Source organism: Polaromonas sp. YR568 (assembly GCF_943369675.1).
Classification (GTDB): Bacteria; Pseudomonadota; Gammaproteobacteria; order Burkholderiales; family Burkholderiaceae_C; genus Polaromonas.
Genome location: NZ_CALROB020000003.1, coordinates 10,001 through 66,844 on the forward strand (window position 1 = coordinate 10,001; position 56,844 = coordinate 66,844).

Below are 56,844 nucleotides of genomic sequence, written 5' to 3' on the forward strand. Positions count from 1 at the left end.
CCCCGTATGCAAAAAGAGACTTGTGGTACTGAGCTAACGACAAGTAGGGCGGGACACGAGAAATCCTGTCTGAATATGGGGGGACCATCCTCCAAGGCTAAATACTCATCATTGACCGATAGTGAACTAGTACCGTGAGGGAAAGGCGAAAAGAACCCCGGGAGGGGAGTGAAATAGATCCTGAAACCGTGTGCTTACAAAAAGTAGGAGCCTCGTAAGGGGTGACTGCGTACCTTTTGTATAATGGGTCAGCGACTTACATTCAGTGGCAAGGTTAACCGAATAGGGTAGCCGTAGAGAAATCGAGTCCGAATAGGGCGATCAGTCGCTGGGTGTAGACCCGAAACCAAGTGAGCTATCCATGGCCAGGATGAAGGTGCGGTAACACGCACTGGAGGTCCGAACCGACTAGTGTTGCAAAACTAGCGGATGAGCTGTGGATAGGGGTGAAAGGCTAAACAAACTTGGAAATAGCTGGTTCTCTCCGAAAACTATTTAGGTAGTGCCTCAAGTATTACCATCGGGGGTAGAGCACTGTTTTGGCTAGGGGGTCATGGCGACTTACCAAACCAATGCAAACTCCGAATACCGATGAGTACAGCTTGGGAGACAGAGCACCGGGTGCTAACGTCCGGACTCAAGAGGGAAACAACCCAGACCGCCAGCTAAGGTCCCTAAAATTGGCTAAGTGGGAAACGAAGTGGGAAGGCTATAACAGTCAGGATGTTGGCTTAGAAGCAGCCATCATTTAAAGAAAGCGTAATAGCTCACTGATCGAGTCGTCCTGCGCGGAAGATGTAACGGGGCTAAGCCAGTTACCGAAGCTGCGGATTTGCAATTTATTGCAAGTGGTAGGAGAGCGTTCTGTAAGCCTGTGAAGGTGGTGGTGTAAACCCTGCTGGAGGTATCAGAAGTGCGAATGCTGACATGAGTAGCGTTAAAGGGGGTGAAAAGCCCCCTCGCCGTAAGCGCAAGGTTTTCTACGCAACGTTCATCGGCGTAGAGTGAGTCGGCCCCTAAGGCGAGGCAGAGATGCGTAGCTGATGGGAAACAGGTCAATATTCCTGTACCGATGTGTAGTGCGATGTGGGGACGGAGAAGGTTAACTCAGCCAACTGTTGGATATGTTGGTTCAAGCTTGTAGTCGTGCCTGGTAGGTAAATCCGCCGGGCTTAGATGAGGAGTGATAACGAGTCTGCTTGCAGACGAAGTGAGTGATACCCTGCTTCCAGGAAAAGCCACTAAGCTTCAGCTACACACGACCGTACCGCAAACCGACACTGGTGCGCGAGATGAGTATTCTAAGGCGCTTGAGAGAACTCAGGAGAAGGAACTCGGCAAATTGACACCGTAACTTCGGAAGAAGGTGTGCCTTTAGTAGGTGAACCATTTACTTGGGGAGCCCAATGAGGCTGCAAAAAATCGGTGGCTGCAACTGTTTATTAAAAACACAGCACTCTGCTAAGACGAAAGTCGACGTATAGGGTGTGACGCCTGCCCGGTGCTGGAAGATTAAATGATGGGGTGCAAGCTCTTGATTGAAGTCCCAGTAAACGGCGGCCGTAACTATAACGGTCCTAAGGTAGCGAAATTCCTTGTCGGGTAAGTTCCGACCTGCACGAATGGCGTAATGATGGCCACACTGTCTCCTCCTGAGACTCAGCGAAGTTGAAATGTTTGTGATGATGCAATCTCCCCGCGGAAAGACGGAAAGACCCCATGAACCTTTACTGTAGCTTTGTATTGGACTTTGAACAGATCTGTGTAGGATAGGTGGGAGGCTTTGAAGTGTGGTCGCTAGATCGCATGGAGCCAACGTTGAAATACCACCCTGGTGTGTTTGAGGTTCTAACCTAGGTCCATTATCTGGATCGGGGACAGTGCATGGTAGGCAGTTTGACTGGGGCGGTCTCCTCCCAAAGTGTAACGGAGGAGTTCGAAGGTACGCTAGGTACGGTCGGACATCGTGCTAATAGTGCAATGGCATAAGCGTGCTTAACTGCGAGACTGACAAGTCGAGCAGATGCGAAAGCAGGACATAGTGATCCGGTGGTTCTGTATGGAAGGGCCATCGCTCAACGGATAAAAGGTACTCTGGGGATAACAGGCTGATACCGCCCAAGAGTTCATATCGACGGCGGTGTTTGGCACCTCGATGTCGGCTCATCTCATCCTGGGGCTGTAGCCGGTCCCAAGGGTATGGCTGTTCGCCATTTAAAGAGGTACGTGAGCTGGGTTTAAAACGTCGTGAGACAGTTTGGTCCCTATCTTCCGTGGGCGCTGCAGATTTGAGGAAGCCTGCTCCTAGTACGAGAGGACCGGAGTGGACGAACCTCTGGTGTATCGGTTGTCACGCCAGTGGCATTGCCGAGTAGCTAAGTTCGGAAGAGATAACCGCTGAAAGCATCTAAGCGGGAAACTCGTTTCAAGATTAGATCTGCCGGGGCCTTGAGCCCCCTAAAGAGTCGTTCAAGACCAGGACGTTGATAGGTCAGGTGTGGAAGCGCAGTAATGCGTTAAGCTAACTGATACTAATTGCTCGTGCGGCTTGACCCTATAACTTTGATTAATTCGAAGTTGTTATGCCAAGTTGACGCATTCAAAAGGCACAGCTCAGCAGCTGTGCGAATCTAAATACAAGCTGATTTACTCTATGAATTCGATGGGTTGTTCTTTGGACAACCTGTCAACAAGTTATGCCTGATGACCATAGCAAGTTGGTACCACTCCTTCCCATCCCGAACAGGACAGTGAAACGACTTAGCGCCGATGATAGTGCGGATTCCCGTGTGAAAGTAGGACATCGTCAGGCTCTTACAGCAAGGAACGCCCGGTTGATTTTTGATCAACCGGGCGTTTTCTTTTGTGCGTCTGCTTTTATACGTCTGGTATGTCGCCAGGCTGAAAAACTAAAAAACCCCGCATGGGTCCATGCGGGGTTTTTTGCTTTTACGGGCTGTACGAATCGAAACAGGGCGCCTTGAACTCCAATCTGCTTGTGCGACGGAGCAATATTCTGGCATCAGACGCAATGGACCTAGCCGATTCAAGCATTCAGGATGTACGCGCCTTCTCTTTTTGCGACGCCGGCAGCAACCAGCTCGGTGATGAGTTGATCAATCCATGCTCGCGCAGGAACATCTGCGAAGAACTTCTTCTTGATTTGCGTGAAATAGGGTGTCTCGATGGCCCATTGCGCAAATTCATCGAAATTCTGGCGCTGGATTTCCAGAAGTTTGAACTTCAAAAGGACCTTGGCCGCGTGGTGTGCATGCCTGGGTGGATTGCCGGCAAACGATTCCAGCCGCTGGCGCGCGCGCGCCAGCACTTCAGGCACGTAAGCAAAGACACGGCCGTGCCCGGGAATAACGGTTTTGGGGTTCAGGCGCTCAATCAAATCCAAGGTCGCGGCGACCTCGGCGAACGCATCGGCGCCCTCTAGCTCGGGAAACACCACGCCGAATCCGTTTTCCCACAAGGCATCGGCGGAAATAAGCAGCCGATTTTCGGGTTCAAAAAAGATAAGTGAGTGCGGATCATGTCCAGGCGCGGCGTGGACCTGCCACATCTCCGCGCCAAAACGGATGGAACTGCCCGGTTGCAGCGCCCGTGTAAAACCGAATTGCGGGCAAAGCTGCCCCGTCGGCAAATAAGTCAGCGCAACAGGGTCCCAATTGGCGACCTGTTGCGCATGGCCGGGAGGGATAAGTGTCTGGATATCGGGATAACGTGCCTGCAAAGCCGCATTGCCGCCGCAATGATCACTGTGCAAATGTGTGTTGACGAGAATATCCAGCGGCCGTGCGCCTAAAACTGACTCGACAAGCGTGAGTGTCTGCGGTGAATGCGTGCAATAACCGCTGTCGACCAACACGGTTTCACCGCCGCCGGTGAAAAGAATATTGTTGGCGGAAAGCCAGCCGCGCTCGAAGACATGCAAGCCGCCGGGGAAATCAGACGCGCCCATCAGCAAAGGCCGGCGAAAAAACACTCAGGCCGATGCACGCAACTCGCGCCTGAGTATCTTTCCGACATTGGTTTTGGGCAGGTCATCGCGAAATTCAATGTATTTGGGACGTTTATAGCCCGTGAGATGTTGCTTGCAATAGGCGCTCACGTCGTCTTCGGTCAGTGTAGGGTCATTTTTGACGACAAAAACCTTGATGGCTTCGCCTTGTTTGTCGTCAGCGATGCCGACGGCGGCGCATTCGATGACGCCGGGGCACAGGGAAATCACATTTTCGAGCTCATTGGGGAAGACATTGAAGCCCGACACGATGATCATGTCCTTCTTGCGGTCGATGATTTTGGTGTAACCGCGCTCGTCCATGATGCCGATATCGCCGGTGCGCATAAAGCCGTCGGAAGTGAACGCTTTTTTATTCTCTTCCGGTTGCTGGTAATAGCCCGTCATGACCTGTGGGCCTTTGATGCAGATCTCGCCGGATTCACCCAGCGACAGCGAAGCGCCATCGTCATCCTTGATCGCGATCTCGATGCTGGGCAGGGGCAGGCCGATGGCCCCGGTGAACTCCTTGTTGGTCACCGGGTTGTTGGTGCCGATGGCGCAAGTCTCACTCATGCCCCAGCCTTCGATCATGGCGCAACCGGTGACTTGCAGCCAGTGTTTCGCCGTGCCTTCGGACGCCGCCATACCGCCGGCCTGGGACACGCAAAGACTCGAGAAGTCCACCGTCTTGAACTGCGGATGCTGAAGCAACGCATTGAACAGGGTGTTGACCGCCGGCAGCAGATGAAAGGGCCGTTTCTTGAGGACTTCAATGAACTTGCCGAAGTCGCGCGGATTGGGAATCAGCGTCAGGTGGGCGCCCCAGCGGATGGTGAGCAGGCACAGCGTCAGCGCGAAGATGTGATACAGCGGCAAGGCCGCGATGTTGTTGGTCTTGCTGATGTCGCCTATTCGCTTCAAGGCGGGCGTAAACCATTCTTCCGCCTGCAAAATCGCGGCAACGATGTTGCGGTGGGTGAGCACCGCGCCCTTCGACAACCCGGTGGTTCCGCCCGTGTATTGCAGAAAAGCGACGGAGTCCAGCGTGCTTTGCGCGGGCTTGAGCGTCAGGCGGCTGCCGTCGGCAATCGCACGGTTGAATGTTGTGACGCTGCGGCCATCACCCAGAGGCAGCTTGTACGCGGGCACCAGTTTCGCGAGATGGCGGACGGCGAAAGTAATCCACTGCCCATACCAAAAACCCAGCAGGTCACCCATGGACGCCATGACGACGTTCTTTATCGGCGTGCGCTCAATCACCTCTGCCAGGGTGGCCGCAAAGTTTTCCAGAATCACGATGGTCGTCGCGCCCGAGTCGCGCAACTGGTGCTCCAGTTCGCGCGCGGTGTACAGCGGGTTGACATTCACGCAGGTGTAGCCTGAGCGCAGGATGGCGGACATGGTGACGGCAAACTGCGGCACGTTGGGCAGCATGATGGCGACGCGGGCGCCGGGTTCCAGGCCCAGGCTCTGCAGCCAGGCGCCCAATGCCGATGAAAGATCGTCGAGCTGGCCGTAGCTCATCCAGCGGTCCATGCACACCGAGAAGGGCTTGGACGCATTCTTCTTGAACGAGTCCTCCAGCAGATGGGTCAGCGAGCGGAACTGTTCGGTGTCGATCTCGTGCGAGACGCCCTCGGGATAACTCTTGAGCCAATGCTTGTTCATACAAACTCCTTGCGGCTCATTGTGGGAGGCGCTTCGCGGAATCCGTATGGGGCTTGTCCTAATGCGGGCGCGGTATCAGGGGCCGGCGGCGAGCAAATGGCCCAATCTGGTCTCGCAGGTGACAGCATCGTCTTCAAACAGCGAGTGGATCCACGCCGTCTCGCGGTCCTTGATCACTTTCAGGAACTCGCCGGCGCCGCGCATATTGGCGAACGCATCGAAGCCGGTCTCCAGGAAGTGCTGCAGTGAATTGAGGCCGGCGGCCGCCGCGGGCCCCCGCATCATCTTGAGCAGGGTGCGAAGCCCAAACATCTTTGTCAGGCGATCGAGCTCCTGCCCAAGATGCAATACCACCTCGAGTTGGCGCTTTCGTGCTGCGATGTCGCCCACGCTGCGCCAGCAACGGATGTAGCGCGCACACTCGTCGCCAGGTGACAGGGCTGCCGTGTCAGCCAGCCATTCGCGCGCAATCAGGTCGTCGAGTTGCTCCGTCAGTGCATGCACCTGCGCCAGCGCAGCCGCGGTGTTCACCACCGGTTGCGGAAACAGCTTGGCAATGGTGCCGGCGATGCGCGCGAACTGCTGGTCGCGCTCGGCATAGTCCTTGTCGCTGTAGAGCTCCTGCAGGAAGAATGTGGCTGCGGTCTTGTACCGGTGGCTGTGCAGCAGGTCGGAGTAGGTGGCCTGAAAGCGGCGCGCCTGGAAGCGTTTGACCTCCGCGCTGGCCCGGGCCAGCGGCGGGTCGGTACTGTGCTGCTGCCGAAGCTTCGCCACGGTCTCAAGCGCGTCGTGTATTTGTTGTGCGGTGGCGTCCATACAAACCCGGAGTTTATCTAGGTACGGGCCCCTATTGAAACTTAAATGCCCATGCGAAACTGCCGGGATGCAAAGAAGAACGCTCCTCAAGCTCGGCGCCGCATCGGCCGCCGTGCTGCTGCTTGCCGGAGGCACGGCCGCTTTGCTGCAGCCTGGCCTCGCCGGTGGCAGCCTGAGCGTTTCGGGGCGTGAAGTGTTCTCCGCCGTGGGTCGTGCCGTGCTGGACAAGACCTTGCCCACCGATGAGGGGGCACGGGAGATCGCATTGAGCGGCCTGCTCAGCCGCATCGACGTGCTGGTGCTGTCCCTGCCGCCGCACGCGCAGGCCGAGCTGTCGCAATTGCTGGCCCTGCTCGCAAGTGCCGCGGGCCGGCGCACGCTGGCCGGCTTGAACCCGCCCTGGCCGGAGGCATCTGTCGCCGACATCCAGCAGGCGCTCCAGGCAATGCGCTTGTCCAGGCTGGCCTTGCGCCAGCAGGCCTACGCCGCCTTGCACGACATCACGGCGGGTGCGTATTTTTCCGACCCGTCCAGCTGGCCCTTGTTGGGCTATCCCGGCCCGCTGAAAATCTGAAGGCCACCGAAAGCAGCATGAGCCAATTGAAAGACCCGATCCGCGAAGGCATTGCGCACGGCTGGAAAGTCATGGGCGGCGCGCTGGTGCCAGCGCCGCGGAATATCCGCTGCGACGTCGCCATCATCGGCAGCGGCGCGGGCGCGGGTGTCACTGCGGAACTGCTCGCCAAAGCCGGACTGCAAGTGGTGATCATCGAAGAAGGCCTGCTCAAAAGCAGCAGCGACTTCAACCAGAAAGAATCCGAAGCCTACCCGTCGCTGTACCAGGAGAGCGCCGCGCGTAAAACCGAAGACAAGGCCATCAACATCCTGCAGGGGCGCTGCGTGGGCGGCTCCACCACGGTGAACTGGACCAGCTCTTTTCGCACGCCGGGCTCCACACTCGCATTCTGGCAAGAGCGCTATGGGCTGGGCGATTACACCGTGGACGCGCTGGCACCCTACTTCGCGCAGGCGGAGCAGCGCCTGAACATCACGCCCTGGCTGGTGCCGCCCAATGAGAACAACGACTTGCTGCGCAGGGGCGCGGCCAAGCTCGGCATTCCGGCTTCGGCGATTTCGCGCAACGTCAAAGGCTGCTGGAACCTCGGCTCTTGCGGCCTGGGCTGCCCGACCAACGCCAAGCAGTCCATGCTGGTCACCACCATTCCCGCGGCGCTGGACAAAGGCGCGCAATTGCTGACCGAAACCCGCGCGGAAAAGTTTGAGCTGGCCAACGGCAAGGTCACCGCGCTGCTGTGCCGCAGCCTGAATGCCAACGGCACGTCGGCAGGCCCTGTCATCAAGGTCATCGCCAAACACTATGTGCTCGCCGGCGGCGCGATCAACTCGCCGGCCGTGCTGCTGCGCTCGCAGGCGCCCGACCCGCATGGCGTGCTGGGCGCGCGAACCTTTTTGCATCCCGTGGTGATGTCCTCCAGCGTGTTCGAGCAAAAAGTGGAGGCCTGGGCAGGCGCGCCGCAAACCATTTACTCCGACCATTTCCTGGAAACACAGGCGATCGACGGGCCCATCGGCTACAAGCTCGAGGCGCCGCCGCTGCACCCTGTGATCTTTGCGTCGACGGTGCCTGGCTTCGGCCAGGGCCAGCATGACCTGCTCAAATCCTTCCCCTACAACCACACCCTGCTCGCGCTGCTGCGCGACGGTTTTCATGAGGAGTCCCGCGGCGGCCAGGTCAAGCTGCGCGGCGATAACTCGGCCGTGCTGGACTATCCGCTGACCGATTACGTCATGGAGGGCGCGCGCAGGGCCATGCTGTCCATGGTGGAGATCCAGTTCGCGGCGGGTGCCAGACAGGTGCTGCCGTTGCATGAAATGGCGCAACCCTACACCTCGTGGGAGCAGGCGCGCGATGCGGTCAATGCCCTGCCCATGAAGCCCTTGCTGACCCGAGTGGTGAGCGCCCATGTCATGGGCGGTTGCGGGCTGGCCGGCGCTGAACGCCACGGTGTCACACGGCCGGACGGCGTGCACTGGCAGCTTGAGAACCTGTCCATTCATGACGGCTCGCTGTTCCCGACCAGCATAGGCGCCAATCCGCAGCTGTCCATCTACGGCATCGTGAACCGCCTCGCACAGGGGCTGGCTGCGCGGCTTTCCGGCCGGTCTGTCACACTGGCCTGAGATACTCGGGTTGATTCCGCCGCTTTCCCTTTTTCGCCTGACGCATGCTGGCCCACCTACAAAGACTCATCACCCTGTCCCTGGCCGCTGCGGCTTTTGGCTGGCTGTTCTGGTTTCGCGGCGACTCCCCCGTCCTGGCCGTCACGGGTTTCCTGGTCATCGCGCTGGGTTACACCGCTTTCCTCGCACTCGAATTTGTCTTTCTGCACCACGTCAGCAAGCAGGACCCTGCGCCGCAGCCCACCTGGTTAGAACTGCTGAGCGCCTGGCTGGGCGAGACCTTGACGGCGCCGCGCGTGTTCTGCTGGCGCCAGCCTTTTCGCATGAACGTGGTGCCGGACCGGCTAGCGCCCGCCGTGGCAGTGCAGGGGCGCCGCGGCATCGTGTTTGTGCACGGCTTCTTCTGCAACCGCGGTTTGTGGACACCCTGGCTGCAGCGCGTTGAGGCCGACGGCCGCGCCTTTGTCGCCGTCAACCTCGAACCGCTTTTCGGCTCCATCGACGACTACGCGCCCCAGATCGACGAGGCGGTGCGGCAGGTGACCGAGGCCACGGGCTTGCCGCCGCTGCTGGTGTGCCACAGCATGGGCGGGTTGGCCGTGCGGGCCTGGCTTAAGCGCATGCGAGCCGAGGAGCGCGTCTTTCATGTGGTCACCATAGGGACGCCGCACCGGGGAACCTGGCTGGCGCGCTTCGGCCATGGCCACAACGGCAGGCAGATGCGGCTGTTGTCCGACTGGCAGGCGCAACTGGACCACGACATGCCGGCTGGCCGTCACGCCTTGTTCACCTGCTGGTATTCCAACTGCGACAACATCGTGTTCCCGGCCTCCACAGCCACCCTGCCAGGCGCGGACAACCGCCTGGTGCGCGGCGCAGCCCATGTGCAGATGGCGTTTTTGCCGCAGGTCATGGATGCCACGCTGGCCATGCTGGAGCACGAGCCGGCCTGAAGACGGGAGCTGGACGGCATTCTCGGGCGCCGGTGCATTCATGTAAATTTGTCACAAGAATGACCCGCCATATTCACTATCCACATTCGATGGGGCTTTCTATGCTCATCTATTTGTAGGATGGAGCGTCCCGTGACACTGTATGCACAGCCCAATGCCGCCTTCCTGGAGGTCGCACCGTCATTTCCCCCGGATGAAACCAGCGCCGATTCGGCGCCTGGCTTGTTGATGCTGCTGGTGGACGAGCTGGCGCATGGGGTGCTGGTCGTCACCGCCCAGGGGCGCATCCTGCATGCCAACCAGGCGGCCAGGCGCGAGCTCGACCGCGCTGCTGTCCTGGGCGTGGAGCGGGGCGAGCTGAGGGTGCTCATGCCGGCCGACGCGAAGATTTTCCAGGGTGCGATGGGCAAGGCCATTGCCGGCAAACGCGGCCTCATCAGGCTGGCGGCCGAGGGCGTGGATTTCACCCTGGCCCTTGTTCCGCTGCAGCGCCAGGCGGGCATCTCCTGCGACCGGATCGCACTCGTTTTGTCGCGCCTCGGGGTCAGCGAGTCGGGTGTGTTCGGCGCATTTGCCCGCAATCACGGCCTCACGCATACCGAGGAACAGGTGCTGGCCTTGCTGTGCCGCTGCCTTAGCACACCCGAAATCGCCATCCAGATGAAGGTCGCTGTCTCCACCGTGCGCAGCCACGTGCGCAGCCTGTGCGCCAAGACCGCCTCCAGCGGCGTGCGCGAGCTGGTCAACCGCGTGGCGATCTTGCCGCCCATCGCCCCCTTGCCGCTCGGGCAGATCCATTGACAGATTGATCCCCGCAACGGGCCCGCACATGCTAGATTACGACTCTCCTTACGAGTCTGTCTGTGCATATGCCTCCCGAAGAAGACCTTTACGCCAACCTGATCCCTGAATTACGCACTTTAGCCATGCGCGGCGTGGTGCGAAGTTACCCCAAGAAGGCGATCGTCATCAACGAAGGCGAGATCGGGGACAGCCTGTATGTGCTGCTCAAGGGCAGCGTCAAAGTGTTCTCCATGGACGAAAGCGGCCGCGAGATCACCTACGGCAGGATTCATTCAGGCGACTACTTCGGCGAAATGTCGCTCGACGGCGGCCCCCGCTCCGCCTCGGTCATCACCCTGGAGCCTTGCACCTGCGCCGTACTGAGCCGTACGGAAGTGAGCGAGCATCTTGTGTACGAGCCCGGGTTTGCCATCAACCTGGTCGTTCAGGTCATTCGCCGCGCCCGCTCGGCAACGGAGGCCGCCCGGAACATGGCGCTGCTGGACGTCTATGGCCGCCTCATAGCCGTGCTGGAAGAGCACGACGACGTGACCACCCGCAATACCGCCGCAGGCCTGACCCTCGAGTCCATCACCCACCAGGACATTGCCAGCCGTGTCGGCGCCTCCCGCGAGATGGTCAGCCGCCTGCTCAAAGACCTTGAAAAGGGCGGCTACATCGAGATGGGCACCAAGCGCATCACGCTGCTCAAAAAACTGCCCAGCCGCTGGTAGCGTTAGCGGCGTGGGGCGGTCTACATCGCGTTAAAAATACGCCGCGTTTCCTGCGGCGCCGCGTCGCTGGTGCCCTTCAGACGGACAACCGAGCCGCTATAGGTGCCCGCCGCCCGCAGGCCCGTCATGGCCGGGTTTTCATCACTGAACGCCGCGGTGCGGGCGATCTTGACCACGCCGGGGCGCTCGGGCCTGCCTGCATCGGGATCAGGCTTCTGCGGAGAGTAAAGCGCCCAATGCGATCCCGTGATCCGCGTGCCGCCCACGGACACTGTCTTGCGGCCGGTGGCAATGCTGTTGAAATTGCCGCTACGCCGGATCAGGGTCGGGTTGTTCGGATGATCCACAAAAGAGTCCGGGTTGCCGCTCATGTCGTACAGCTTGTCTTCAAAGTGCGACTGGCGCCCGCCACGTGTGCCGATCACCACGTCGTCACGCTCCACATAGGCGTCTATCGTGACCTTGCCCGGCAGCGAGTTGGTCAACTTGATCTGCCATACGCCGCTGGGTGCCGTGGCGGTGTCCTTGTCAAAGCTGAAAGTGGGCGCCAACGCGACCAACGCGCAAGTGCCGTGCGTGCCGGTGGCCACGCTTTTGGGGTAGATGAGCGCGCACAGGGGTTGCGTGCCGTTGCCCGTCCACATGCGGGATTCGCCGAAGCCCAAGGCCGGCAGTGCGGCATGTCCAGGCGGCGTGATTTCAACCCGGATGCCGTGCGCTTGCGGTGGCAACCACAACTCCAGGAAGTTTTCGGTGGAGTCATCCGGTTGCCCCCGCCAATGCAGCACTGCGTGTTCATTTTTCGCCAAGGTCACGTTGGCGTGCGTGCGCTCCTGGTAGCTGTTACCCGCCGCAAGCACAATCTGCAGGCGCTGGCCGCACAGTGTGATCAACTGGTCCATCGCGGCTTCCAGGAGTGAACTCCCGTCATGCGGGCCGGCCAGGGTGCCGAAGCTGATGTTGGTCACGATTTTCGCGTCGTGCGCACAACGGGAAAGAACATACATCAATCCATCAAGGACGTGTACGTTCATCGAGCCGCCCGACGTATCGGCCACGGTGTCGTAGTCCAGCTGCACGGCGATGATGTCGCAGCGGCTGGCATCGTCATCGGCCATGGCCCAACTGGCCGGACCGTCAAAGCCCGGAGGGAGATCCGCCATCTGCGCCATCATCGTGCGCGGGCCGCATGCCAGGTCCATCACATGCGTGCCGTGGTTGGCGCGGTTTTCCAGTGCCCTGAGTTTGAAGTGTCGATACACCTCGTGTTCATGCACCAGCCCGTTGTAGCTTCGTTGCTGCATCGCCTGGTTGATGACGGCGGCTGTCAGCTCATGCCCATAGCCTAAGCCTGCTGGCGATTGGCCCACGCCTTTGCCGTCCTGCCGCCAGAAATAGCGTGTGCGCGCCTTCCCCTTGTGAAGGAAACTGGCATTGGCAAAAGCCAGCCCGTCGTCGATAAGGGCCATGACTTTGCCTTTGAGCAGGGGCTGGGGGCCGCCCGTGCCGCCGGAGCCCGGGCCGTCGGTGTGAGGGCCCGCGGCCAAACCCAGCTCCAGCCGTTTGACAAGGGCATGCAAGCTGCGGCCCGGCTGGATGTGCTTGAAGAACGCGGGCTTGACCCGGGCCGTGCAATAGCGCAGCCCCACCGGCGCGGCGCTGGAGGTATACACCGGCGGCACATGCAGCCATTGCGGCGAGGCCGCGCCTATGAATTGGGCGATGCTGACGCCAGGGCTGAGTTCAATCGCCACAGGGAGCCATTTCGGTTGTGTACCGCCATAGCCCGCGAAGCAGCCGGCCTCGGCCCATACCAGGTAGGGATCGAAGCCACTCGTCGCGTCCGGCTTGGCCCAGTCAATACCAGTGAAGCCGCCTTTGGGAAGTTTGTGCCAGGTCATGGGTATCCTTACTTGAGGGGTTCCCACTCTTTGGCCGCCTTGGACCACATGAAGGCAAGGAGCGGCGAGGCCGCCACGGTACCGATCCTGGTGAGGTATTGGTAGTAGCCGCTCTGGTTGTCGTCCATGGGAACCCGCAGGTCGAAATCCACTACGTTGCCTTGCGGCGTGTGAAATTTCCGGCCGTCGAAACCGCGTTCATGCAGCTGGTTGCTGCCAAGACAGCGCGCCGCGAAGAACTCGCCCAGCGCGGTGCCCAGCAGCCGGCCCACGGCGCTGTCTACCGGGTAATGCAGGCCCGCCACCGTCCGGTTCACCGCGATGCGCGCCGCTTGCCGCTCCAACTGCTCCCGGTATTTGGCTCCCGTGCCGTTGGCGTTCTCCAGCAAGGCCAGCAGCACTGTGGCAACCGCGAAAGCCTCGGTGGCATGCCCGCTGGGCCAGCTGGCATGGCCGGGGGTGTCAATCATGGGCTGAATCTGCGGCGACAGCTCCATGGGGCGCGGGCAGGCGAAAGCATGCTTGAAGCGCATTTCCACGTCGGACGTGAAAATCAGTACCAGCGTAATCAGTTCCAGCGTCCATTTATGGCGGTGCGGCTGCAGTCCCACGATGGATCCCCAATACGGGACCTGGGGCGTCATCTGGCTGAGGATTTCGCTGCCGCGGTCTTCACGCAGCTCCGCGTAATTGGCCACCAGCCCCACCTGTTGCTTGAACACCTTGGCCGTGGGGCGGATCAGGCGAACAATGGCGTGGTCCTTGAGCGGTTTTTTGTTGAGATCAACGAATTCCAGGGTGACCGACTCGCGGGCCTGCTGCACGCCGAAGTGAAGGCCGCCCAGGAGTTCAAGTTCGCAGATCTGCAGCCGGCGATCCGCCGCCCATTGCGTCAACCGGTCCGGCTTGTCGATAGGTAGAGGTAGGTTGACTGGCAGAGTGGGGCCCTGGAAGGGGCCAACCAGTGCCGCGCGACTTTTGGTTAAACCGTCTGCCTGCAGCGGATCCTCCCTCACGATTGCGACGCCTCCTACACCTCCAAGGATAGTTACACCACCGACGCCCCCGACGCCTCCAACACCGCCTACACCACCAAGAATGCTCATAGTTATTCCTTTGAAAGATTTTTAAACGGGAACGCCGGCTAACGTTAAAGCCTGGGCCCAAACCGGCCCAGTGTCGTACAGGCTGCTAGGCGACTGATCGACGAAACGTGAAATTGTGAATGTGGGATCAATCAATAGCAGTTCTGCAACCGAGCTTTGAGCATGCTCGATGCGACCGAGCATCACATTGGAGATGATCAAGGCGCGAAGTGTTGACGCATGTGTGCGGTTGGCTCGTAGCGAACGCGACGCCAGAGAATTGGCTCTTTCGTATTCTCCAGCCGCCAAAGCGGCGGTAGCTGCAAGGGAATCGTAAAAGTAGCGAAGAGGATCTAGCGGCGAAAGGGCTAACGCCTTCTCCGCATTTAAAAGCGCAACTTCACCGTTCCCCTTGAATGCGTTCAGTGTTCCTGTTAGCAGCCATGCCAGCGATTCATTGGGATTAACTCGCAGGGCCGCTTCATAACGTTGTGTTGCGCCGTCCAGGTCCTTCAGTAAATTCGTATGAACAAAACCATCTATCGTGAGCGCCAGCGATGATTTTGGATCAATGTCCAGCGCCTTTCTTGTGCAGTCCAATGCACGCTGCCTCTCTTTATCAGGGTGTTCCGCCCATCCCTGTTGTACTCGTAAGACATGCCATTTCGCCAACCACGCGTAAGGGATCGGATGGCGGCTGTTGCGGTCGATCAAATGTTCCAACATCGCGCGAGCGCGGTCAAATTCACTGAACGCTGTACGATGCATCAGCGTTACCGAACCCAGCAACAAGGTATAGCCGTCCAGAGTCGGCAAGGCCTGACTTTGGGCTCGCTCCAATTGCTGAGACATGACGGAGGAACTGATGGCCGCCACCACCCGCGAAATCAGTTCGTCATCCGTCGCAAATACGCCGTGTACTTGTCCTTTGAGATTGTCTGCCCAGACCACATGCTCAGTTTTTGCGTCAATTAGTTCGACAAACAGTGCAAGCTGCATACCCATACTGCGGCAGGTACCCGATAGGATATAGCTGGCACCCAGGTGTGTTCGGATGTCCTCAATTGCCTCATGCCGCTCGCGAAATGCCGTTGTGGACAGCCGCGAGATGACGTGAAGTTCGGATGTCCGGGACAGTGCGGCGATTACCTCGTCTGCCAGCGCTTCGCCCAGCATTTCATGTCCGGGCTCGTAGCTTCGCATGGCAAAGGGGATGACCGCGACGGTGGGTCGCAAGTCGAGGCGCACAGCGCTGCCGGGGGTAATGGGCGGATGCTCGCCGATCGGGCCTATGCGGTAAGCGCGCACGGGTTTTTCAACGTGCTTGAGGTGGCATTCGCCCAAGTCCTCGATGTCGGCATCCAGGTTGGCCGTGAGGTTGTCGCGCAACTCGGCTGTTACCACCAGTTCGCCGGGATCCGCCAGCGTACAAAAGCGGGCAGTCAAGTTGACGTCTGTGCCGTAAATGTCATGCTGATCCGTCACAAAGCTCGCCAGATGCCCACCGATGCGCAGATGCATTTGTTGCTCAGGCTGCAGGCCGGAATTGGCTTGCTGGCTGAAGTGATGCAAGGCAAACGCCGCCTTGACGGCACTTTGAGCGCTGGCAAATTCCAGCATCAGCCCGTCACCCAGACTTTTGACGATGCGGCCGCCGTGCTGCGGCAGGATTTTCTGCTCAGCCTGCTGAACCAGTTGTTGCCATCGTCGTACGAACCCATCTTGGTCTTGCTCCATGATCCTGACAGACTCCACCACGTCCATGACCAACAGCACCTTGGTGCTTCGATTCATGGGGGTGGGTAATTCAATCAGGGAGTGCATCGTAAGCGGAGTAACAAAGTTTTACCTCCTCATTTTGTAGGAGGAATGGCGTAAGTCGGGCACTTGATAGGGTGTGAGCCCCTCGTGGCCTGCTCGACTGTTGTATCAGCGCTGAATAATGCGCCATTTGCTGATTGCTGTCATTCGAAAATCCCCCTGAAGTTCAAAAGTTTGTGTATGAATAATCCCCCGCTTATGGATGTTGGCGTGGCTCTTGCTTTTATGCGCTGAAGAGTGCGTGGGATGGGTTGACGGCTAGCCCGCCACGATGGCTGGATACTGGGTACTGCTATCGCAAGCGAATTCGGATACAAGTTCCTGATGAAGCCCCTGAATCAGGCCAATACGCCACGGCGACTCGCAAGCGTACAAAACACGAAGGGTAATTTCGCTGTGTCCCAGGCATCGACGCTGCCCGTGATCCGCGTAAACAAGGTCGAACTCGTGTCAGGCGCCTCGCTGTGTTTGCTGGTGAACACCTCCATGCTTCCATGGCCCGGCCTGCAAAACCTTGAATCCTGTCTGTCGGCAAGCGAGTGGCGGCAATACGCCGCTATTGTTCCGCCCGAAGAGCGCAAGCGGCGCCAGGCCACGCGCGCGGTTCTGAGGATGGTGCTGGGGCAATTGACCGGTGTAGCCGCCGCCGACGTCGGCATCGGCAAGGGAGCCTGTGGCAAACCTTGCCTGGCGGGTTCCCGGGTCATCGGTTTCAGTGTGCCGCATTCGGGCGGGTTCAGTTGCTGGCATTCGCGCGTGACGCGGAGATCGGCTGCGACATCGAGAAAAAAAGAGCCCCTCGAAGACATACGCGGAATGAGCCGGGTGGCACTGCACCGGAAGAAGCCGAAGCGATAGGCGCGCTCCATGGCCGGGACGCGGAGGATGCGTTCTTTCGCCACTGGGTCCGGAAAGAAGCCGCGTTGAAGGCGATGGGAACCGGTTTTCGCGCAGAACCGGGCAGGCCGGATTCGTGGTGGAATTGCGTAACCTACGGGGGCGGGCGGCAGATGTCCCCGGCGAATTGTGACAATTCAGGACTGCTCTTTTGTGCCGCCGGCCCGGGGCTGCGCCAAAATCGTCCCGGTGAGCCTTCCGGCGCTGCGATTTCCCTGCAGTTGCAGACAAAATAAGCAAGAACCTTCAGTCCCTGGAAAACAGAATAGCGAGAGTTTTGGTATGCCCTTGATTGTGGTGATTGATGACGACGCAGGCACACGCATGCTGGTCACCCAGGTGTTGAAAAAAGAAGGCCATGAGGTCATGGAAGCCGACGACGGCGCCAAGGGCCTGGAGCTGATCCGCGAATTCAGGCCGGACGTGGTGGTCAGCGACATCCAGATGCCCCAGCTCGACGGCTTCGAGGTGCTGGACCGGGTGCGCAACGACGACGTGCTGGCCACCACCGCCGTGATTTTGCTGACGTCCCTGCAGGACCGCACCCACATGCGCCAGGGCATGACCACCGGCGCCGACGACTACCTGACCAAGCCCTTCGCCCCGCAGGAGTTGCGCGAGGCGGTCAACGCCCAGCTCAACAAGCTGACCCGGGCCGAAGCCATGCGCGCCCAGGTGGTGGGCAAGGCCGTGCAGCTGGCGCTGGTGGAGCAGGGCCAGAAGATCAGCGACCTCTACGAGATGCGCATGGCGCAGTCGCTGAGCCAGCAATGGCCCGAAACCGGCACGGTGCAGGACAACGACAAATTCGCCAGTGCCACGGTGCTGTTCGCCGACATGCGCGACTACGGCCTGTGGACACAGTGCCTGTCCGGCCCGGAGCTCAGCGACGTCGTCAAGCGGCTCTACAGCAGCGTGGGCGACACCGTCTACCTCTTCGGCGCGCATTACATGCAGTTCGTCGGCGACGGCATGCTGTGCGTGTTCGTCGACGCCGCCGACACCCGCTCGGTCAACCACGGCCTGCGCGCGATGCGCGCCGCGCTGGGGCTGGCCGATGCCACCAAGCGCATCGACGCCTATGTGCGCCAGCGCTTCGCGGAGCGCGGCCTGCCCAACTTCTCGCTGGGCGTGGCCGTTCACAGCGGCCCCGTCGCCTTCGCGCGGCTGGACGGCCTGATAGGCCGTTCCGGCCAGACCACGCCCATAGGCGACACCGTGGCCACGGCGCTCAGGCTGTTCCAGGGCCAGCCGCCGCTGGACTGGACCATCGCCGCCAGCGTGCAGGCCACGCGGCTGGTGACCGGCGCGGTGCGCACCGGCCGCCGCGCGCTGGTGCAGGTTGCGGGGCGCGCCAAGCCGCTGGACACCGTGGAAATCGTGGGGCTGGCATGAGGCCGCGCTGGTTCGCGGCCGCGGCCGGCAGCCTGCGCGGGCGCAGCTGGTCGCTGCGCACGGTGCTGGTCACCAGCCTGCTGCTGTTCTCCGTCGTGCCGGCCGCCACGGTGGGCTGGTTTTTGTACCGCAGCAACCTGCAAAGCGTGCAGACGCTGGCCGAGAAGACGGTGGACGGCGTCGCGCAGCGGGTGCAGATCGTCGCCCAGGAACACCTGGCGCAGGCGCACGTCGTGCTCAACGGCCTGGTGCATGAGCAGCCCGGCGAGGCCGGCGTGGCGCGCGCGCGCCAGCTGATCCAGAACCCGGTTTTGTTCGAGCAGACCGCATTTGCCATGACCCGCATGACGCCCCGCGTGCCGCAGATGGCCCTGGCCACGCACCGCGGCGAGTACCTGGGCGTGGAGGCGCTGACGCAAAGCGGCACAGGCGCCACACAGGTGGCCGTGCGCAAGGAAGGCGCGCAGGGGCGCAGCTATTTTTCGGCCGAGTACCCGGGCGACCGCCGGCAGAAGGCCCAGGACGACGCCGCCAGCTACGAGCCCCGCACCCGGCCCTGGTACCAGGCCGCCATGGAGAACAAGGGCCGCAGCTTCACCGCCGTGTCCCCGTCGGTGGCGCAGAACCAACTGCTGATCACGCTGGCGCAACCCGTTTACGGCGCCGACGGCGGCGCGCTGGGCGTGTTCGCGGTGGACCTGCACCTCGCGCAGCTCAAGGAGCAGTTGCAGACCATGGTCTTCAGCGCCCACGGCACCGCCTTCATCCTCGACGAGCGCGGCCTGCTGGTCGCCAATTCGACGATTGACCCCCTGTTCACCAGCGCCGGCGGCAGGCTGGAGCGCAGCAAGCCGCTGGACAGCCGCAACGGCATCATCCGCAGCGCCTACAACGAGGCGGCCTCCAGCCTCGGGCAGACGCTGCCCGACAGCGTGCAGCGCGTGGCCTTCCTGCGCCGCGTGCCCATGGAGGACGACACCCTGATCGTCGTGCTCAAGCCCTTCGGCGAAAACCTGGGGCTGCGCTGGAGCCTGGTGGTGGCCGCCCCTGAGAGCGATTTCGCCGCGGCCAGCCAGGCGGCCCTGCGGCAGACGCTGGCCGTGATGGTGTTGGCTCTGGTGCTGGGCGCGCTGCTGGCCACCTGGCTGGCCTACCGCCTGAGCCGCCGCTTCCGCGGCTTGAGCCTTGCCGCCGCGCAACTGGCGCGGGCCGAGGTGCCGCAGGTGCAGCAAAACGCCCGCATCACCGAGGTGCGGCAGCTCTCGCAGGCCATGCACGACAGCGCCGAGGAAATCGTGCGCAACCGCGCCGCCATCGACGCGCAGAACATCGCCCTGCAGGACGCCAACGAGACGCTGGAGGCGCGCGTCGCCAGCCGCACCGCCGAGCTGGCCGCGTCGCGTGAAGAGGCGCTGGCCGCGGCGCGCGCCAAGGCCGCCTTCCTGGCCACCATGAGCCACGAGATCCGCACCCCGCTCAACGGCGTGGTGGGCATGACTACCCTGCTGGCCGACACGCCGCTGGACCCGGAGCAGCGCGACTACCTGCACACCATGCGCATCTCCAGCGACCAGCTGCTGGGCGTCATCAACGACATCCTGGATTTTTCCAAGATCGAGTCCGGCAAGCTGGACCTCGAAAACGAACCGCTCAACCTGCTGGCCACCATCGAGGAGGCCTGCGACATAGGCGCGCCGCGCGCGCGCGAAAAAGGCCTGGAGCTGCTGGTCGACATGGGCGACGAGCTGCCCACCTGGGTGCGCGGCGACGTCACCCGCCTGCGCCAGGTGCTGCTCAACTTCGTCAACAACGCCGTCAAGTTCACCGAGCACGGCCAGGTCATCGTCTCGGCCCACGTGCTGGAAGACGCCACGCCGCAGCAGGGCGGCCTGATCGAATTCCGCGTCAAGGACACCGGCATCGGCATCCCGCTGGACCGGCAGTCCGCGCTGTTCCAGTCCTTCACCCAGGTCGACACCAGCACCACCCGCAAATACGGCGGCACCGGCCTGGGGCTGGCCATCTGCAAGCGCCTGGCCGGCCTGATGGGCGGCGGCGTCGGCCTGGAGTCCGCGCCGGGCCAGGGCTCCACCTTCTGGTTCACCGCGCGCCTCGGTTATGCCGACGCGCCCGAAATCGCCCAGCTGTCGTCGCTGCACATGGTCAGTCTGGCCGGCAAGCGCGCGCTGGTGGTGGACGACACCCCCGTGAACCTGCGCATCCTCGACAAGCAACTCAGGCGCTGGGGCATGGAGCCGGCGCTGTTCGAGCGCGCCGGCGAAGCGCTGGACTGGCTGCGCGGCCACCCGCCCGTGGACGTGGTCGTCACCGACATGCACATGCCCGAGATGGACGGCCAGACCTTTGCGCAGACCCTGCGCCAACACCAGCCGGGCGTGCGCATCGTGCTGCTGACCTCGGGCACCATGCCCACCGGCGAGCAGGCCAGGGTGTTCGACGCGCGCCTGCTCAAGCCCTACCGCCAGTCCCAGTTGTTCGAGGCGATCGCCCGCGTCACCTCGGCGCCGGAAGCCGCCAAGGCGGTGGCCGAGCCCGGCAAGCCCGAGTCGCGCAACCAGTTCATCCTGGTGGCCGACGACAACGCGGTGAACCTGAAAGTGGCGCTGGCCATGCTGGCCAAGCTGGGCTACGAGGCGGCCACCGCCCTCAATGGCCGGGAGGCGGCCGACCGGGTCGCCGCATCGCTGCGCGCCGAAGGCGGCGTGAGCAGCCGCGACGGCCCGCGGCCTTATGCCGCCATCCTCATGGACGCCAACATGCCGCTGATGGACGGTTTTGCCGCCTCGCGCGAGATCCTCGCCACCCACGGCGCGGCCGCGCCGCCCATCATCGCGCTGACGGCCTCGGTGCTGGAAGAAGACCGCCAGCGCTGCCTGGCCGCCGGCATGGTGGGCTTTCTGCCCAAGCCGCTGCGCATCGACGAGCTGTCGGAGGCGCTGGCCCGTTATGCCCGCAAGCCCGAAGACGCCGATGCCGCGAAGATCATGGGCGCCGAGATCGTGTCCGCCGAGGGCAAGCTGGCGAACGGCGGCGACGCCTCAGCGGGCGCCGTGATCCTGATGGACTGGAGCCGGCTGGAGCAGTTCAAGGAATTCGACGACGAGGAACGCAGCATGACGCGCGAGGTCATTGCCCTGTTCGCCAGCGATGCGCCCAACCGCATGGCCGATATCCGCGCCGCGCTGGCGGCGTCGGACAGCGCCGAGCTGTCGCGCGCCGCGCATGCGCTCAAGGGTTCGGCATCCAACGTGGGCGCGGAGGCGCTCAGCGATGCGTGTTTTGTGCTGGAGCAATCCTGCCTGCAGGGCCAATGGCCCGTGGATGCGGCGCAGCAGGTGGGCCGGTTGTGTGAACTGGCTGAGCGGACCCGCCAGGCGCTCAATGGGTGGATGGCCAATCCGGCCTGAGGCTCTCAGGCGGCGGCTGGCGCCGTCGCAAGCGTTCGGTAGAAGGGCGTGAAGTCCGGCTCCGTCAGCCGCAGCAGCCCCTCAAAGCTGTCGATCACAAAGTACTGCTGCTGGAAGCTGTCGATCTTGTAGGTCGACGACATGCAGCGCAGCAGGTCGGCGTTGTCCCGCAATGCGATGCGCTGGGGCTCGGTGGATTCCACGCTCCAGGCCAACTCGCCCGGGCTGCTCAGGATGCCCGCACCGTAGGCCCGGACCTCATCGCCGCCCTTTTTGTCGCGCATCAGGCCGAATTCGATGGTGTACCAGTAGAGGCGCGACAGCATCTCCACCGCGCCGGGAATCGGCGCTGCGCCATTGGCGCCGTGTTCCAGCGCATGCGCCTTCAGCGCGCCCTTGCCGTAGGCCTGGATGTGGTCGGCATAGCTGGGGTCGAACAGCAGCGGCACGTGGCCGAACAGGTCATGAAAAATGTCGGGCTCGACGATGTAGTCGAACTCGGCCGGCGTGCGTATCCAGTCCGTCACCGGAAACTTGCGGTTCGCCAGCAGCGTGAAAAACGGCACCTCGGGGATCAAGCCCGGCACGCCCACCAGCTGCCAGCCGGTGGCCTTTAACAGCCGGTCGTTGATGCCTTCAAAACGCGGAATCGCATCGCTGGCGCCCAGGCTGGGCAGCGCTTCGATAAAGGCGCTGCAGGCCCGCCCGGCGAGCAGGGCCGACTGCCGCGTGTAGAGGCGCCGGTAAGTCTCGTGGTCTTGCGCGGTGTAAGCCGCGTAATTTTGCGGACAGGTGTAGTCCGCGTTGACCTGGCCGCCGCGCGCATAATCGCCGCGCGGCGGGCGGTCGGACTGGCCGTATATCGCCGGCGGCGGGGTGCCTCCGCTGTTCTGGCTGTCGGCTACTTCAGCCATTGGCTCTCCACGCGTTGGTAGTCGCCGCCGGCGCGCGCCAGGTGCAGCCACTGGTCGACGTAGGCCTTGAAGGGCACGTCGCCGCGCGGCAGCAGGTACGCCATTTCACCGTACTGCAGCGGTTTGTCGGGGTTGATGGCGCACAGGCCCGGTTTGAGCTTTTGCTGGGTGATGGCCTCGGCCGACTCGGTGACGAACACATCGGCGCGATTGGCCAGGATTTCGTCAAAGATGGTCAGGTTTTCGGGGTTCAGCCGCATCTGCGCCTGCTTGAAGTTGGCGCGCGCAAAACGCTCGTTGCTGCCCCCCGGGTTGAAGATCACGCGCGTCGTGGGCTTGTCGATGTCGGCCACCGTCTGGTACTTGGCCACGTCGGCGCAGCGCGCGATCGGCGTCTTGCCGTTGACCATGTAGGGCGCGCTGAAGAAGGCCTTTTTCTGCCGCTCGGTGGTCACCGAGATGCCGCCCACGGCGATGTCGCATTTGCCGGCCGCCATGTCGGGCATCAGGTTGGACCAGCTGGTTTTTGTGTACTCGGGCTTCACGCCCAGGCTGGCCGTCAGCGAGGCCATCAGGTCCACGTCAATGCCCTCAAACGTGCCGTCCGGCTTCTGGAAGCTGAAGGGCTTGTAGTCGCCCGGCGTGCAGATGCGCAGCACCCCGGCTTTTTGCACGGTGTCCAGGCTGGATACGGGCAGCACACTGACGACGGTCTGGGCCGAGGCGCCGGCGCAAGCGAGCAGGGCGGCTGTGACGAAGCCGAGCGATTTCAAGGGGACCAGCGAAAAGGACATGGCAATCTCCGTGAGGGGTTGGGTCAATGGGAGCTTTATTGTGCGCCCGCCCGTCAGGCCGCTTTCCCGCCCGCCAGCACCCCGCGGCGCATCTGGTCCAGCTCAATGCTCTCGAACAGCGCCTTGAAGTTGCCCTCGCCGAAACCGTCGTCGCCCTTGCGCTGGATGAACTCGAAGAAGATGGGGCCCAGCTGGTTTTCGCTGAAGATCTGCAGCAGCAGCGCGCCCTTCTTGCCGTCCACCAGAATCTTGCGTTTCTTCAGGTCCGCCACGCTTTCGCCGTGGCCCGGGATGCGCTTGTCGACCAGCTCGTAATAGGTGTCTATGGTGTCCAGCAGCTTCACGCCGCTGGCGCGCAGCGCGTCCACCGTGGCGAACAGGTCGTTGCTGCCCATGGCGATGTGCTGTATGCCCTCGCCCTGGTATTTGTCCAGGTACTCCTGGATCTGGCCGGCCTTCTCGTTGCCCTCTTCGTTGATCGGGATGCGGATTTTGCCGCAGGGGCTGGTCATGGCCTTGCTTTTCACGCCGGTGACCTGGCCTTCGATGTCGAAGTAGCGGATCTCACGGAAGCTGAACAGCCGCTCGTAAAAGCCGGCCCACTCGTCCATGCGGCCGCGGTGCACGTTGTGCGTCAGGTGGTCGATGTAGGTCAGGCCGTGGCCCGCCGGATTCAGCGCGTCGCCGTCGACGCCGGGCAGCGGCTCGAAGTCCACGTCGTAAAAACCGATGTTGCCAATGTCGCCGGGTTGCGCGCCGTTCTTGCCGCGCCATTTGTCGATGAAATAAATGATGGAGTCGCCGATGCCCTTGATCGCCGGGATGTTCAGCTCGCCCGGGCCCGCCGTATGGGCATAACCCCAGGCGCCCAGCGAAATGGCGCGCTCGTACGCAAACTTGGCGTCCTTCACGCGAAAGGCGATGGCGCAGACGCTGGGGCCGTGCTGGCGCGCAAAGCGCTGCGCGAACGAATCGGGCTCGGCATTCAGGATGAAGTTGATGCCGCCCTGGCGGTACAGTGTCACGTTCTTGTGGCGGTGTTTGGCGATCGGCTTGAAGCCCATGCGCTCGAACAGCGCGGCCATGGCGGCCGGGTCCGGCGCGGCGTACTCGATGAACTCAAAACCGTCGGTGCCCATGGGGTTGTCCCAGGCCGCGCCTTTTTCAAAGTTCAGGGCGGTGTCGGTGCGTGCGTTCATGCTTGTCTCCAAAATGGGGGTTATGCATTTGACTTTAGCGGCGTCGGGCGTCAGTTTTACTGCGAAATAGGGCGCTTGAATTGCCTTTGACGCAGTAAACCTGCAAAATTAGCGACATGGAAACACTCGACAAGCTAGACCGGCAGATTTTGCGCAAGCTTCAGGACGACGGCCGCGCCACCTATGACCAGCTCGCCGAACAGGTGGGCCTGTCGCCCAGCGCCGTCCTCAGGCGCGTCAAGCGGCTGGAGGAAAGCGGCGTCATTGACCGCTATGTCGCGCTGGTCAAACCCGAAGCTGTGGGCCTGGGCCTGACCGCGTACCTCAACGTGCGGCTCGAAAAGCACACCGAAAGCCACAAGCGCAACCCCATGGACCTTTTCCGCGCCAGCGTGCAGACCTGGCCCGAAGTCGCCGAATGCGCGGCCCTGACCGGCGAAATGGACTATCTGCTGCGCGTGCTGGTGCAAGACATGGCCCACTACAGCCGCTTCATCATGGACACCCTGCTCAAGCACCCCAGCGTGCAGGACTGCAAAACCAGCTTTGTGCTGGACCGGGTCAAAGCCACCACGGCCGTGCCTTTGTAAGGCCTGGGGCGAGTCAGCTCCGCGTCAACAAGCGGGTAGCCAATGGCGAACAAGGCTGGGGCTCCTGGATTTGTTGTTGCAGTGCAACGTTCAGCCATTTTGTGAAATACCCACCGCCGGCCCTCGCGGCGAGAGTTTGTAGTCCAAAAGTTCCCATGGATGGAGTCCACGCGCCATGATCCGGAAACCCGCAAGCCTCCCTATAGACGCCAGGGGAGAAGCCCCTAGACTGGGTATTCTAGGGAAAACCCTTATATTGACGCCATGGTTTCACCCGGCACATTTTTCAAAGCCTCCTACAACGCGAGCAAGGAGTTCTTCCGCCCGCCCGTTGTCGGGACGGCGCACGCTCCACAGCAGCCTGCCAGCCCACGCGCCCAGCCCGTCATGGTCCCCATCCGTTCCATAGGCCCCAGCCACGGGGAACGCATCGCCGCCCACCTGCTGGCGCTGGAACCGAACGACCGCTACCTGCGCTTCGGCTACTCGGCCAACGACGAACAGATACGCCGCTACGTCGACGGCCTGAACTTCGACCGCGACGAGATCTTCGGCATCTACAACCGCAAGCTGCAACTGATCGCCATGGCCCACCTGGCGCATTCGACCGACCCCAACCTTAAAAGCTGCGCCGAATTCGGCGTCTCTGTGCTGGCCCAGGCCCGCGGCCGCGGCTACGGCTCGCGCCTGTTCGACCGCGCCGTCATGCACGCCCGCAACGACGGCGTCGACATGATGTTCATCCACGCGCTCAGCGAAAACACCGCCATGCTCAACATCGCCCGCAAGGCCGGTGCCACCATCGTGCGCGACGGCTCCGAGAGCGAGGCCTACTTGAAGCTGCCGCCGGCCGACCTGGATTCGCGTATGACCGAAATGGTTGAAGAGCAGATCGCCCAGACCGACTACCGGCTCAAGGTCCAGGCCAAGCAGTTCTGGGATTTGCTGGGGGTGATCCAGGAAGTGCGGCAAGGGGTGAGGGCAGGTCGGGACCGGATGCCCATGTAGTTTTTGACCTTGCAGGTCGGGGGCGGCTCTTGTTCTTGGGGTGTGCTCGTTGATGAGGCTTGCTGGCCGGGCCACTCCCGGCCAGCCACCCTATGCAAAGTCCACAAGCGCGCAAGGCCGGCGCAAGACCCGGCCCAGAACCCACCCCGGCGGCCAATACAACCAAAGGATTCGTCCGCCTGAAAACGAACCTGATCTGCTATTAAATAAGTAGCGAAGAAACCCCACATTCCATGGCAGAGAACGGGAAAATACCTTTAAACCAGTTCCCGCCCAATCCATGCCCCGCACCGTCAAAGATTTCAGCTATCCTTACCCCCTTCACAACTACCGACCGCCATCACGTGTCCGACGTTCCCCCCAGTCGGTCTTCCAGGCCGGAAGACAAGCGAGGCTTTCTGCAAAAGCTCGCTGAAATGCTCCACCCCGGTCCCGACTCTAAAGATGAGTTGATCGAAACCCTGGTGGAGGCCCAGGACAATGACGTTATCGGCGCCCAGAGCCGTGAAATGCTCGAGGGCGTGATCCGCATGGCCGACATGACGGCCGGCGACGTCATGGTGGCCGCGCCGCGCATGGATGTGATCAACATCGACGCGCCTTTCGACGAGCTGCTGCACCTGGTCATCGACACCGCCCACTCGCGCTTTCCCGTCTATGAAGGCGAAAAGGAAAACATCCTCGGCATCCTGATGGCCAAGGATTTGCTCAAGCTGCAGCGCGCGCCCGAACTCAACATCAAGGCCTTGCTGCGCCCCGCCGTCTTCGTGCCGGAAAGCAAGGGCCTGAACGACCTGCTGCGCGAGTTCCGCGGCAACCGCAACCACCTGGCCATCGTCATCGACGAGTTCGGCCGCGTGGCCGGCCTGATCACGATTGAAGACGTGCTCGAGCAGATCGTCGGTGAGATCGAGGACGAGTTCGACATTGCCGAGGACGACGGCGACATCTTCGGCCTGACCGACCACACCTACCGCGTCAGCGGCGACACCTCGATCGAGCGTGTCAACGAGGCTTTCGGCGTGACGCTGCCCGAAACCGATTTCGACACCATAGGCGGGCTGGTCGCGCATGAGATGGGCCACGTTCCCAAGCGCGGCGAACACTACGCGCTGGCCGGCCTGCAATTCACGGTGCTGCACACCAAGGGTGGCGCGGTGCGCTGGTTCAAGGTATCGCCGGTTTCCGCCGGCGCCTGACAACACAATATATATAGAGGGCAACTATGGCACGGGACTCCATTCACAGCATGATGTCCCATCTGCCGACCTTGCCCGCCTTGCTCGAACACGCGCGCAACCTGCCGCCGCGCAAGGGCTTTTCCCCCTTCCAGGCCGTCATCGTCCTGATTGCCGGTTGCATGCACGCCGCCAGCATGGCCTGGCCGTTTGATTTCGGCTTCGCGCAGGGCTTGCCGGTGTGGTGGATGCAGCTGCTGGCGATGTTCCTGTTCGCCGCGCAGATCGACAGCTGCCGCTCCTGGAAGCGCGCCGCCTGGCTGGGCGGCCTCTTCGGCACGGCGATGCTGTGCAGCACCTTCTGGTGGATGTTTATCTCCATGCATTTCTACGGCGGCCTGGCCGCGCCGCTGACGGTGCTGGCCATCGTGTTGCTGGCCGCCTTCCTGTCCCTGTATTACGCCGCGGCCGGCGCGCTCTTCGTGCGGCTGGCCCCGGCCCGCAAGTTTCCGCGCGCCGTGGTGTTCGCCGCGCTGTGGCTGCTGGCCGAGCTGGCCCGCGTTGAATTTTTCACCGGCTTTCCCTGGGGCGAGGGCGGTTATGCCCATGTGGACGGCTGGGCCAGGCCGCTGGCCGCCTGGATCGGCGTGCACGGCATCACCATGCTGGCGGCGCTGGCCGCAGCGTGGCTGGCGATGGCCTTGCGCGCCTCCCGCACGCGCTGGGTGACTGCGGTTTGCATCGTGGTGCTCAGCATCGTCGGCGCCTACCTGCCGGTGCAAAGCGCCCTCCCGGGCGCGGCGGCCTTCACCCCGGCCGGCGAGCCGCTGCAGGTCACGCTGCTGCAGGGCAACATTCCACAAAATGAAAAGTTCCAGAGCGGCACCGGTGTAGCCACCGCGCTGCGCTGGTACGGCGAGCAGCTGCGCGACGCAAAAACGCCGCTGGTGGTGGCGCCTGAAACCGCCATCCCGCTGCTGCCCATGCAGCTGCCCGAAGGCTACTGGCAGGCGCTGCAGCGGCGTTTTGCCGCCGGGCAGCAGGCGGCGCTGGTCGGCATCCCCGTGGGCAACTCGCAGGCCGGTTATGCCAACTCGGTGCTCGGCTTCAAGCCCGGGCAGGCCGAGCCCTACCGCTTCGACAAGCATCACCTGGTGCCTTTCGGCGAATTCGTTCCGCCGGGTTTCCGCTGGTTCATCAACATGATGCACATCCCGCTGGGCGACTTCAACCGCGGCGCGGTCGGCCAGGCCTCCTTCGACTGGAAGGGCCAGCGGCTGGCGCCCAACATCTGCTACGAAGACCTGTTCGGCGAGGAACTGGGCGCGCGCTTTATCGACCCGGCGCTGGCGCCCACGATTTTTGTCAACGTCAGCAACATCGCCTGGTTTGGCAACACCGTGGCCATAGACCAGCACCTGCAGATCTCGCGCATGCGCGCGCTGGAATTCAGCCGCCCCATGATCCGCGCCACCAACACCGGCGCCACCGTCATCATCGACCACGCCGGCAAGGTCACGCACTCGCTGGAACGCCACACGCGCGGCGTGCTGGTCGGCGAGGTCGAGGGCCGCAACGGCATCACGCCCTATGCCGACTGGGTTTCGCGCTACGGCCTGTGGCCGCTGTGGGCGCTGGGCCTGGGCATTGCCGTGCTGGCGCTGCTGTTCCGCCGCCGCTGATCCTCGCCGAAACAAAAAAGGGCGATGCCGTTGCCGGCATCGCCCTTTTTTCATTGGCGCGATGAGTCAATAGCGCTTAGAGCTGGCTCATCCCGCCGTCCACGATCAGTTCCGCGCCCACGATGAAGGCGGCGTCCGGCGAGGACAGGTAGACCACGGCGCTGGCCACTTCGTCGGGCGTGCCGAAGCGCTTGATCGGGATTTGCGCCTGGATACCGGCGGCCAGCGCATCGAGCTGGTCGGCGGGCACGCCCAGCTTGCCGTACAGCGGGGTGGTGACCGGGCCGGGGCTCACCACGTTCACGCGGATGCCGCGCACCACCAGCTCGGCCGACAGCGTCCTGGCCAGCGAAATCAGCGCGGCCTTGCTGGCGGCGTACACGCTGGAGTGGGGCATGCCGATGTGCGCGTTGATCGAGCCGTTCAGGATGACGGCCGCGCCCGTGTTCAGCAGCGGTGACAGCGCCTGGATCGCAAAGTAGGCGCCCTTCACGTTGACGTTGAAAGTCTGGTCCCACAGCGCCTCGTCCACGCCTTCAAGCGGCGCGAATCTGGCGACGCCGGCGTTGATGAACACCGCGTCCAGCGTGATGCCCTGGGCCGACAGCGCGCCGGCCAGCGCCTTGGCGGAGCCTTGCTCGCCGGCATCGTTGCGCAGCGCGATGGCGCCTGCGCCCAGTTGGGCCTTGGCCAGGTCCAGCGTGGCCTGGTCGCGGCCGGTGATGATGACGCGGGCGCCTTGGGCGGCGAATTGCAGCGCCGTTGCCAGGCCGATGCCGCTGTTGCCGCCGGTGACGAGCACTGTCTTGTTGTCAAAGCGCCGTGCAGCGGTGGATGGTGAAGAGGTGGTTTGCGTGGTCATTTTCAGTGTCCTGTTCGAGTGAATTGATGAAACTTTCCGGGTCGGCCTGTGTTGTTCGCCTGCCGATGTGTCCAATGTATGGTTTATGTTCTATGTGAAGAAGAGGTGAAAGATGGTTTAATCATTCAGGTTTTATGAACATCAAGGACTGGGGAAGCCGCCATGGATCGTTTACGCGCTTTTGAGGTGTTTGCCGCCGTCGTGGGGCGCGGTAGTTTCACGCGCGCGGCCGATGCGCTGGACACCTCGCCGGCCAACGTCACGCGCTACATCAACGACCTCGAGGCGCACCTGGGCACGCGCCTGCTCAACCGCAGCTCGCGCAAGCTCTCGCTCACCGAGAGCGGCGAGGCGCTCTACGAGCGCAGCAAGTCCATCCTCGAGGAAGTCGCCGACGCCGAAGCGCTGGCCTCCTCGGCCACCCTGCAGCCGCGCGGGCGCCTGCGCATCAACGCGCCCTTGAGCTTCGGCATACACCAGCTGGCGCCGCTGTGGCCGCGCTTCATGCAAAGCTATCCCGACGTGGAACTCGACGTCTCGCTCACCGACCGCCTGGTCGACATCGTGGAAGAGGGCTTCGACCTCGCCATCCGCATCTCGCGCGCCGGCCCCGCCACCCATGCGGCGCGCAAGCTGGCCGCCTCCAACAACATCGTCTGCGCGTCGCCCGCTTACCTCAAGCAGCACGGCGCGCCCCGGGTGCCCTCCGACCTGGAGGCGCACCGCTGCCTGGGCTACACCTATGCGGCCACCGCCAACGAGTGGCACTTTGTGGACGCAGAGGCGCGCCCGTACATGGTCAGGGTCAACTACGTCATGCATACCAACAACGGCGACACGGCGCGCCAGGCGGCGCTGGCCGGGCGGGGCATCATCTGGCAGCCGGCCTTCCTGGTCGGGGAAGATCTGCGCGAAGGGCGGCTGGTGCAGGTGCTGCCCGGCTACCGCATGCCCGACATCGACATACTCGCCGTCTACCCCAGCCGGCGCCACCTGAGCGCCAAAGTCCGCGTGATGGTCGACTTCCTGGTCGAAGCCTTCAAGGCCGCGCCGGCCTGGTACGTGCCGTCCGACGCGGCGCCGGCCACAGCCGCCCCGGCGCCTGCGCGCCGCCGCGTAAAATGAACCTTTTCATGAACGTCTTTGCGGAGCCGCCCGGTGCGGCCCCGCCCTCCCGGCGCCACAACTGGCGCCGCGCTTTTGCCCTCAACCCATTCCTATGCTCACTTTCCAGCAAATCATCCTGAAGCTGCAGTCCTATTGGGCCGACCAGGGCTGCGCGCTGCTGCAGCCCTATGACATGGAGGTCGGCGCCGGCACCTCGCACACCGCCACCTTTCTGCGCGCGCTCGGCCCCGAGCCCTGGAAAGCCGCCTATGTGCAGCCCAGCCGCCGCCCCAAGGACGGCCGCTACGGCGAGAACCCCAACCGCCTGCAGCATTACTACCAGTACCAGGTGGTCCTCAAGCCCGCTCCCGCCAACATCCTGGAGCTGTATCTCGGCTCTCTCGAGGCCCTGGGGTTCGATTTGAAGAAGAACGACATCCGATTCGTCGAGGACGATTGGGAAAATCCCACGCTGGGCGCCTGGGGCCTGGGCTGGGAAGTCTGGCTCAACGGCATGGAAGTCACGCAGTTCACCTACTTCCAGCAGGTCGGCGGCATCGACTGCAAGCCCGCCACCGGCGAAATCACCTACGGCCTGGAACGCCTGGCCATGTACCTGCAGGGCGTGGACAACGTCTACAACCTGACCTGGACCGAAGGACCCGACGGCTCCAGGCTGAGCTACGGCGACGTCTACAAACAAAACGAGGTCGAGCAATCGACCTACAACTTCGAGCACAGCGACGCCGACTTCCTGTTCACCGCCTTCACGGCGCATGAAAAGCAGGCCAAGCACCTGATCGAGGTGCAACTGGCCCTGCCGGCCTACGAGCAGGTGCTCAAGGCCGCGCACAGCTTCAATTTGCTGGACGCGCGCGGCGCCATCAGCGTGACCGAACGCGCCGCCTACATAGGCCGCATCCGCAACCTGGCCCGCGCCGTGGCGCAAAGCTATTACGAAAGCCGCGAGCGCCTGGGCTTCCCGATGGCGCCGCGTGAGTGGGTGGCACAAATGACTCCGATGACGAAGAAGGCTGCGTGAGAGCGATGACGATGACGACCCAAAACCTTCTCGTAGAACTGTTTGTCGAAGAACTGCCGCCCAAGGCGCTTAAAAAGCTCGGCGACGCGTTTGCCGGCGTGCTGTTCGAGCAGCTCAAGGCCCATGGCCTGACGGCTGCCGGTTCCGCACTCACCGCGTTTGCCTCGCCGCGCCGCCTGGCCGCGCACGTCACGGCGGTGGCCGGCCAGGCCGCCGACAAGGCTGTCTCGCAAAAACTCATGCCGGTGGCCGTGGGGCTGGATGCGTCCGGCAATGCCACGCCCGCGCTGCTCAAAAAGCTGCAGGCGCTGGGCACCGATGCATCGGCGGTGGCCGGCCTCAAGCGCGCGCCCGACGGCAAGGCCGAGGCGCTGTTCTATGACAGCACCGTCAAGGGTGCCTCGCTGGTTGAAGGTTTGCAGAAAGCCTTGCTCGAAGCTATTGCAAAACTCCCTATCGACAAGCGGATGACCTACCAGCTGGCCGACGGCTGGAGCGACGTGAAGTTTGTGCGCCCGGCTCACGGCCTGGTCGCGCTGCATGGCAGCGACGTGGTGGCCATTGAGGCGCTGGGCCTGAAGGCCGGCAACAGCACGCACGGCCATCGCTTTGAAGCGGCGGTGGACCCTGTCGTGCTGAAAGACGCCGACAGCTACGCTGCCACGTTGCGAAAAGACGGCGCCGTGATCGCCGGTTTTGCCGAACGCAAGGCCGAGATTGCCAGCCAGCTGGCGGCGGCCGCGGCCAAGGTCGGCGGCGGCGTCAAGGCGATTGAAGACGACGCCCTGCTCGACGAAGTGACCGCGCTGGTCGAACGCCCCAACGTGCTGGTCTGCGAATTCGAAAAAGAATTCCTGGGCGTGCCGCAGGAATGCCTGATCCTCACGATGAAGGCCAACCAGAAATACTTTCCGCTGCTCGATGCTGCCGGCAAGCTGACCAACCAATTTCTGGTCGTCAGCAACATCAGCCCCAGCGACGCGAGCGCCGTGATTGGCGGCAATGAGCGCGTGGTGCGCCCGCGCCTGGCCGACGCCAAGTTCTTCTTCGACCAGGACCGCAAGAAAACGCTGGCCTCGCGCGTCGAAGGCCTGGGCAAGGTGGTGTACCACAACAAGCTGGGCACGCAGGGCGAACGCACGCAGCGTGTGCGCGCGATTGCCGAGGCCGTCGCCAAGCGCCTGAATGCCAATGTGGCCGACGTGCAGCGCGCCGCCGAACTCGCCAAGACCGACCTGGTGACCGACATGGTCGGCGAGTTCCCCGAGCTGCAAGGCACCATGGGCCGCTACTACGCGCTCAACGACGGCCTCAGCGCCGACGTGGCCGATGCGATCGAAGACCACTACAAACCGCGCTTTGCCGGCGACGAACTGCCGCGCAACGATGTCGGCGTGATCGTCGCGCTGGCCGACAAGCTCGAAACCCTGGTCGGCATGTTCGGCATCGGCAACCTGCCGACCGGCGACAAGGACCCGTTTGCGCTGCGCCGCCATGCACTCGGCGTGATCCGCATGCTGGTTGAAAAAGACCTGCCCCTGGGCCTGGCCGAACTGGTCGAAAGCGCCCAGCCGGTGTTCGGCGACAAGATCCAGGATGCTTCCGCTGCCCTGGTGGATTTCATCTACGACCGCCTCGCCGGCTCCCTGCGCGAGCAGGGCTACAGCGCGCAAGAGGTGGACGCCGTGCTGGCGCTCAAACCCCAGCGCCTGGGCGACGTCGCCAAGCGCCTGGCGGCCGTGCGCGCTTTTGCCGCGTTGCCCGAAGCGCCCGCGCTTGCAGCCGCCAACAAGCGCGTCGGCAACATCCTGAAAAAAGCCGAAGGCACGGTTGACGCCGCCATCAAGCCTGAGCTGCTGCAGGAAGCCGCCGAGAAATCGCTTGCCGAAGCGCTCCAATCCGTCGTGCCCACGGCCGATGCGGCTTTCGCGGCGGGTGACTACGCCGCTTCCCTGCAGGCGTTGGCCGCTCTCAAGGCGCCTGTGGATGCATTTTTTGAAGGCGTGATGGTCAACGCCGAAGATCCCTCGCTGCGCGCCAATCGTCTTGGCTTGCTGGCGACCTTGCACCAGGCGATGAACCGCGTGGCCGATTTGTCCAGGTTGGCAAGCTGATCGTTCGGCTTGATAATTCACCCATGCCCTCCCAGCAGCAAATCGACGCCTTCACGCAGGTGTTTCACCGTGCCGCCATCCGGCGGCTTGCGGTCGCGCCCGCGTTGGTGACGCGTGCGCTCCAGACATTGCAGCGCTGGCAGGATCAGCGTGGCCCGGGTGCATCCGACCCCTACATGCAGGAGTGGCGGGTGTTGCTTGGCGGTGATTTATTCGAACTGGAACAACGTGTTTGTGCTGACGACGACCATGCCGCCACGTTGCGAAACACGTCTCCGCTGGGCTTCGTGCTGACGCCTGCGGAGCGCCATGCCTTGCGTACCCAGAGCATTGTTTGAGTTTCACATGCAGCGTAGTGAACTTGCCCATGTGCTGCGTGCCAGCTCAGCCATAGCCAATGAAACAAGCTTCGTCCTGATCGGCAGCCAGGCTGTTTTGCTGCTTCTGGATGAGCCGCCGCCCGAATTGCTGAGGTCTACCGAAATCGACCTGTACCCTTCGCTGCACCCTGAGAAAGCGGATCTGATTGATGGCGCCATCGGCGCCTTGTCCACTTTTCACGATACCTTCGGGTATCACGCGGACGGGGTCGGTCCCGAAACGGCCAGTTTGCCGGCGGACTGGATGACGCGCGCAGTACTGCGTTACGTGGGTGACGTGACCGCCATCTGCCCTGACCTGCACGACCTGACGGTTTCCAAGTGTGCGGCCGGGAGAAGCAAGGACGCTGATTTCGTCCGTATTTTGTTGGCGCACAAATTGGTGGTGTTGGACACCTTGATTGAGCGCATTGGTTTGCTCGACGCGTCCAGGCATGACCTGGCGCACATTACCCATTGGACTGAGCGCCGCGCACAGGAAGCTTCCGCATGAAACTCGTCATCCTCGACCGCGACGGCACCATCAACAGCGACAGCGACGACTTCGTCAAGACGCCGGACGAATGGTTGCCGCTGCCCGGTTCGCTGGAGGCGATTGCGCGGCTCAACCACGCGGGCTGGCATGTCGTGATCGCGTCCAACCAGTCGGGCCTGGGGCGCGGCCTGTTCGACGTGGCTTCGCTCAACGCCATGCACGCCAAGATGCACAAGATGCTGGCCGCCGTGGGCGGCCGCATCGACGCGGTGTTTTATTGCCCGCACAGCCCCGAGGAAAGCTGCACCTGCCGCAAGCCCTTGCCGGGCCTGTTCGAGCAGATAGGCGCGCGCTTCGGCGTGCAACTGGCGGGCGTGCCCACGGCCGGCGATTCGCTGCGCGACCTGCAGGCCGGCGCCGCGGCCGGCTGCGAGCCGCACCTGGTGCTCACCGGCAAGTCGGCGCGCTACCGCGGCGGCGGCCAGCCCGAAGGCCTGCCTCCGGGCACGCAGTTGCACGCCGATTTGCCGGCCTTCGCCGATTTCCTGCTGGAGCGCGGCGCCCGACCGCTGCCGGTGGCGATATAAACAGCGGGCGGGCACAGCGCCGGCCCGCCTTCCCAACCTGACCCGACAGCCGGAACCTGGAACCTCTCTCATGCCTTTCATCCGCTCCGTCCTGCACCTTCTGTGGATGTCCGTCACCATCATTCCGTGGGCCACCTTCGTGGTCATCGCGTCGCTCTTCGTCAGCAGCACCACCATGTACTGGATGTGCGCGGGCTGGCTGCGCGTGGCGGTCAAGGGCGGCACCTTCATCCTGGGCATCCAGAACCGGGTAACCGGCATGGAAAACCTGCCCACGGGCGAAACCAGCGCGGCCGTGCTGCTGCTCAAGCACCAGAGCACCTGGGAGACCCTGTGCATGCCCACGCTGATGCCGCACCCGCTGGCTTACGTCTTCAAGAAAGAGCTGCTCTACGTGCCCTTCTTCGGCTGGGCCATGGCGCGCATGGACATGATCCACATCGACCGCAGCCAGCGCTCGCAGGCCTTCAACAAGGTCGTGGTGCAGGGCAAGCGCCTGATGGCGCAGGGCACCTGGGTCATCATGTTCCCCGAGGGAACGCGCATCCCGCGCGGGCAGAAGGGCACCTACAAATCCGGCGGCACGCGCCTGGCCATCGAAACCGGCGCGCCGGTGATTCCCATCGCCGTGACCTCGGCCAAATGCTGGCCGCGCAAGGCCTTCGTCAAGACGCCGGGCATCGTCGATATCTCCATCGGCAAGCCCATCCCCAGCGCCGGCCGCCAGCCGGACGAGCTGATGCGCGAAGTGGAAGCCTGGATCGAGTCCGAAATGCACCGGCTGGATCCCGAGGCCTACGCGGCGCCGGCCGCGTCCAATTCCTGAATACCTGACAGCGCCCCACGCCAGCCCTGCCGCGCTAAACTGCCATGATGCAACGGCTTCTCCAGTTCACGCTCGACCTGTTTGATGCCCATCCCGCGCCGCCGGTGCCACTTTCCGGCAGTGCAGACCCGAAAAGCGGCAAGCCGCCCGCAAAACCCCGCGCCAAAAAACCGGTAACGCCAGTCCCGCGCCCGCAAGCGCTTGCCGACGCGCCCCCGGAGGCCGAATTCATCGGCCCGCAACTTCCCGCCCAAAGCCTGCAGCAGGCGCTGGCCCCGGCCACCTTCCGCCACCCGCGCGCCACGCGCGAAACCGTGCTGGACGGCATCCTGGTGGCCTACGAATTCCGCCGCGGCAAACGCAAGACCATCGGCTTTTCAGCCGGCGCCGAGGGCCTCACGGTGAGCGCGCCCAAATGGGTGCCGCTGTATGAGATCGACAAGGCCGTGCTGGAAAAATCCGGCTGGATACTCGCCAAGCTGCAGGAAACCCGTGCGCGCCACGAACGCATGGAGTCCGCGCGCATCGAGTGGAAGGACGGCACGACCCTGCCTTTCCTGGGCGACCCCGTGGTCGTGGTGATAGACCCGCGCCATGCTTTCGGCGGCGTGGGGGCCGAACTCAAGGCCCGCGCGCCCGCCATGCCCGAGGTGCTGCTGCAGGGCGCGGACGGCGCGGCCAACGACACCTTGCCCGGCGTGGCGCAGCTGACGCTGCATGTGGGCCTGCCCCACAACGCGTCGGCCGACCAGATCCGCGATGCGGTGCAGGCCTGGCTGATGCGCCAGGCCAAGCGCATTTTCATCGAGCGGCTCAACCATTTCGCGCCGCAGCTCGGCGTGCAGTGGCACAAGCTCAGCCTGTCCAGCGCCGGCACGCGCTGGGGCAGCGCCAGCGCCGACGGCTCCATCCGGCTGAACTGGCGGCTGGTGCATTTCAGGCAGTCCGTGATCGACTACGTGGTGGTGCATGAACTGAGCCACCTGCGTGTCATGGACCACAGCCCGCGCTTCTGGGACACGGTGCGCACCGTCGTGCCGGACTACGCCGAGTTGCGCGGTCAGCTCAAGGACGAAGCGATTCCCCGCTGGTAGCCTTGAGCGGCAAGCCCTTCGCAGGGGATGCCGCCGCGCAGGACAAACCCTTGTCCACTCGCAATTCAGCAAGTGGAAAGCGGCGTTACTTGTTAATATGACAAAAATACCAAAATTGCGAAAACCACCAGGGAATTGATGTCGTACTCCTTAAGCACCTCCATGAACGACAAGCTGATACTCGTAGTAGAAGACAATCCCGACCACCTTGAGTTGACGGTCTTGACGCTGGAAGAACAAGGCGTGACGGCCGAGATCGCGGTGGCGCGGGACGGCGTGCAGGCGCTCGAGTATCTCTTCGGGCAAGGAAGCCACGCGGGGCGCGACACGCAAAGGCAGCCCTCGTTCATCCTGCTCGACATGAAGCTGCCCAAGCTGTCGGGGCTGGACGTGCTGCGCAGCCTGCGCGCCAACCCGCTCACCGCGCTGGTGCCGGTCGTCATGCTGACGTCCTCCAGCGAGCGCTCCGACATCGTGGCGTGTTACCAGGCCGGCGCCAACGGCTTCGTTCGCAAGCCCGTCGATTTCGGCGACCTGACGGAAAAACTCCAGCGGCTCCAGGCCTATTGGCTGGACGTCAATGAATCCATCGCGGCCGGTTAATAGTTCAAGGACGCGGGGCGTCCCTATCATCCGGCGCGCTCCTGGAAGAGGGATGCGATGAAGGTCCCCATCACGCTGCGGACCCGACTGGTCATGCTGGTGCTGGCCGCGATTGTTCCTTTGTTCGGCCTGTCCATCTACAAGGCCGTCTACAACGCCGATGCCGCCGTCGGGCGGGCCATGGCCGACCTGCAGTTCGCAGGGTCGCTTGCCGCCTCCAACCAGCAGCAACTGGCCGAAACGGCGCGGCAGGTGCTCACGGCCATCATCCATGCGCCCGACCTGCGCGACATCAAAGGCGGCAGGAGCGCCCGCTGCGACCATTACCTGGCGGAGCTGAACCGGCAGCTTCCGCTGTACGCCAACCTGGGCATCGTGGCGGCCGACGGCCAGTCGATGTGCAACGGCCTTCCCGGCTCGCCGCTGGGTTACCTGGGCGACCGCGCCTATTTCCGCGACGCGGTGTCTCACCGCGGTTTCGTGGCCGGCGAATACATCGTGGGCCGCGCCTCTGGCAAGCCTTCCATCAGCTTCGCGCTGCCCCTGCTCGACAGCGAGGGGCGCGTCGTCATCGTGGCCTATGCCTCGGTCGACCTGGCCGAAATGGCGAAGTCGGCGGTGGAAATCCAGCTGCCGCCCGGCGCTGCGCTGGGCATCCACGACCGCAACGGCGTCTTGCTGGCCGGAAAACCGGCCCTGCCCATCCGCATCGGCCAGAAGGCCCGCAGCCCGGTGCTGCGGGAGGCCGTGAAGACCATGCGGGCGGGCACTGCCGACGGCCCGGACGCCCAGGGCCAGCGCCGGCTGTGGGCCTACATGCCCAGCAGCGCGCATGCCAACGAGGCTTTTTTTGTCGCGGTCAGTATGGACCACAACCTCGTGGTGGGCGACAGCCAGCGCCAGCTCGGGCTGGAACTGGCCGTGCTGACACTGCTGGCCTTGCTGGGCGCCTTGCTCGCCTGGTTGATAGGCGGGCGTGCCATCGTGGTTCCCACCCGCAAGATCCTGGACGCCACGCGGCAGATCCAGGACGGGCGGCTGGACGTGCGGATTGCGCTGGGCGCGTCCGACGACGGCGGGGAGTTCTACCGGATATCCGCCGGCTTCAACCGCATGGCCGATTCCCTGCAGAAGCACCGCGGCGCACTGGAGGCGGAACTCGCGAACAGCGAAGCCATCAAGCGCAAACTGCAGGACGCGCAGCGGCTGGGCCGCATCGGCTACTGGCAGCTCGACCTTCTCACCAGCGAAACATGGTGGTCCGACGAGGTCTATGACGTGCTGGGTGTCGGCAAGGCGCAGTTCTCGGGCAGCCGTGACGCCCTGCTGCAGTTGATCCATCCCGCCGACCGCGAGGAATTCAGGGTGAAGCGGGACGCCGCCGTCGAAGCCGGGCTGCCGCTGGACGCCGAGTTCCGCGTCATCACGGCCACCGGGGAAAAGCGCTGGGTTCACCTGGTGGGCCGCGCCCATGGCCGGGAGGACGGCCAGCCGGGGCAGGGGCCGCGCCGCTCCGGCGTGATCCAGGAAATCACCGACCGCAAGCGCGCCGAACTCGTGATCGCCCGCGGCACCGAGCTGCTCAACCGCACCGGCGAGCTGGCCCGGGTCGGCGGCTGGGAAATCCAGGTCGAGACCATGACGCCCTACTGGTCCGAAGAGATTTACCGCATCTATGAACTCGAACCCGGCGCCGTGCTGGGTGTCGGCGATGCGCTCAGGTTTTATGCGCCGGAAGCGCAGCCCATCGTCAGGGCCGCCGCCGAAGCCGCCTTCCGCAGCGCCACGCCCTGGGACCTCGAACTGCCGCTCATCACGGCCAAGGGCAGGCGCATCTGGGCCCGCACGCGGGGCCGCGCGTTGCAGCGCGACGGCAAGGTCGTCAGCCTGGTCGGCGTGCTGCAGGACATCACCGAGCAGCACGAGGCGCAGGAGCACCTGCGCCTGCTCGAGTCCTGCGTGTCCCGCCTCAACGACATCGTGCTCATCACCGAGGCCGAGCCCTTCGACCAGCCGGGCCCGCGCATCGTCTTCGTCAACGACGCGTTCGAGCGCCGCACCGGCTACACCCGCGAAGAGGTGTTGGGCCAGACGCCGCGCCTGCTGCAGGGCCCGAAGACGCAGCGCGCCGAACTCGACCGCATACGCGCCGCGCTGGAGAAATGGCAACCGGTGCGCGCCGAGCTCATCAACTACACCAAGAGCGGCGAGGAGTTCTGGGTGGACCTGGACATCGTCCCCATCGCCGACGCCAAGGGCTGGTACACGCACTGGGTGGCGGTGGAGCGCGACATCACGCAGCGCAAGCGCGCCGAGCAGGCGCTGGTCGACAGCGAGCAGCGCTACGCGGCCCTGTTTGAAATGGCGCCGGTGCCCATGTGGGTGTTCTCCGACGCCACGCGGCGCTTCCTCAACGTCAACAAGGCGGCGGTGGACAGCTATGGTTATTCGGCTGCCGAGTTCCGCGCCATGACCCTGTTCGACATCCGCCCCGACTCCGAGCACGCGCGCCTGGAGCGGCAGCTCGGCGAGGAGTCGCCCGAAAGAAAAGGCACCTGGCGGCACTGCCGCAAGGACGGTTCGATCTTCTCCGTCCACGCGGTGTCGCGGCCCATCCAGTACGGCGGCGTGCCGGCGCGGTTTGTGGTGGCCATGGACATCACGGCCCAGCTCAAGGCCGAGCGCGACGTGCAGGAACACCTCTTTACCCTGCAGCGCGCGGCCGACGCGGCCCAGGCCATCACCTGGCACCAGACGCTGGAGGGCACCATGCGCGAGGTGGCCGAGCAGGCCAGGGGCGTCATAGGCGCGCACCAGTCCAGCGTCAGCCTGACCCTGGGCGGCGACTGGAAGCAGGCCGTCAACGCGCTGTCCTTCTCCGACAAGTACGCCAAATACCGCGACCAGTTCGAGCCGCCCGACGGCACCGGCATCTACGCCATGGTCTGCCAGAACAACCGCTCCATGCGCATGACGCAGGCCGAGCTCGAAGCCCATCCGCGCTGGCGCGGCTTCGGCAGCTATGCCGGCAAGCACCCCGCCATGCGCGGCTGGCTGGCCGTGCCGCTGACCGGGCGCGACGGCCGCAACATCGGGCTGCTCCAGCTGTCCGACAAATACGAAGGCGAGTTCACCCAGCAGGACGAATATGTGGCGCTCGAGCTGGCCCAACTGGCTTCCATCGCCATTGAAAACGCCCGCCTGCTCGAGGAAGTCAGCCAGCTCAATACCGGGCTGGAGCAAAAAGTCGCCGAACGCACGCTGGCGCTGGAACGCCAGCAGGCGCTGTTCCGCGCGCTGGCCGAGCAGGCGCCCCAGGTGGTGTGGACCATCAGCCCCAACGGCGCGGCCACCTATTTCAACCGCGCCTGGTTCGACCTGGTGGGCGGCAAGCTCGAGGACTGGACCGGCACACAATGGTTTTCCGTCATCCACCCCGAGGACCTGCCCGACGTCAAGGCCAAGTGGCAGGCCGCCAAGGCCTCGCAATCACAGTACGACGGCATACGCCGCGTGCTGGCGCGCGACGGCAGCTCCCACACCATGTCCTATCGCGCCTCACCCGTGTTCGACGAACAGGGCCAGGTGGCGTTCTGGGTGGGCATTGATGCCGACATCACAGAAATCAAGGCCATTGAAGCGGCCCTGCGGCTGTCCAACCACGAGCTCGAGGCGTTTTCCTATTCCGTCTCGCACGACCTGCGCTCGCCGCTCAACACCGTCGACGGCTTCAGCCGCCTGCTGGCCAAGCAGCTGGGCAGCGAGGCCGGCGAGAAGGTCACCCATTACCTCGCGCGCATCCAGGCCGGCGTGGCGCAGATGGGGCAGCTGATTGAAGACCTGCTGTCCCTGGCGCAGGTCTCGCGCGCGCCCCTGAGCAGCAAGGTGGTGGACTTGTCGGCGCTGGCGCGCAGCATCGCCGACGAGTGCCAGGCGCGCGATCCCGAGCGCAAGGCCGTGGTGAAAATCGAAAAAGGCCTCAAGGCCCACGGCGACGACCGGCTGCTGCGGGTGGTCATGGAAAACCTGCTCGGCAATGCCTGGAAGTTCAGCTCCCATGAAACGCTGACCGAGATCACCGTCGGCCACACGCTCGACGCCGCGGGCCAGCCCGAGTTTTTCGTGCGCGACAACGGCGCCGGCTTCGACATGGCCTACGTCGACAAGCTGTTCAACCCCTTCCAGCGCCTGCATGCCGCGTCGGAATTTCCCGGCACCGGCATAGGCCTGGCGACCTCCAGCCGGGTCATCAAACGGCATGGGGGCCGGCTCTGGGCCGAGGCCGAGCCCGGCAAGGGCGCAACCTTCTTCTTCACCCTTCCCAAAACGCCAAATGCGTCGTAATGTGTCGTGTTGTGTCCTAATGTGTCTAAAACTGGATTAATTACCAGCGCAGAAGGCTCTTTTCACCTCTTTTCTCGTTTTTTTTGTGGGGCTTTACAGCACGAATTGATTAAAATGAGAAAAATGAGAAAAACAATCTTTTACGAGACCGACCATGCGTGAACCAAAATCCTTCGAGGCCGCCATTACCGCCGCGGATTTCTCGAGTGAGGATTACTGCGGCACAAGCTATGCAGCCAAGTTGCTGGGCTTGTCCGTGGCCACCGTGCAGTCCCTCGTGGAAAAAGGCGAGATCGAGGCCTGGAAGACGCTGGGCGGCCACCGCCGCATCGCGCTGCAGTCCATCAATGCCTACCTCGCCAAAAGCAGTCCGCAGCTCTCCAAGGTGGACACCGACCCCAAGCACCGCCTGCGCGTGCTGATGGTGGAAGACGACGAGAACACCCGTGAGCTCTACCGTTGCCAGTTCGAGGACTGGGACCTGCCGGTCGACTGCACCTTCATGCCCTCCGCGCTGGAAGCCATGATGGATATCGCCAGCATGCGGCCCGACCTGCTGATCACCGACCTCTCCATGCCCGGCGTGGACGGCATCGAGATGCTCAAGGCCTGCAAGCGCAACCAGCAACTCCACGACATGCAGATCGTCGTGATCAGCGGCCTGGCGCCCGAAGCCGTCCAGGCGCGCGGCGGCCTCCCGCCCGAAGCCCACTTGTTGCAAAAGCCCATCAACTTTGACTGGCTGCATGGCTATGTCACGGCGTTGGTGACGGCCAATCGCAAGTGGCGGCAGTAGCTGTTAGCCCCCACGCTTTTCACTTCGTGTAATGCGCTGCCCCCCGAGGGGGCGCTGCGCCTGCGGCCCGGCAAAGCCGGTTCCGCGGCCCCTGCTGGTGAAGACGCAGCCCCCACGTTCGTTCACTGCGTGTAACTCTCTGCCCCCCGAGGGGGCCGCTGCGCCTGCGGCCTGGCAAAGCCAGTCCCGCGGCCCCTGCTTGGTTAGAGAGCCCTTACATCACACGCTGCTGAAGCGGTAGATTCCGTCGCTGTTCAGGCGGCGCGTCAGCTTTTCCTGAAACCACAACGCATGCAAATGCGCCACCGCTTCGCCCATGGCGAAGGTGGTCTGGTGCAGGTCCAGTTTGCGGGGGAACATGATGGGCAGGATGTCGGCGGCGCTGCAGGGGGCTGCCTGGCAGGCCTGCATCACTTCGGCCAGGCGGTCGCGGTGGTGGTCATGCAGCTGGCCTATGCGGGTGTGCAGGCCGCGAAAGGGTTTGCCGTGCGAGGGCAGCACCAGCGTGTCCTGGTCCAGCGGCAGGAATTTGTCGATCGACTCCAGGAACAGCGTGAGTGCGTTGGACTCGGGCTCCATGTCGTAGACGCTCACATTCGTCGAGATGCGCGGCAGCACCATGTCGCCGCTGATCAGCGTGCCGGTCTGTTCGCAGTGCAGCGCGATGTGCTCGGGCGCGTGGCCGTAGCCGCTGATGCAGCGCCAGTCGCGGCCGCCTATGCGCACGGTTTTTCCGTCCATGATGCGCACATAACTGGCCGGCATCGCGGGCACCATGCCGGGGTAGTAGCTGGTCCGGTCGCGGATTTTCCCGATCGCCTCCGGATCCACCAGGCCGTGCGAGCCAAAAAAGCGCGCGGCGCTTTCGCCGCCGAAGCCCGTCGTGCTTTGCGAGGCGATGCGTGCCGAGTGGTAATCCGTCGCGCTGATCCACAAACGGCACACGTGTGTTGCGGTCGTCCAGCGCTCGCACAGCCAGTACGCCAGGCCGATGTGGTCCGGGTGCATGTGCGTCACGAGCACGCGCAGCACCGGCAGGCCTTCGAGCTCGCTCTCAAAAATAGCTTCCCACTGCGCTTTCGATTCCTCGCGGCTGATGCAGCAGTCCACGACGGTCCAGCCCTGGATTTTTTCGCCCGGCCGGTCCGGGTCGTCGATTTCATCGCGCAGCAGCCACAGGTTGATGTGGTCCAGCGCGAAGGGCAGCGCCATGCGTATCCACTTCACGCCGGGCGCCACGTCCAGCGTCGCGCCGGAGGCCGGCAGGGCGTCGCCGAAGGGGTAGTGGAGTTGCTGCTCGAGGAGATTCATGTCATCATTCGCGGTATATTTGACGTTTACGTAAACGTCATACACGGGCATTGTAGGGACGGCGCCCGTTTCGCGCTGTCACCCGCGTTTGTCCGCGTTTGTCCGTGTTTACCCGCTTCAACCGCGTTCGCACAAGACCTCATTCATCACCATGGCTACCACCTACACCATCAGCGACCTCGCAAAAGAGTTTGACCTGACCACGCGCGCCATGCGTTTTTACGAAGACATGGGGCTGCTGCAGCCGCAGCGCGAAGGGGCGGGGGGGCGCAACCGCGTCTACACCGCGCGCGACCGCACCCGGCTCAAGCTCACCCTGCGCGCCAAGCGCCTGGGGCTGTCGCTGGTCGAGGCCAAGGAGATCATCGACTCCTACGACAGCCCGCGCGACACCGCGCCGCAGCTCAAAAAATTCCTGGCCATCCTGACGGAGCACCGCAAGAAGCTGGAAGCCCAGATGCTCGACCTGCAGGCCAACCTCGACGAAATCCGCACCCACGAAAAAGAAGCCAAGGCCCTGCTCGCCAAGACCGAGAAGGCCAAGGCCGGCAAGCCCTAGGACTCGGGCCGCTTGCCCCCAGCCCCGGCCGGGTCAAAGCCGGGCCGGGCGCAAATACGCCATAATTGACGTTTACGTAAACGTCAACCAGAAGACCGCCTCCCCCACACCCCGCAAAGGCTCCCATGGACGCACCCGCCACCCCGACCGCACTGTTCCGCCGCATCGAGGACAGCTTCCTGCGCCAGGGCATGATGCGGCACCTGGGCGCCCGGCTGCTGCGCGTGGAGCCCGGCCTGTGCGAGGTGGCCTTGCCTTACTCGGAGCGCGTCACCCAGCAGCAGGGCGGTTTTCACGGCGGCGCCATGGGCGCGCTGGCCGACATCGCCGGCGGTTATGCCGCCCTCACGGTGGCCGCGGAAGACTCCGAAGTCACCACCGTCGAATACAAGATCAACTTCATGGCCGGCTTCAACGACGGCGAGCTGCGCGCCCTGGGCCGCGTCGCCAAGGCCGGCAAGCGCATCATCGTCACCACCGCCGAAGTCACGCACATCGCCGCCGGCGGCAAGGAAAGCGCCTGCGCCCTGATGCAGCAGACCCTGGTGCCCGTGCCCAAGACTTACTGAACTCACATCCCCACAATCCGCCCCCAGAAAGACCCCCATGACCAACATGCCAGGACTCAATTTCCAGCTCGGTGAAGACATAGACGCCCTGCGCGACGCGGTGCGCGAATTCGCCCAGGCCGAAATCGCCCCGCGTGCCGCTGAAGTGGACCGCAGCGACCAGTTCCCCATGGACCTGTGGCAAAAAATGGGCGCGCTCGGCGTGCTCGGCATCACCGTCGGCGAGGAATACGGCGGCGCCAACATGGGCTACCTGGCCCACATGATCGCCATGGAAGAAATCAGCCGCGCCAGCGCCTCCGTGGGCCTGTCCTACGGCGCGCACAGCAACCTCTGCGTTAACCAGATCAAGCGCAACGGCACGGATGAGCAGCGCAAAAAATACCTGCCCAAACTCATCAGCGGCGAACACGTGGGCGCGCTCGCCATGAGCGAGCCCGGCGCCGGCAGCGACGTGATCAGCATGAAGCTGAAAGCCGAAGACAAGGGCGGCTACTACCTGCTCAACGGCAGCAAGATGTGGATCACCAACGGCCCCGACGCCGACACCCTGGTGGTCTACGCCAAGACCGAGCCCGAGCTGGGCGCGCGCGGCGTCACCGCCTTCCTGATCGAAAAAGGCATGAAGGGCTTTTCCGTCGCGCAAAAGCTCGACAAGCTCGGCATGCGCGGCAGCCACACCGGCGAACTGGTCTTCAACAACGTTGAAGTGCCGGCCAGCCAGATCCTGGGCGGCCTCAACAGCGGCGCCAAGGTGCTCATGAGCGGCCTCGACTACGAACGCGCCGTGCTCACCGGCGGCCCGCTGGGCATCATGCAGTCCGTCATGGACAACGTCCTGCCCTACATCCACGACCGCAAGCAGTTCGGCCAGAGCATCGGCGAGTTCCAGCTGATCCAGGGCAAGGTCGCCGACATGTACACCGTGCTGCAGGCCGGCCGCTCTTTTGCCTACACCGTCGCCAAAAACCTCGACATGCTGGGCACCGACCACGTGCGCCAGGTCCGCAAGGACTGCGCCTCCGTCATCCTCTGGTGCGCCGAAAAAGCCACCTGGATGGCCGGCGAGGGCGTGCAGATCTACGGCGGCAACGGCTACATCAACGACTACCCGCTGGGCCGCCTCTGGCGTGACGCCAAACTTTATGAAATTGGGGCGGGTACGTCCGAGATCCGAAGAATGTTGATAGGCCGCGAACTCTTCGCGGAGACCATGTGATGCTGGCAAGGGGCCCCAATTCGGCGCAGGCTCATGTCCGCAAGGACGTGAAGGCGCGAAGCGCCGGCCGGAGCCAAATTGGCGCCGGCACCAGCGAAATACGCCGCATGCTCATAGGGCGGGAACTCTTCGCCGAGACGATGTGAACCAAGCAGGTGAAAATACAGCCATGACTACCTCGCTCCAAGACCTCTTCGCCCACAACCGCGCCTGGGCCGCGCAGATGGAAGCCGAGCGCCCCGGCTTTTTCACCGGCCTGGTGAAGCAGCAGACGCCCAGGTATATGTGGATAGGCTGCTCCGACAGCCGCGTGCCCGCCAACCAGATCACCGGCCTCGAGCCCGGTGAAGTGTTCGTGCACCGCAACGTCGCCAACATCGTCGTGCATTCCGACCTCAACGCGCTCTCGGCCATCCAGTTCGCCGTCGAGCGCCTCAAGGTCAAAGACATCATGGTGGTCGGCCACTACGGCTGCTCCGGCGTGCAGGCCGCCCTTGAAGGCGCGCGCATCGGCCTGGCCGACAACTGGCTCCGCCACATCCAGGACGTGCGGCACCGCCACCGCCAGCTGCTCGACAGCCTGCCCGAAGAAGTGCGCGCGCAGGCGCTGTGCGACATCAACGTCATCGAGCAGGTCGTCAACGTCTCGGTCAGCACCGTCATGGTCGACGCCTGGGCGCGCGGCCAGGAAGTCACCGTGCACGGCTGGGCCTTCGGCGTGCACGACGGCCTGCTGCAGGACCTGCAGATGAGCGTCGCCGGGCCCGACGAGCTCGACCAGCTCTACAGCAAGGCCATAGACCGCGTCTGGGATGTGTGGATGGCGCGCGTCGGCGGCGGCACGCAGCAGCAGCTGGTCTGAGCGGAACCGGCCATGTTCCCCCAGCGGCTGGACTCCAGCATCGCCTACGACATCGCCAAGGCGATGATGGACGGCTTCAACCGCCACTACCAGCTGTTCCGCACCGAATCCGCGCGCGCCAAGCACCGCTTTGAAACGGCCGACTGGCACGGCCAGCAGCGCGCCCAGCGCGAACGCATCGAGTTCTACGACCTGCGCGTGCGCGAAGCCTCCACCCGGCTGGAGCGCGAGTTCAAGGCCGGTGAGCAGCCCATGGACGTCTGGCAGCAGGTCAAGCTGCATTACATAGGCCTGCTGGTCAACCACCACCAGCCCGAGCTGGCCGAGACCTTCTTCAACTCGGTCACCACCAAGATCCTGCACCGCAGCTACTTCCAGAACGACTTCATCTTCGTGCGGCCCGCCGTCAGCACCGAATACATCGAGAACGATGAACTCGCCTCGCAGCCCACCTATCGCGCCTACTACCCCACGCGCGACAACATGCGCGACGTGCTGCTGCAGGTGGTGCGCGATTTCGACCTGCGCCTGCCCTTCGACGACCTCGAACGCGACGCCGGTTATGTGCTCGAGGCCATCAGCGGCCGCCTCGCCGACGTCAAGCTGCGCGCCAACTTCCAGATCCAGGTGCTGACCAGCCTGTTCTTCCGCAACAAGGGCGCCTACGTCGTCGGCAAGATCATCAACGGTTTCAACGAGGTGCCCTTCGCGCTGCCGGTGCTGCACAACAAGGCCGGCAAGCTCGTGATCGACGCGGCACTGTTCGGCGAAGACGACCTGCTGATCCTCTTCAGCTTCGCGCGCGCCTACTTCATGGTCGACATGGGCATCCCCTCGGCCTACGTGCAGTTTTTGCGCAGCATGATGCCGCACATGCCGCGCGCCGAAATCTACAACGCGCTGGGCCTGGCCAAGCAGGGCAAGACGCTTTTTTACCGCGACTTTTTGTACCACCTGCGGCACTCCACCGACAAGTTCCGCATCGCGCCCGGCATCAAGGGCATGGTCATGCTGGTGTTCGACCTGCCGTCCTTCCCCTACGTCTTCAAGGTCATCAAGGACTACTACCCGCCGCAGAAAGACACCACGCGCGAACAGATCAAGGGCAAGTACCTGCTGGTCAAGCAGCACGACCGCGTCGGCCGCATGGCCGACACCCAGGAGTACAGCGAAGTCGCCTTCCCGCGCGAGCGCTTCAGCGATGAACTGATCGCCGAGATCGAAAAATTCGCCGCCAGCCAGCTCGAGATCAGCGACCGCGACGGCGACGGCCAGACCGAAGTCATCATCAAGCACGTCTACATCGAGCGCCGCATGATCCCGCTCAACATCTACCTGCAGGAAGCCTTTGACGCCGGCATGCATGAACCCGGTGCCAGGGACCAGATCGAGCGCGCCGTCGTCGAATACGGCAACGCCATCAAGGACCTGGTCGCCGCCAACATCTTCCCCGGCGACATGCTGTGGAAGAACTTCGGCATCACGCGCCACGGCAAGGTCGTGTTCTACGACTACGACGAGATCGAATACATCACCGACTGCAACTTCCGCAAGGTGCCCACCGCCCGCAACGAGGAAGAGGAAATGAGCGGCGAGGTCTGGTACTCCGTCGGCCCCAAAGACGTCTTCCCCGAAACCTTCGAGCCCTTTTTGCTCGGCAACGACGCGGTGCGCGAGGTCTTCATGAAACACCACGCCAACCTGCTGGACGCCGGCTTCTGGCAAAAACACCAGGCCCGCATCCAGGCCGGCCACGTGCACGATGTTTTCCCCTACGAGCGCGAGAAACGTTTCATCGCGCTGCACAGCCCGGGCGAGGCGCATGACGAAGTGCTCACCCAACTGCCGCCCGAACCGGTTTTAACGGGCCTCAGCGGCCTCACACCTTAAACAATTCACACCTACCTGAAAGGACCTCCTCATGTCTGATTCCATCGTTATCCTAGGCGCAGCCCGCACCCCCATGGGCGGCTTCCAGGGCGACTTCACCAGCCTCTCGGCCCATGACCTGGGCGGCGCCGCCATCAAGGCCGCCATCGAGCGCTCGGGCATCGCCCCTGAAAAAGTCGACGAAGTGCTGTTCGGCAACTGCCTGATGGCCGGCCAGGGCCAGGCGCCCGCGCGGCAAGCCGGCTTCAAGGGCGGCTTGCCCGCCAGCGTCGGCGCGGTCACGCTGTCCAAAATGTGCGGTTCCGGCATGGAAGCCACCATGCTCGCGCACGACCAGCTCGTCGCCGGCAGCCGCGACGTCATGGTGTCCGGCGGCATGGAAAGCATGACCAACGCGCCGCATCTGCTGCTCAAGGGCCGCAGCGGCATCCGCATCGGCCATGACCGCATCTATGACCACATGATGCTCGACGGCCTCGAAGACGCCTACGAACCCGGCCGCGCCATGGGCACCTTCGGCGAGCAATGCGCCGACAAATACAAATTCACCCGCGAAGCGCAGGACGCCTTCGCCACCGCCAGTGTGCAGCGCGCCAAGGCCGCCACCGAGTCCGGCGCCTTCAAGGCCGAGATCACGCCCGTCACCGTCAAGGGCCGCGCCGGCGAAACCGTGATTTCCATCGACGAGGGCCCGGGCAAGGTCAAGCTCGACAAGATCCCCACGCTCAAGCCCGCCTTCAAGAAAGACGGCACCATCACCGCCGCCTCCAGCTCTTCCATCAACGACGGCGCCGCCGCCCTGGTGCTGGCCCGTGAATCTACCGCCAAGGAACTGGGCGCCAAGCCCATCGCCCGCATCGTCGGCCACGCCACCTTCTCGCAGGAACCCGAATGGTTCACCACCGCCCCGGTGGGTGCCGTCAACAAGCTGCTCAAGAAAACCGGCTGGTCCGTCAAGGACGTGGACCTCTGGGAAGTCAACGAAGCCTTCGCTGTCGTGCCCATGGCCGCGATGAAGGAACTCGGCATCAGCCATGACATCGTCAACGTCAACGGCGGCGCCTGCGCGCTGGGCCACCCGATTGGCGCGTCCGGCGCCCGCATCATCGTCACGCTGATCCACGCGCTGCAAGCGCGCGGCCTCAAGAAGGGCATCGCCACGCTGTGCATAGGCGGCGGTGAAGGCACGGCCATGGCGATTGAATTGGTCTAAGCCGCGATGAAAGTCCTCGTCATTGGCGCATCGCGCGGCATAGGGCTTGAATTCGCCACCCAGTACCAGGCCGAAGGCGCCGAGGTCATCGCCACCGCGCGCGACGACGAAGGCCTGCAACGCCTCACCGGCCTGGGTGCCAGAGCCTTGCGGCTGGACGTGGCCGCCCCCGCCAGCATCAGCGGCCTGGCCTGGCAGCTCGACGGCGAGGAAATCGACGTCGCGCTCTACGTGGCCGGCGTCTTCCCGCATGGCGATGCGCTGACACCGCCCACTCAAGAGGCCTTCGACCACGCCATGCGCACCAATGTGCTGGGCGCCATGCAGGCCATCCCGCAGGTCACGCCCTTGGTGGAAGCCGTGCGCGGCGGTGGCGGGCGCTTTGCCTTCATCAGCAGCGCCATGGCCCGGATAGGCGGCGTGGAAGACAGCCGCGGCTGGGTCTACCGCGCCAGCAAGGCCGCACTCAACATGGTGGTCGCCTCGGCCCAGCACGACTACTCCAAGGCCATCCTGGTCGCCATGTCGCCCGGCTGGGTGCAGACCGACATGGGCGGGCAGGGCGCAACGCTGACCACGGCGCAAAGCGTCAGCGCCATGCGCGCCGCGCTGGCCGGGCTCACGCCCGAAAACAAGGGTGCGTTCCTCAATTACGACGGCAAGCCTTTCAGCACGTGGTGAGCTTCACCGCGCCGCTTCCTTTTTTTGTTTGACATCCCTCGCAAGGCCACACCATGCTGCTGAACCAGGACCAGGAAATGATCCGCGACGCGGTCCGCGCCTTCGCGCAGGAAGAGCTCTGGCCCCATGCCGCGCGCTGGGACAAGGAGCACCACTTCCCCGTCGAGGCGCACAAAGGCCTGGCCGCGCTGGGCGCTTACGGCATCTGCGTGCCTGAAGAGTTCGGCGGCGCCAACCTTGACTACCTCACGCTCGCGCTGGTGCTCGAAGAAATCGCCGCCGGCGACGGTGGCACCAGCACCGCCATCAGCGTCACCAACTGCCCCGTCAACGCCATCCTCATGCGCTACGGCAATGCCCAGCAGAAAAAGCAGTGGCTCACACCGCTGGCGCAGGGCGAGATGCTGGGCATCTTCTGCCTGACCGAGCCGCACGTTGGCAGCGATGCGTCGTCGCTGCGCACCACGGCGGTGAAGGAGGGTGATGCGTACGTACTCAACGGCGTCAAACAGTTCATCACCAGCGGAAAGAACGGCCACGCCGCCATCGTCATCGCCGTCACCGACAAGGGCGCCGGCAAAAAAGGCATGAGCGCCTTCATCGTGCCCACCAGCGCGCCCGGTTATGTGGTCGCGCGGCTGGAAGACAAGCTGGGCCAGCATTCCAGCGACACCGCACAAATCAATTTCGACAACTGCCGTATCCCGGCCGAGAACCTGATCGGCAGCGAAGGCGAAGGCTACAAGATCGCCCTGGGCGCGCTCGAAGGCGGGCGCATAGGCATCGCTGCGCAAAGCGTGGGCATGGCACGCAGCGCGTTCGAGTTCGCACTCAGCTACGCCAAAGAGCGCCAGAGCTTCGGCACCGCCATCTTCAACCACCAGGCCGTGGGTTTTCGCCTGGCCGATTGCGCCACCAAAATCGAAGCCGCGCGCCAGCTGATCTGGCACGCCGCCAGCCTGCGCGACGCCGGCCTGCCGTGCCTGAAAGAAGCCGCCATGGCCAAGCTCTTCGCCAGCGAAATGGCCGAGCAGGTCTGCAGCGCCGCCATCCAGACCCTGGGCGGCTACGGCTACGTCAGCGACTTCCCGGTCGAGCGCATCTACCGCGACGTGCGCGTGTGCCAGATTTACGAAGGCACTTCCGACGTGCAGAAAATCATCGTCACCCGAGCCCTGGCCTGAGGAGAACAAGATGCCCATCATCAAAGGATTCCGCGCCCTGGTCGACGAGGCCATGGCCCAGGTCAAGACCTACAGCGTGCAGGAAGTGAAAGCCAGGCTGGCCGATCCGGCAGTGCAGATCGTCGACATCCGCGACGTGCGCGAACTCGCCGCCGGCACCGTGGTGGGCAGCTACCACGCACCGCGCGGCATGCTGGAGTTCTGGGTAGACCCGGCCTCGCCTTATCACAAGCCCCTGTTTGCCGATGAGGGCAAGGAGTTCATCCTCTTCTGCGGCGCCGGCTGGCGCAGCGCCCTGGCCACCAAGACCCTGCAGGACATGGGCATGGTCAACGTCGCCCACATCGACGGCGGTTACGCCGAATGGGTCAAGCAGGGCGCGCCCACCGAAACGCTGGAAGAACGCGAAGAGCGCAAGTCCCGCGCCTACAGCTGCGGTTGATGGCCACGCTGCCGCCGTCCCGGCCATGCCCCTGCGGCCGCACAGGCGCGGCCCAAAAGCCCTTGCCGTTTTCCGGCTGCTGCGGCCGTTACCTCGACCTTTTTGAAACGGCGCCCGCGCCAGACGCCGAGTCGCTCATGCGCTCGCGCTACTGCGCCTTTGTGGCCGAACACGCCGACTACCTGCTCGCCACCTGGCACACCAGCCACAGGCCGGCATCGATTGAGTTTGACCCCGGCGTCAAATGGCTGGGCCTCGAAGTGCGCAGCCACCGCCAGCTTGACGCCACCCGCGCCGAAGTTGAATTTGTCGCGCGCCAGAAAGCGCCCGGCAGCCCGGCCGTGCGCCTGCATGAGCGCAGCCGCTTCGTGCGCGAAGAAGGCCGTTGGTACTATGTGGACGGCGACATTGCATAAAGAGATATCGCATAAAGAGTGAGGGAAGCGTGAAGAGGGCGTCCATGTTGTTGTTGGAGAAACCCGCTTGAGCCGGCGCTGGCAAATCGCCGCCTGGTCCGCGCGGCTGATGGTGCCGCTGCTTTTGGTCTGGGCCGTGCTGATCGAGCCGCGCTGGGTCGCCCACCGCGAAATCACCGAAACAGTCCCCGGCTGGAAAGGCCCGCTCGGCCTCAAGGTCGCCGTCGCCTCCGACTGGCACTTCAGCAAGCGCGCGCTGTGGCGCGTCATGACGGTCGAACGCGCCCGCGCCATCGTCGCCGACATCAACGCCTCGCAACCCGACGTCATCCTGCTGCCCGGCGACTTCATTGCCGACAGCGATTACACGCCCGACTCCGCTGCCACGGCAGAAGACGAAATCGCCGGCGTGCTGGGCGGCCTCAAGGCGCGCCTCGGCGTCTATGCCGTTTTGGGCAACCACGACTGGTGGCACGAAGGCAAGGCCATGGCAGCCGCCTTCAAACGCGCCGGCATCACTGTGCTGGAAAACGAGGCCGCGCCCCTGCCCGGCACCGCGCTCTGGGTCGTCGGCATAGGCGACGACTACACCGACCATTCACAACCCCAGCTCGCCACGCGCAAGCTGCCGGCGGGCGCGCAAGCCCTGGTGCTCATGCACGGCCCCGAAAGCCTTCGCACCCTGCCGCCCGTGCGCGGCCTCGTCGTCGCCGGCCACACCCACGGTGGCCAGGTCAGCATTCCTTTCTTCGGTCCGCCCGTGGTGCCCGGCGCCGGCCCGCGCGAATGGGCTTACGGCTGGGTAGCACACGGCGACAATCGGATGTACGTCACCAGCGGGCTGGGCGTCAGCATCCTGCCGGTGCGCTTCAACATGCGGCCTGAGTGGGTCACCTTCACACTCGCCGCGCCCGGGCAAGCAACAACCAATAACTGATATGAAAGCGCAACCATGAAATTCGACGCGGTGTTATTCGACTGTGACGGCGTGCTGGTCGACAGCGAACCCATTACCAACGGCGTGCTGCGCGACATGCTCGAAGAACTCGGCTGGAAGCTCAGTTCGGCCGAGTGCATGCGCATCTTTGTCGGCAAGGCCGTCAGCGACGAGGCCGCCACCATAGAGGCCCATACCGGCAAGCCCCTCAGCAAAGCCTGGCTGGACGAGTTTCGCGCCCGCCGCAATGAAGGGCTCGTCGAATCCCTGCTGGCCGTGCACGGCGCCGTCGAGGCCGTGAGCCAGATCCATACGCTTTACCAGGGCTGCATCGCCTGCGCATCGGGCGCCGACCGCTTCAAGGTCGAGCTGCAGCTCAAAAAATGCGGCCTCATGCCCTTCTTTGAAGGCCGCATCTTCAGCGGCCACGAGCTGCCGCGCTCCAAACCCTTCCCCGACGTCTACCTGGCAGCCGCCGCAGCCCTGGGCGTGGACCCCAAACGCTGCGCCGTCGTCGAAGACACCGTCACCGGCGCCACCGCCGGCGTCGCGGCCGGCTGCACCGTCTTCGGCTACAGCCCGCCCGAGCTGGGCCACGACGCGCCCAGTGCGCTCAAGGCCAGCGGCGCTGCCCACGTCTTTACCGACATGGCGGACCTGGCGGCGCTGTTAGGTTGAATTTTTTCGGCGGGGCGTGTCGATTTCGGCCCGCCCCGTTCGTCGTAGAGGTGTCAGCCAACCAACCTAACTCAAGGAAACGTCATGAAATACCTCTGCCTCGCCAACTACAAACCCGCCGACATGGCTGCCCTGTCGCCTGCCGACCGCAAGGCGCTGGTCAGCCAGTGCCCCGCCAAGGATGCCGAGCTCAAGGCCACCGGGCAGCTGCGCCTGAGCGCTTCGCTGGACGGGCCCGCCATCCGCCTGCAGCCGCGCGGCGGCAAGACCACCGTGGCCGACGGCCCCTTTGCCGAGGCCAAAGAGCTGGTGGGCGGGTTTTTCATCATCGAGGCCGCCAGTCGCGACGAAGCCGTACGCATCGCCTCGCTGCACCCGACCGCCACGCTGGGCGAAGACGTGGGCTGGAACATCGACATCCACCCAATAGGCTTTTTTGAGCAGTACGAAGGCAAGGCCTGAGCCGCAAGGGCAAGCGGCCCGCTGACCAACCGGAGCAGCGTCGCCTCTTTCCCGCGCGCTTTATCCACACACCCGGATAGTTCCACCATGGCGCCGCGCAACGCGGTGCCTGTTTATGCGTGGGCGCTCGCTGCGCCTTCAGCGCGCCAATCTTTCGAAACCCGCCTGTGTGCTCATCGCCACAAAAAGCGCTGATGTGGGCTCATCGGGACAACATTGTCCGCGTGAAGAAAGTGTTTGTACGAAAAGCCCCAAGCGCTCATTTTCAAGCCCAAGAATGGCCCCAGAGAGGCAGCACGCATCGCGCAACTGCCCACAGCTCTGGGATCCATGTTCTTAATCTCAAAGGGTTTTTTTATGAAGCGCTCTCTTCGACAAAAAGGTTTTACTCTCATCGAGCTGATGATCGTCGTCGCGATCATCGGCATTCTGGCTGCGGTGGCTTTGCCGGCTTACCAGGATTACATGATCAAGGCTCGGGTATCTGAAGGCCTGGTCCTCGCATCCGACGCGAAGCTCGTCGTCGCCGAGAACGCGTCAAACGGCTCGGCGTTCGCGACAGGATTTGTGGCGCCCACCGCGACCAACAATGTTACGGGTATGGGCATTGGAGCGAATGGGACTATTACGATCACATATGCGGCAAGGGCCGGCAACGGCACCATGCTTCTGATTCCTTTCACGGGCACTGTGGCCGCACCCACCGCGCTGACGGCGGGCACGATTCCGCCGACCCAGGTCAACTGGATATGCAAGGCGGCAGGGGCCGCCGTTTTCCTGGCGACCAATCCTGGTACCGTGTTGGCGAGACATGCGCCGGCCGACTGCCGGGTGTAAATCGACGGCGAGGTTTCCTGGCGCCTTGTCCCAAGAGGCGCCGAGGGCGCCTCTTTTTATTTGTAGGCACGCGTTTAACCGGATTGCTTCAGCGGGTGAGCTTCCGGGCGACGCAACACCACGTGAGGGCCGAACACTTCCCACGGCACCAGGGTTAGACTCCCAGCCAATGAAGCGCCAAGCGGAGCCGCGATGAACACAAATAACAACCCCTTCAAAGCCGCCCTCCAGGCCGGCACACCGCAAATCGGCCTGTGGCTCTCCATGGCCTCGCCCTACATGGCCGAGGTCAGCGCC

50 protein-coding genes and 2 rRNA genes (2 of these 52 only partly in view) are annotated in these 56,844 nt (G+C 63.6%); 41 read left to right on the forward strand and 11 right to left on the reverse strand.

Annotated elements, in window-relative coordinates; genetic code table 11:
• Both ACLV8F_RS02065 and rrf read left to right on the forward strand, forming a co-directional pair.
• A 23S ribosomal RNA gene (locus ACLV8F_RS02065) occupies positions 1-2,556 on the forward strand; it begins 324 nt to the left of the window's first position.
• 143 nt (positions 2,557-2,699) lie between these two features.
• Positions 2,700-2,812 (forward strand): 5S ribosomal RNA (rrf, locus tag ACLV8F_RS02070).
• A gap of 234 nt (positions 2,813-3,046) precedes the next feature.
• Here rrf and ACLV8F_RS02075 read toward each other — a convergent pair.
• The 3 genes from ACLV8F_RS02075 to ACLV8F_RS02085 form a co-directional block, all read right to left on the reverse strand.
• Positions 3,047-3,967 (reverse strand): MBL fold metallo-hydrolase, encoded by a 921-nt coding sequence (locus ACLV8F_RS02075; RefSeq protein ID WP_411882585.1) that lies wholly within the window; start codon positions 3,965-3,967, stop codon positions 3,047-3,049.
• A 24-nt stretch (positions 3,968-3,991) separates the two neighbouring features.
• The gene (locus ACLV8F_RS02080) at positions 3,992-5,677 is read right to left on the reverse strand and encodes an AMP-binding protein (protein WP_411882586.1); all 1,686 of its coding nucleotides are present in this window, start codon (positions 5,675-5,677) and stop codon (positions 3,992-3,994) included.
• Between the two features lie 75 nt (positions 5,678-5,752).
• Positions 5,753-6,493, reverse strand: a complete 741-nt coding sequence (locus ACLV8F_RS02085) for an FFLEELY motif protein (RefSeq protein WP_411882587.1) — start codon at positions 6,491-6,493, stop codon at positions 5,753-5,755.
• A 67-nt stretch (positions 6,494-6,560) separates the two neighbouring features.
• Here ACLV8F_RS02085 and ACLV8F_RS02090 point away from each other — a divergent pair, with 67 nt between their 5' ends.
• From ACLV8F_RS02090 to ACLV8F_RS02110, 5 genes are all read left to right on the forward strand, one after another.
• Positions 6,561-7,067: a hypothetical protein gene (locus ACLV8F_RS02090; RefSeq protein ID WP_411882588.1), complete on the forward strand. Its 507-nt coding sequence runs from the start codon at positions 6,561-6,563 to the stop codon at positions 7,065-7,067.
• Positions 7,068-7,084: 17 nt separating this feature from the next.
• Positions 7,085-8,695: a GMC family oxidoreductase N-terminal domain-containing protein gene (locus tag ACLV8F_RS02095; protein WP_411882589.1), complete on the forward strand. Its 1,611-nt coding sequence runs from the start codon at positions 7,085-7,087 to the stop codon at positions 8,693-8,695.
• A gap of 44 nt (positions 8,696-8,739) precedes the next feature.
• Positions 8,740-9,648, forward strand: coding sequence for an esterase/lipase family protein (locus tag ACLV8F_RS02100; protein ID WP_411882590.1), 909 nt, complete (start codon positions 8,740-8,742; stop codon positions 9,646-9,648).
• Positions 9,649-9,780: 132 nt separating this feature from the next.
• Positions 9,781-10,449 (forward strand): helix-turn-helix transcriptional regulator, encoded by a 669-nt coding sequence (locus ACLV8F_RS02105; RefSeq protein ID WP_411882591.1) that lies wholly within the window; start codon positions 9,781-9,783, stop codon positions 10,447-10,449.
• Positions 10,450-10,517: 68 nt separating this feature from the next.
• Entirely contained in the window at positions 10,518-11,165 is a 648-nt protein-coding gene (locus ACLV8F_RS02110) for a Crp/Fnr family transcriptional regulator (protein WP_411882705.1), read from the forward strand.
• Positions 11,166-11,185: 20 nt separating this feature from the next.
• Here the strand turns inward: ACLV8F_RS02110 and ACLV8F_RS02115 are convergent, their stop codons facing one another.
• From ACLV8F_RS02115 to ACLV8F_RS02125, 3 genes are all read right to left on the reverse strand, one after another.
• Positions 11,186-13,066, reverse strand: coding sequence for a hypothetical protein (locus tag ACLV8F_RS02115; protein ID WP_411882592.1), 1,881 nt, complete (start codon positions 13,064-13,066; stop codon positions 11,186-11,188).
• Between the two features lie 8 nt (positions 13,067-13,074).
• Positions 13,075-13,962, reverse strand: a complete 888-nt coding sequence (locus ACLV8F_RS02120; RefSeq protein ID WP_411882593.1) for a phosphatase PAP2 family protein — start codon at positions 13,960-13,962, stop codon at positions 13,075-13,077.
• A gap of 231 nt (positions 13,963-14,193) precedes the next feature.
• Positions 14,194-15,945 (reverse strand): adenylate/guanylate cyclase domain-containing protein, encoded by a 1,752-nt coding sequence (locus ACLV8F_RS02125; protein ID WP_411882594.1) that lies wholly within the window; start codon positions 15,943-15,945, stop codon positions 14,194-14,196.
• Between the two features lie 351 nt (positions 15,946-16,296).
• Between ACLV8F_RS02125 and ACLV8F_RS02130 the strand changes: the two genes are divergently transcribed.
• From ACLV8F_RS02130 to ACLV8F_RS02145, 4 genes are read left to right on the forward strand one after another with little or no spacing between them, the layout of a single operon-like run.
• On the forward strand, positions 16,297-16,830 hold the full coding sequence (locus ACLV8F_RS02130; protein ID WP_411882708.1) for a hypothetical protein: 534 nt from the start codon (positions 16,297-16,299) through the stop codon (positions 16,828-16,830).
• Positions 16,713-17,105 carry a 4'-phosphopantetheinyl transferase family protein gene (locus tag ACLV8F_RS02135; protein ID WP_411882595.1) on the forward strand — a complete coding sequence of 131 codons (393 nt, stop codon included), beginning with the start codon at positions 16,713-16,715 and terminating at the stop codon, positions 17,103-17,105. The genes ACLV8F_RS02130 and ACLV8F_RS02135 overlap by 118 nt, the downstream gene beginning before the upstream one ends.
• Positions 17,106-17,151: 46 nt before the next feature.
• Entirely contained in the window at positions 17,152-18,264 is a 1,113-nt protein-coding gene (locus ACLV8F_RS02140) for a response regulator (RefSeq protein WP_411882596.1), read from the forward strand.
• On the forward strand, positions 18,261-21,692 hold the full coding sequence (locus tag ACLV8F_RS02145) for a response regulator (RefSeq protein WP_411882597.1): 3,432 nt from the start codon (positions 18,261-18,263) through the stop codon (positions 21,690-21,692). The genes ACLV8F_RS02140 and ACLV8F_RS02145 overlap by 4 nt, the downstream gene beginning before the upstream one ends.
• 5 nt (positions 21,693-21,697) lie before the next feature.
• Here the strand turns inward: ACLV8F_RS02145 and phhA are convergent, their stop codons facing one another.
• Genes phhA through hppD form a run of 3 tightly spaced genes read right to left on the reverse strand, consistent with a single transcriptional unit; the run spans position 21,698 to position 24,599 of the window.
• Positions 21,698-22,606 carry a phenylalanine 4-monooxygenase gene (phhA, locus tag ACLV8F_RS02150; protein ID WP_411882598.1) on the reverse strand — a complete coding sequence of 303 codons (909 nt, stop codon included), beginning with the start codon at positions 22,604-22,606 and terminating at the stop codon, positions 21,698-21,700.
• Positions 22,594-23,400, reverse strand: coding sequence for a transporter substrate-binding domain-containing protein (locus ACLV8F_RS02155; RefSeq protein WP_411882599.1), 807 nt, complete (start codon positions 23,398-23,400; stop codon positions 22,594-22,596). The genes phhA and ACLV8F_RS02155 overlap by 13 nt, the downstream gene beginning before the upstream one ends.
• 53 nt (positions 23,401-23,453) lie before the next feature.
• Positions 23,454-24,599 carry a 4-hydroxyphenylpyruvate dioxygenase gene (gene hppD, locus ACLV8F_RS02160; protein WP_411882600.1) on the reverse strand — a complete coding sequence of 382 codons (1,146 nt, stop codon included), beginning with the start codon at positions 24,597-24,599 and terminating at the stop codon, positions 23,454-23,456.
• Positions 24,600-24,715: 116 nt separating this feature from the next.
• Between hppD and ACLV8F_RS02165 the strand changes: the two genes are divergently transcribed.
• The 4 genes from ACLV8F_RS02165 (at position 24,716) to lnt (ending at position 29,057) form a co-directional block, all read left to right on the forward strand.
• On the forward strand, positions 24,716-25,189 hold the full coding sequence (locus ACLV8F_RS02165; protein WP_411881160.1) for an Lrp/AsnC family transcriptional regulator: 474 nt from the start codon (positions 24,716-24,718) through the stop codon (positions 25,187-25,189).
• Positions 25,190-25,453: 264 nt separating this feature from the next.
• Complete coding sequence (locus ACLV8F_RS02170) at positions 25,454-26,197, forward strand: N-acetyltransferase family protein (protein ID WP_411882601.1); 744 nt, start codon at positions 25,454-25,456, stop codon at positions 26,195-26,197.
• A 416-nt stretch (positions 26,198-26,613) separates the two neighbouring features.
• Complete coding sequence (locus tag ACLV8F_RS02175) at positions 26,614-27,396, forward strand: HlyC/CorC family transporter (RefSeq protein WP_411882602.1); 783 nt, start codon at positions 26,614-26,616, stop codon at positions 27,394-27,396.
• A gap of 53 nt (positions 27,397-27,449) precedes the next feature.
• Positions 27,450-29,057 (forward strand): apolipoprotein N-acyltransferase, encoded by a 1,608-nt coding sequence (gene lnt / locus ACLV8F_RS02180; RefSeq protein WP_411882603.1) that lies wholly within the window; start codon positions 27,450-27,452, stop codon positions 29,055-29,057.
• A 76-nt stretch (positions 29,058-29,133) separates the two neighbouring features.
• Here lnt and ACLV8F_RS02185 read toward each other — a convergent pair whose 3' ends face one another.
• On the reverse strand, positions 29,134-29,919 hold the full coding sequence (locus tag ACLV8F_RS02185) for an SDR family oxidoreductase (RefSeq protein ID WP_411882604.1): 786 nt from the start codon (positions 29,917-29,919) through the stop codon (positions 29,134-29,136).
• Positions 29,920-30,081: 162 nt separating this feature from the next.
• Between ACLV8F_RS02185 and ACLV8F_RS02190 the strand changes: the two genes are divergently transcribed.
• The 11 genes from ACLV8F_RS02190 to ACLV8F_RS02240 all read left to right on the forward strand — a co-directional run bounded on the left by ACLV8F_RS02190 (position 30,082) and on the right by ACLV8F_RS02240 (position 43,287).
• Entirely contained in the window at positions 30,082-31,044 is a 963-nt protein-coding gene (locus ACLV8F_RS02190) for a LysR family transcriptional regulator (protein ID WP_411882605.1), read from the forward strand.
• A 94-nt stretch (positions 31,045-31,138) separates the two neighbouring features.
• Positions 31,139-32,068 carry a glycine--tRNA ligase subunit alpha gene (gene glyQ, locus ACLV8F_RS02195; protein ID WP_411882606.1) on the forward strand — a complete coding sequence of 310 codons (930 nt, stop codon included), beginning with the start codon at positions 31,139-31,141 and terminating at the stop codon, positions 32,066-32,068.
• A gap of 11 nt (positions 32,069-32,079) precedes the next feature.
• A complete protein-coding gene (glyS, locus tag ACLV8F_RS02200; RefSeq protein WP_411882607.1) occupies positions 32,080-34,182 on the forward strand; it encodes a glycine--tRNA ligase subunit beta in 2,103 nt (700 codons plus the stop codon).
• A gap of 23 nt (positions 34,183-34,205) precedes the next feature.
• The gene (locus tag ACLV8F_RS02205; RefSeq protein ID WP_411882608.1) at positions 34,206-34,520 is read left to right on the forward strand and encodes a hypothetical protein; all 315 of its coding nucleotides are present in this window, start codon (positions 34,206-34,208) and stop codon (positions 34,518-34,520) included.
• Between the two features lie 7 nt (positions 34,521-34,527).
• On the forward strand, positions 34,528-35,055 hold the full coding sequence (locus ACLV8F_RS02210; RefSeq protein WP_411882609.1) for a DUF6036 family nucleotidyltransferase: 528 nt from the start codon (positions 34,528-34,530) through the stop codon (positions 35,053-35,055).
• Positions 35,052-35,624: a D-glycero-beta-D-manno-heptose 1,7-bisphosphate 7-phosphatase gene (gmhB, locus tag ACLV8F_RS02215; RefSeq protein WP_411882610.1), complete on the forward strand. Its 573-nt coding sequence runs from the start codon at positions 35,052-35,054 to the stop codon at positions 35,622-35,624. The genes ACLV8F_RS02210 and gmhB overlap by 4 nt, the downstream gene beginning before the upstream one ends.
• A gap of 70 nt (positions 35,625-35,694) precedes the next feature.
• Positions 35,695-36,450: a lysophospholipid acyltransferase family protein gene (locus ACLV8F_RS02220; protein ID WP_411882611.1), complete on the forward strand. Its 756-nt coding sequence runs from the start codon at positions 35,695-35,697 to the stop codon at positions 36,448-36,450.
• Positions 36,451-36,494: 44 nt separating this feature from the next.
• Positions 36,495-37,544 carry a YgjP-like metallopeptidase domain-containing protein gene (locus tag ACLV8F_RS02225; RefSeq protein WP_411882612.1) on the forward strand — a complete coding sequence of 350 codons (1,050 nt, stop codon included), beginning with the start codon at positions 36,495-36,497 and terminating at the stop codon, positions 37,542-37,544.
• 162 nt (positions 37,545-37,706) lie between these two features.
• Entirely contained in the window at positions 37,707-38,147 is a 441-nt protein-coding gene (locus tag ACLV8F_RS02230) for a response regulator (RefSeq protein WP_411882613.1), read from the forward strand.
• A gap of 57 nt (positions 38,148-38,204) precedes the next feature.
• Entirely contained in the window at positions 38,205-42,491 is a 4,287-nt protein-coding gene (locus ACLV8F_RS02235) for a PAS domain S-box protein (RefSeq protein ID WP_411882614.1), read from the forward strand.
• A gap of 154 nt (positions 42,492-42,645) precedes the next feature.
• A complete protein-coding gene (locus ACLV8F_RS02240; RefSeq protein ID WP_411882615.1) occupies positions 42,646-43,287 on the forward strand; it encodes a response regulator in 642 nt (213 codons plus the stop codon).
• A 219-nt stretch (positions 43,288-43,506) separates the two neighbouring features.
• Here ACLV8F_RS02240 and ACLV8F_RS02245 read toward each other — a convergent pair whose 3' ends face one another.
• A complete protein-coding gene (locus ACLV8F_RS02245) occupies positions 43,507-44,598 on the reverse strand; it encodes an MBL fold metallo-hydrolase (protein ID WP_411882616.1) in 1,092 nt (363 codons plus the stop codon).
• A 151-nt stretch (positions 44,599-44,749) separates the two neighbouring features.
• On the opposite strand from ACLV8F_RS02245, the gene ACLV8F_RS02250 reads away from it, so the two are divergent.
• The 15 genes from ACLV8F_RS02250 to hpaI all read left to right on the forward strand — a co-directional run.
• Positions 44,750-45,157 carry a MerR family transcriptional regulator gene (locus ACLV8F_RS02250; RefSeq protein WP_007867394.1) on the forward strand — a complete coding sequence of 136 codons (408 nt, stop codon included), beginning with the start codon at positions 44,750-44,752 and terminating at the stop codon, positions 45,155-45,157.
• Positions 45,158-45,282: 125 nt separating this feature from the next.
• Entirely contained in the window at positions 45,283-45,726 is a 444-nt protein-coding gene (locus ACLV8F_RS02255; protein ID WP_411882617.1) for a PaaI family thioesterase, read from the forward strand.
• A 37-nt stretch (positions 45,727-45,763) separates the two neighbouring features.
• Positions 45,764-46,945 (forward strand): isovaleryl-CoA dehydrogenase, encoded by a 1,182-nt coding sequence (locus tag ACLV8F_RS02260; RefSeq protein WP_411882618.1) that lies wholly within the window; start codon positions 45,764-45,766, stop codon positions 46,943-46,945.
• A gap of 169 nt (positions 46,946-47,114) precedes the next feature.
• On the forward strand, positions 47,115-47,807 hold the full coding sequence (gene can, locus ACLV8F_RS02265) for a carbonate dehydratase (RefSeq protein WP_411882619.1): 693 nt from the start codon (positions 47,115-47,117) through the stop codon (positions 47,805-47,807).
• Between the two features lie 12 nt (positions 47,808-47,819).
• Positions 47,820-49,697, forward strand: a complete 1,878-nt coding sequence (aceK, locus tag ACLV8F_RS02270; RefSeq protein WP_411882620.1) for a bifunctional isocitrate dehydrogenase kinase/phosphatase — start codon at positions 47,820-47,822, stop codon at positions 49,695-49,697.
• Positions 49,698-49,728: 31 nt separating this feature from the next.
• Positions 49,729-50,910, forward strand: a complete 1,182-nt coding sequence (locus ACLV8F_RS02275) for an acetyl-CoA C-acyltransferase (RefSeq protein WP_411882621.1) — start codon at positions 49,729-49,731, stop codon at positions 50,908-50,910.
• A gap of 6 nt (positions 50,911-50,916) precedes the next feature.
• Complete coding sequence (locus tag ACLV8F_RS02280; RefSeq protein ID WP_411882622.1) at positions 50,917-51,591, forward strand: SDR family oxidoreductase; 675 nt, start codon at positions 50,917-50,919, stop codon at positions 51,589-51,591.
• Positions 51,592-51,644: 53 nt separating this feature from the next.
• A complete protein-coding gene (locus ACLV8F_RS02285; protein ID WP_411882623.1) occupies positions 51,645-52,775 on the forward strand; it encodes an acyl-CoA dehydrogenase family protein in 1,131 nt (376 codons plus the stop codon).
• A 10-nt stretch (positions 52,776-52,785) separates the two neighbouring features.
• Positions 52,786-53,217 (forward strand): rhodanese-like domain-containing protein, encoded by a 432-nt coding sequence (locus ACLV8F_RS02290; RefSeq protein ID WP_411882624.1) that lies wholly within the window; start codon positions 52,786-52,788, stop codon positions 53,215-53,217.
• Positions 53,217-53,633, forward strand: coding sequence for a YchJ family protein (locus tag ACLV8F_RS02295; RefSeq protein WP_411882625.1), 417 nt, complete (start codon positions 53,217-53,219; stop codon positions 53,631-53,633). The genes ACLV8F_RS02290 and ACLV8F_RS02295 overlap by 1 nt, the downstream gene beginning before the upstream one ends.
• A 67-nt stretch (positions 53,634-53,700) precedes the next feature.
• A complete protein-coding gene (locus tag ACLV8F_RS02300) occupies positions 53,701-54,570 on the forward strand; it encodes a metallophosphoesterase (RefSeq protein ID WP_411882626.1) in 870 nt (289 codons plus the stop codon).
• Positions 54,571-54,585: 15 nt separating this feature from the next.
• Positions 54,586-55,248 carry an HAD family hydrolase gene (locus tag ACLV8F_RS02305; protein ID WP_411882627.1) on the forward strand — a complete coding sequence of 221 codons (663 nt, stop codon included), beginning with the start codon at positions 54,586-54,588 and terminating at the stop codon, positions 55,246-55,248.
• A gap of 84 nt (positions 55,249-55,332) precedes the next feature.
• The gene (locus ACLV8F_RS02310) at positions 55,333-55,710 is read left to right on the forward strand and encodes a YciI family protein (RefSeq protein WP_411882628.1); all 378 of its coding nucleotides are present in this window, start codon (positions 55,333-55,335) and stop codon (positions 55,708-55,710) included.
• A gap of 357 nt (positions 55,711-56,067) precedes the next feature.
• Positions 56,068-56,547: a pilin gene (locus ACLV8F_RS02315; protein ID WP_411882706.1), complete on the forward strand. Its 480-nt coding sequence runs from the start codon at positions 56,068-56,070 to the stop codon at positions 56,545-56,547.
• Positions 56,548-56,739: 192 nt separating this feature from the next.
• A protein-coding gene (hpaI, locus tag ACLV8F_RS02320; protein WP_411882629.1) for a 4-hydroxy-2-oxoheptanedioate aldolase crosses the window boundary here: on the forward strand, positions 56,740-56,844 show its beginning. It continues 669 nt past the right edge of the window; 105 of the gene's 774 nt are visible here — the first part of the coding sequence; the start codon lies at positions 56,740-56,742; its stop codon lies off the right edge, out of view.

Bases quoted from the DNA above. Each gene is read 5' to 3' on its own strand.
- ACLV8F_RS02075 (WP_411882585.1), bottom strand. From the start codon at position 3,967: ATGGGCGCGTCTGATTTCCCCGGCGGCTTGCATGTCTTCGAGCGCGGC.
- ACLV8F_RS02080 (WP_411882586.1), bottom strand. From the start codon at position 5,677: ATGAACAAGCATTGGCTCAAGAGTTATCCCGAGGGCGTCTCGCACGAG.
- ACLV8F_RS02085 (WP_411882587.1), bottom strand. From the start codon at position 6,493: ATGGACGCCACCGCACAACAAATACACGACGCGCTTGAGACCGTGGCG.
- ACLV8F_RS02090 (WP_411882588.1), top strand. From the start codon at position 6,561: ATGCAAAGAAGAACGCTCCTCAAGCTCGGCGCCGCATCGGCCGCCGTG.
- ACLV8F_RS02095 (WP_411882589.1), top strand. From the start codon at position 7,085: ATGAGCCAATTGAAAGACCCGATCCGCGAAGGCATTGCGCACGGCTGG.
- ACLV8F_RS02100 (WP_411882590.1), top strand. From the start codon at position 8,740: ATGCTGGCCCACCTACAAAGACTCATCACCCTGTCCCTGGCCGCTGCG.
- ACLV8F_RS02110 (WP_411882705.1), top strand. From the start codon at position 10,518: ATGCCTCCCGAAGAAGACCTTTACGCCAACCTGATCCCTGAATTACGC.
- ACLV8F_RS02115 (WP_411882592.1), bottom strand. From the start codon at position 13,066: ATGACCTGGCACAAACTTCCCAAAGGCGGCTTCACTGGTATTGACTGG.
- ACLV8F_RS02125 (WP_411882594.1), bottom strand. From the start codon at position 15,945: ATGAATCGAAGCACCAAGGTGCTGTTGGTCATGGACGTGGTGGAGTCT.
- ACLV8F_RS02130 (WP_411882708.1), top strand. From the start codon at position 16,297: ATGAAGCCCCTGAATCAGGCCAATACGCCACGGCGACTCGCAAGCGTA.
- ACLV8F_RS02140 (WP_411882596.1), top strand. From the start codon at position 17,152: ATGCCCTTGATTGTGGTGATTGATGACGACGCAGGCACACGCATGCTG.
- ACLV8F_RS02145 (WP_411882597.1), top strand. From the start codon at position 18,261: ATGAGGCCGCGCTGGTTCGCGGCCGCGGCCGGCAGCCTGCGCGGGCGC.
- phhA (WP_411882598.1), bottom strand. From the start codon at position 22,606: ATGGCTGAAGTAGCCGACAGCCAGAACAGCGGAGGCACCCCGCCGCCG.
- ACLV8F_RS02155 (WP_411882599.1), bottom strand. From the start codon at position 23,400: ATGTCCTTTTCGCTGGTCCCCTTGAAATCGCTCGGCTTCGTCACAGCC.
- hppD (WP_411882600.1), bottom strand. From the start codon at position 24,599: ATGAACGCACGCACCGACACCGCCCTGAACTTTGAAAAAGGCGCGGCC.
- ACLV8F_RS02165 (WP_411881160.1), top strand. From the start codon at position 24,716: ATGGAAACACTCGACAAGCTAGACCGGCAGATTTTGCGCAAGCTTCAG.
- ACLV8F_RS02170 (WP_411882601.1), top strand. From the start codon at position 25,454: ATGGTTTCACCCGGCACATTTTTCAAAGCCTCCTACAACGCGAGCAAG.
- ACLV8F_RS02175 (WP_411882602.1), top strand. From the start codon at position 26,614: ATGCTCCACCCCGGTCCCGACTCTAAAGATGAGTTGATCGAAACCCTG.
- lnt (WP_411882603.1), top strand. From the start codon at position 27,450: ATGTCCCATCTGCCGACCTTGCCCGCCTTGCTCGAACACGCGCGCAAC.
- ACLV8F_RS02185 (WP_411882604.1), bottom strand. From the start codon at position 29,919: ATGACCACGCAAACCACCTCTTCACCATCCACCGCTGCACGGCGCTTT.
- ACLV8F_RS02190 (WP_411882605.1), top strand. From the start codon at position 30,082: ATGGATCGTTTACGCGCTTTTGAGGTGTTTGCCGCCGTCGTGGGGCGC.
- glyQ (WP_411882606.1), top strand. From the start codon at position 31,139: ATGCTCACTTTCCAGCAAATCATCCTGAAGCTGCAGTCCTATTGGGCC.
- glyS (WP_411882607.1), top strand. From the start codon at position 32,080: ATGACGACCCAAAACCTTCTCGTAGAACTGTTTGTCGAAGAACTGCCG.
- ACLV8F_RS02205 (WP_411882608.1), top strand. From the start codon at position 34,206: ATGCCCTCCCAGCAGCAAATCGACGCCTTCACGCAGGTGTTTCACCGT.
- ACLV8F_RS02210 (WP_411882609.1), top strand. From the start codon at position 34,528: ATGCAGCGTAGTGAACTTGCCCATGTGCTGCGTGCCAGCTCAGCCATA.
- gmhB (WP_411882610.1), top strand. From the start codon at position 35,052: ATGAAACTCGTCATCCTCGACCGCGACGGCACCATCAACAGCGACAGC.
- ACLV8F_RS02220 (WP_411882611.1), top strand. From the start codon at position 35,695: ATGCCTTTCATCCGCTCCGTCCTGCACCTTCTGTGGATGTCCGTCACC.
- ACLV8F_RS02225 (WP_411882612.1), top strand. From the start codon at position 36,495: ATGATGCAACGGCTTCTCCAGTTCACGCTCGACCTGTTTGATGCCCAT.
- ACLV8F_RS02230 (WP_411882613.1), top strand. From the start codon at position 37,707: ATGAACGACAAGCTGATACTCGTAGTAGAAGACAATCCCGACCACCTT.
- ACLV8F_RS02235 (WP_411882614.1), top strand. From the start codon at position 38,205: ATGAAGGTCCCCATCACGCTGCGGACCCGACTGGTCATGCTGGTGCTG.
- ACLV8F_RS02240 (WP_411882615.1), top strand. From the start codon at position 42,646: ATGCGTGAACCAAAATCCTTCGAGGCCGCCATTACCGCCGCGGATTTC.
- ACLV8F_RS02245 (WP_411882616.1), bottom strand. From the start codon at position 44,598: ATGAATCTCCTCGAGCAGCAACTCCACTACCCCTTCGGCGACGCCCTG.
- ACLV8F_RS02250 (WP_007867394.1), top strand. From the start codon at position 44,750: ATGGCTACCACCTACACCATCAGCGACCTCGCAAAAGAGTTTGACCTG.
- ACLV8F_RS02255 (WP_411882617.1), top strand. From the start codon at position 45,283: ATGGACGCACCCGCCACCCCGACCGCACTGTTCCGCCGCATCGAGGAC.
- ACLV8F_RS02260 (WP_411882618.1), top strand. From the start codon at position 45,764: ATGACCAACATGCCAGGACTCAATTTCCAGCTCGGTGAAGACATAGAC.
- can (WP_411882619.1), top strand. From the start codon at position 47,115: ATGACTACCTCGCTCCAAGACCTCTTCGCCCACAACCGCGCCTGGGCC.
- aceK (WP_411882620.1), top strand. From the start codon at position 47,820: ATGTTCCCCCAGCGGCTGGACTCCAGCATCGCCTACGACATCGCCAAG.
- ACLV8F_RS02275 (WP_411882621.1), top strand. From the start codon at position 49,729: ATGTCTGATTCCATCGTTATCCTAGGCGCAGCCCGCACCCCCATGGGC.
- ACLV8F_RS02280 (WP_411882622.1), top strand. From the start codon at position 50,917: ATGAAAGTCCTCGTCATTGGCGCATCGCGCGGCATAGGGCTTGAATTC.
- ACLV8F_RS02285 (WP_411882623.1), top strand. From the start codon at position 51,645: ATGCTGCTGAACCAGGACCAGGAAATGATCCGCGACGCGGTCCGCGCC.
- ACLV8F_RS02290 (WP_411882624.1), top strand. From the start codon at position 52,786: ATGCCCATCATCAAAGGATTCCGCGCCCTGGTCGACGAGGCCATGGCC.
- ACLV8F_RS02295 (WP_411882625.1), top strand. From the start codon at position 53,217: ATGGCCACGCTGCCGCCGTCCCGGCCATGCCCCTGCGGCCGCACAGGC.
- ACLV8F_RS02305 (WP_411882627.1), top strand. From the start codon at position 54,586: ATGAAATTCGACGCGGTGTTATTCGACTGTGACGGCGTGCTGGTCGAC.
- ACLV8F_RS02310 (WP_411882628.1), top strand. From the start codon at position 55,333: ATGAAATACCTCTGCCTCGCCAACTACAAACCCGCCGACATGGCTGCC.
- ACLV8F_RS02315 (WP_411882706.1), top strand. From the start codon at position 56,068: ATGAAGCGCTCTCTTCGACAAAAAGGTTTTACTCTCATCGAGCTGATG.